Origin of the sequence: Vibrio sp. V31_P5A7T61 (assembly GCF_009904895.1) — a bacterium.
Classification (GTDB): domain Bacteria; phylum Pseudomonadota; class Gammaproteobacteria; order Enterobacterales; family Vibrionaceae; genus Vibrio; species Vibrio metschnikovii.
In genome coordinates this window covers 57672-115342 of the sequence record NZ_WXWI01000073.1, presented here as the reverse complement: position 1 = coordinate 115342, position 57671 = coordinate 57672, and the positions used below count along the sequence as shown (strand labels likewise).

50 protein-coding genes and 9 tRNA genes (2 of these 59 cut by a window edge) are annotated in these 57671 nt (G+C 45.1%); 35 read left to right on the top strand and 24 right to left on the bottom strand.

Annotated features, from left to right (window positions below; translation table 11 throughout):
* The 26 genes from csrD to CAG58_RS16390 form a co-directional block, all read left to right on the top strand.
* Positions 1 to 1626: the 3' portion of an RNase E specificity factor CsrD gene (csrD, locus tag CAG58_RS16515; RefSeq protein WP_161429807.1), read on the top strand. Its footprint begins 366 nt before the window's first position; 1626 of the gene's 1992 nt are visible here — the last part of the coding sequence; its start codon lies beyond the left edge, outside the window; it ends in the stop codon at positions 1624 to 1626.
* A 6-nt stretch (positions 1627 to 1632) separates the two neighbouring features.
* On the top strand, positions 1633 to 3075 hold the full coding sequence (locus tag CAG58_RS16510) for an MSHA biogenesis protein MshI (protein ID WP_161426673.1): 1443 nt from the start codon (positions 1633 to 1635) through the stop codon (positions 3073 to 3075).
* Positions 3075 to 3725, top strand: coding sequence for a type 4a pilus biogenesis protein PilO (gene pilO, locus CAG58_RS16505; RefSeq protein ID WP_161426674.1), 651 nt, complete (start codon positions 3075 to 3077; stop codon positions 3723 to 3725). The genes CAG58_RS16510 and pilO overlap by 1 nt, the downstream gene beginning before the upstream one ends.
* Positions 3718 to 4035 carry an MSHA biogenesis protein MshK gene (locus tag CAG58_RS16500; protein WP_233268194.1) on the top strand — a complete coding sequence of 106 codons (318 nt, stop codon included), beginning with the start codon at positions 3718 to 3720 and terminating at the stop codon, positions 4033 to 4035. The genes pilO and CAG58_RS16500 overlap by 8 nt, the downstream gene beginning before the upstream one ends.
* Before the next feature lie 12 nt (positions 4036 to 4047).
* A complete protein-coding gene (gene mshL / locus CAG58_RS16495) occupies positions 4048 to 5658 on the top strand; it encodes a pilus (MSHA type) biogenesis protein MshL (protein ID WP_154170706.1) in 1611 nt (536 codons plus the stop codon).
* Between the two features lie 45 nt (positions 5659 to 5703).
* On the top strand, positions 5704 to 6549 hold the full coding sequence (locus CAG58_RS16490; protein WP_161426675.1) for an AAA family ATPase: 846 nt from the start codon (positions 5704 to 5706) through the stop codon (positions 6547 to 6549).
* Positions 6546 to 7664, top strand: coding sequence for a tetratricopeptide repeat protein (locus tag CAG58_RS16485; protein ID WP_161426676.1), 1119 nt, complete (start codon positions 6546 to 6548; stop codon positions 7662 to 7664). The genes CAG58_RS16490 and CAG58_RS16485 overlap by 4 nt, the downstream gene beginning before the upstream one ends.
* Positions 7654 to 9378, top strand: coding sequence for a GspE/PulE family protein (locus CAG58_RS16480; RefSeq protein WP_161426677.1), 1725 nt, complete (start codon positions 7654 to 7656; stop codon positions 9376 to 9378). Before CAG58_RS16485 ends, CAG58_RS16480 begins: the two co-directional genes overlap by 11 nt.
* A 15-nt stretch (positions 9379 to 9393) precedes the next feature.
* Positions 9394 to 10614: a type II secretion system F family protein gene (locus CAG58_RS16475; protein ID WP_161429806.1), complete on the top strand. Its 1221-nt coding sequence runs from the start codon at positions 9394 to 9396 to the stop codon at positions 10612 to 10614.
* 168 nt (positions 10615 to 10782) lie between these two features.
* On the top strand, positions 10783 to 11385 hold the full coding sequence (locus tag CAG58_RS16470) for a prepilin-type N-terminal cleavage/methylation domain-containing protein (RefSeq protein WP_170904760.1): 603 nt from the start codon (positions 10783 to 10785) through the stop codon (positions 11383 to 11385).
* Positions 11386 to 11432: 47 nt separating this feature from the next.
* The gene (locus CAG58_RS16465) at positions 11433 to 11909 is read left to right on the top strand and encodes a type II secretion system protein (protein WP_161429805.1); all 477 of its coding nucleotides are present in this window, start codon (positions 11433 to 11435) and stop codon (positions 11907 to 11909) included.
* A 112-nt stretch (positions 11910 to 12021) separates the two neighbouring features.
* Positions 12022 to 12504, top strand: a complete 483-nt coding sequence (locus tag CAG58_RS16460; RefSeq protein WP_161424999.1) for a pilus assembly FimT family protein — start codon at positions 12022 to 12024, stop codon at positions 12502 to 12504.
* Positions 12494 to 13072 (top strand): prepilin-type N-terminal cleavage/methylation domain-containing protein, encoded by a 579-nt coding sequence (locus tag CAG58_RS16455; RefSeq protein ID WP_161424998.1) that lies wholly within the window; start codon positions 12494 to 12496, stop codon positions 13070 to 13072. Before CAG58_RS16460 ends, CAG58_RS16455 begins: the two co-directional genes overlap by 11 nt.
* Positions 13072 to 13854 carry a PilW family protein gene (locus tag CAG58_RS16450; RefSeq protein WP_161424997.1) on the top strand — a complete coding sequence of 261 codons (783 nt, stop codon included), beginning with the start codon at positions 13072 to 13074 and terminating at the stop codon, positions 13852 to 13854. Before CAG58_RS16455 ends, CAG58_RS16450 begins: the two co-directional genes overlap by 1 nt.
* Positions 13829 to 14287, top strand: a complete 459-nt coding sequence (locus CAG58_RS16445; RefSeq protein ID WP_202598350.1) for an MSHA biogenesis protein MshP — start codon at positions 13829 to 13831, stop codon at positions 14285 to 14287. The genes CAG58_RS16450 and CAG58_RS16445 overlap by 26 nt, the downstream gene beginning before the upstream one ends.
* A gap of 565 nt (positions 14288 to 14852) precedes the next feature.
* Entirely contained in the window at positions 14853 to 18863 is a 4011-nt protein-coding gene (locus CAG58_RS16440) for a DUF6701 domain-containing protein (protein ID WP_337247273.1), read from the top strand.
* A 159-nt stretch (positions 18864 to 19022) separates the two neighbouring features.
* On the top strand, positions 19023 to 20066 hold the full coding sequence (locus CAG58_RS16435; RefSeq protein ID WP_004396098.1) for a rod shape-determining protein: 1044 nt from the start codon (positions 19023 to 19025) through the stop codon (positions 20064 to 20066).
* Positions 20067 to 20243: 177 nt separating this feature from the next.
* Positions 20244 to 21134 (top strand): rod shape-determining protein MreC, encoded by an 891-nt coding sequence (mreC, locus tag CAG58_RS16430; protein ID WP_161426213.1) that lies wholly within the window; start codon positions 20244 to 20246, stop codon positions 21132 to 21134.
* Entirely contained in the window at positions 21121 to 21609 is a 489-nt protein-coding gene (gene mreD, locus CAG58_RS16425) for a rod shape-determining protein MreD (RefSeq protein WP_040904712.1), read from the top strand. Before mreC ends, mreD begins: the two co-directional genes overlap by 14 nt.
* The gene (locus tag CAG58_RS16420; protein WP_161426212.1) at positions 21606 to 22172 is read left to right on the top strand and encodes a Maf family protein; all 567 of its coding nucleotides are present in this window, start codon (positions 21606 to 21608) and stop codon (positions 22170 to 22172) included. The genes mreD and CAG58_RS16420 overlap by 4 nt, the downstream gene beginning before the upstream one ends.
* A gap of 22 nt (positions 22173 to 22194) precedes the next feature.
* A complete protein-coding gene (gene rng, locus CAG58_RS16415) occupies positions 22195 to 23664 on the top strand; it encodes a ribonuclease G (RefSeq protein WP_154169272.1) in 1470 nt (489 codons plus the stop codon).
* A 12-nt stretch (positions 23665 to 23676) separates the two neighbouring features.
* Complete coding sequence (locus CAG58_RS16410; protein WP_161429804.1) at positions 23677 to 27543, top strand: YhdP family protein; 3867 nt, start codon at positions 23677 to 23679, stop codon at positions 27541 to 27543.
* 15 nt (positions 27544 to 27558) lie between these two features.
* A complete protein-coding gene (locus CAG58_RS16405; RefSeq protein ID WP_154169268.1) occupies positions 27559 to 28392 on the top strand; it encodes a carbon-nitrogen hydrolase family protein in 834 nt (277 codons plus the stop codon).
* Positions 28389 to 29834 carry a metalloprotease TldD gene (tldD, locus tag CAG58_RS16400; RefSeq protein WP_154169266.1) on the top strand — a complete coding sequence of 482 codons (1446 nt, stop codon included), beginning with the start codon at positions 28389 to 28391 and terminating at the stop codon, positions 29832 to 29834. Before CAG58_RS16405 ends, tldD begins: the two co-directional genes overlap by 4 nt.
* A 132-nt stretch (positions 29835 to 29966) precedes the next feature.
* Complete coding sequence (gene rraB, locus CAG58_RS16395) at positions 29967 to 30389, top strand: ribonuclease E inhibitor RraB (protein WP_004396090.1); 423 nt, start codon at positions 29967 to 29969, stop codon at positions 30387 to 30389.
* A gap of 139 nt (positions 30390 to 30528) precedes the next feature.
* Positions 30529 to 31320, top strand: coding sequence for a glycosyl hydrolase 2 galactose-binding domain-containing protein (locus CAG58_RS16390; RefSeq protein ID WP_161425481.1), 792 nt, complete (start codon positions 30529 to 30531; stop codon positions 31318 to 31320).
* A gap of 37 nt (positions 31321 to 31357) precedes the next feature.
* Here CAG58_RS16390 and CAG58_RS16385 read toward each other — a convergent pair whose 3' ends face one another.
* The 5 genes from CAG58_RS16385 to argR all read right to left on the bottom strand — a co-directional run bounded on the left by CAG58_RS16385 (position 31358) and on the right by argR (position 37144).
* Positions 31358 to 31759, bottom strand: coding sequence for a DUF2061 domain-containing protein (locus CAG58_RS16385; RefSeq protein ID WP_004396088.1), 402 nt, complete (start codon positions 31757 to 31759; stop codon positions 31358 to 31360).
* 118 nt (positions 31760 to 31877) lie between these two features.
* Positions 31878 to 32315: a universal stress protein gene (locus CAG58_RS16380; protein WP_040904710.1), complete on the bottom strand. Its 438-nt coding sequence runs from the start codon at positions 32313 to 32315 to the stop codon at positions 31878 to 31880.
* Positions 32316 to 32383: 68 nt separating this feature from the next.
* Positions 32384 to 34966 (bottom strand): TRAP transporter permease, encoded by a 2583-nt coding sequence (locus tag CAG58_RS16375; protein ID WP_161425478.1) that lies wholly within the window; start codon positions 34964 to 34966, stop codon positions 32384 to 32386.
* 359 nt (positions 34967 to 35325) lie between these two features.
* Positions 35326 to 36294 (bottom strand): TAXI family TRAP transporter solute-binding subunit, encoded by a 969-nt coding sequence (locus tag CAG58_RS16370; protein ID WP_004396086.1) that lies wholly within the window; start codon positions 36292 to 36294, stop codon positions 35326 to 35328.
* Positions 36295 to 36673: 379 nt separating this feature from the next.
* Entirely contained in the window at positions 36674 to 37144 is a 471-nt protein-coding gene (argR, locus tag CAG58_RS16365) for a transcriptional regulator ArgR (protein WP_004396085.1), read from the bottom strand.
* A 451-nt stretch (positions 37145 to 37595) separates the two neighbouring features.
* Between argR and mdh the strand changes: the two genes are divergently transcribed.
* Positions 37596 to 38528 carry a malate dehydrogenase gene (gene mdh, locus CAG58_RS16360; protein WP_004396084.1) on the top strand — a complete coding sequence of 311 codons (933 nt, stop codon included), beginning with the start codon at positions 37596 to 37598 and terminating at the stop codon, positions 38526 to 38528.
* Between the two features lie 720 nt (positions 38529 to 39248).
* Positions 39249 to 40655 (top strand): basic amino acid/polyamine antiporter, encoded by a 1407-nt coding sequence (locus CAG58_RS16355; RefSeq protein WP_158137773.1) that lies wholly within the window; start codon positions 39249 to 39251, stop codon positions 40653 to 40655.
* A gap of 88 nt (positions 40656 to 40743) precedes the next feature.
* Here the strand turns inward: CAG58_RS16355 and ispB are convergent, their stop codons facing one another.
* A complete protein-coding gene (ispB, locus tag CAG58_RS16350) occupies positions 40744 to 41715 on the bottom strand; it encodes an octaprenyl diphosphate synthase (protein ID WP_154170703.1) in 972 nt (323 codons plus the stop codon).
* Positions 41716 to 41987: 272 nt separating this feature from the next.
* On the opposite strand from ispB, the gene rplU reads away from it, so the two are divergent.
* From rplU to folA, 6 genes are all read left to right on the top strand, one after another.
* The gene (gene rplU, locus CAG58_RS16345; protein ID WP_004396080.1) at positions 41988 to 42299 is read left to right on the top strand and encodes a 50S ribosomal protein L21; all 312 of its coding nucleotides are present in this window, start codon (positions 41988 to 41990) and stop codon (positions 42297 to 42299) included.
* 20 nt (positions 42300 to 42319) lie between these two features.
* Positions 42320 to 42577 (top strand): 50S ribosomal protein L27, encoded by a 258-nt coding sequence (gene rpmA, locus CAG58_RS16340; RefSeq protein ID WP_004396079.1) that lies wholly within the window; start codon positions 42320 to 42322, stop codon positions 42575 to 42577.
* Positions 42578 to 42784: 207 nt separating this feature from the next.
* Positions 42785 to 43954, top strand: coding sequence for an Obg family GTPase CgtA (gene cgtA, locus CAG58_RS16335; RefSeq protein WP_161425477.1), 1170 nt, complete (start codon positions 42785 to 42787; stop codon positions 43952 to 43954).
* Positions 43955 to 44085: 131 nt separating this feature from the next.
* On the top strand, positions 44086 to 44847 hold the full coding sequence (locus CAG58_RS16330) for a threonine/serine exporter family protein (protein WP_004396077.1): 762 nt from the start codon (positions 44086 to 44088) through the stop codon (positions 44845 to 44847).
* A 2-nt stretch (positions 44848 to 44849) separates the two neighbouring features.
* Complete coding sequence (locus tag CAG58_RS16325) at positions 44850 to 45323, top strand: threonine/serine exporter family protein (RefSeq protein WP_161425480.1); 474 nt, start codon at positions 44850 to 44852, stop codon at positions 45321 to 45323.
* A gap of 28 nt (positions 45324 to 45351) precedes the next feature.
* Positions 45352 to 45852 (top strand): type 3 dihydrofolate reductase, encoded by a 501-nt coding sequence (folA, locus tag CAG58_RS16320; RefSeq protein WP_161425476.1) that lies wholly within the window; start codon positions 45352 to 45354, stop codon positions 45850 to 45852.
* Positions 45853 to 45883: 31 nt separating this feature from the next.
* Here the strand turns inward: folA and apaH are convergent, their stop codons facing one another.
* From apaH to lptD, 6 genes are all read right to left on the bottom strand, one after another.
* A complete protein-coding gene (gene apaH, locus CAG58_RS16315) occupies positions 45884 to 46699 on the bottom strand; it encodes a bis(5'-nucleosyl)-tetraphosphatase (symmetrical) ApaH (RefSeq protein WP_161425475.1) in 816 nt (271 codons plus the stop codon).
* A gap of 10 nt (positions 46700 to 46709) precedes the next feature.
* Positions 46710 to 47090, bottom strand: coding sequence for a Co2+/Mg2+ efflux protein ApaG (apaG, locus tag CAG58_RS16310; protein WP_161425474.1), 381 nt, complete (start codon positions 47088 to 47090; stop codon positions 46710 to 46712).
* A gap of 67 nt (positions 47091 to 47157) precedes the next feature.
* Positions 47158 to 47973 carry a 16S rRNA (adenine(1518)-N(6)/adenine(1519)-N(6))-dimethyltransferase RsmA gene (gene rsmA, locus CAG58_RS16305; RefSeq protein WP_154169254.1) on the bottom strand — a complete coding sequence of 272 codons (816 nt, stop codon included), beginning with the start codon at positions 47971 to 47973 and terminating at the stop codon, positions 47158 to 47160.
* A gap of 13 nt (positions 47974 to 47986) precedes the next feature.
* A complete protein-coding gene (gene pdxA, locus CAG58_RS16300) occupies positions 47987 to 48976 on the bottom strand; it encodes a 4-hydroxythreonine-4-phosphate dehydrogenase PdxA (RefSeq protein ID WP_161425473.1) in 990 nt (329 codons plus the stop codon).
* On the bottom strand, positions 48966 to 50261 hold the full coding sequence (surA, locus tag CAG58_RS16295) for a peptidylprolyl isomerase SurA (protein WP_161425472.1): 1296 nt from the start codon (positions 50259 to 50261) through the stop codon (positions 48966 to 48968). Before surA ends, pdxA begins: the two co-directional genes overlap by 11 nt.
* Positions 50262 to 50481: 220 nt before the next feature.
* Positions 50482 to 52839 (bottom strand): LPS assembly protein LptD, encoded by a 2358-nt coding sequence (lptD, locus tag CAG58_RS16290; RefSeq protein WP_154169250.1) that lies wholly within the window; start codon positions 52837 to 52839, stop codon positions 50482 to 50484.
* Between the two features lie 146 nt (positions 52840 to 52985).
* Between lptD and djlA the strand changes: the two genes are divergently transcribed.
* On the top strand, positions 52986 to 53840 hold the full coding sequence (gene djlA / locus CAG58_RS16285; protein WP_158144308.1) for a co-chaperone DjlA: 855 nt from the start codon (positions 52986 to 52988) through the stop codon (positions 53838 to 53840).
* Between the two features lie 132 nt (positions 53841 to 53972).
* Here the strand turns inward: djlA and CAG58_RS16280 are convergent.
* The 12 genes from CAG58_RS16280 to mutY all read right to left on the bottom strand — a co-directional run.
* Positions 53973 to 54048, bottom strand: a tRNA-Asn gene (locus tag CAG58_RS16280).
* Positions 54049 to 54063: 15 nt separating this feature from the next.
* A tRNA-Thr gene (locus CAG58_RS16275) sits at positions 54064 to 54139 on the bottom strand.
* A gap of 36 nt (positions 54140 to 54175) precedes the next feature.
* A tRNA-Asn gene (locus CAG58_RS16270) sits at positions 54176 to 54251 on the bottom strand.
* Positions 54252 to 54267: 16 nt separating this feature from the next.
* A tRNA-Thr gene (locus tag CAG58_RS16265) sits at positions 54268 to 54343 on the bottom strand.
* 53 nt (positions 54344 to 54396) lie between these two features.
* Positions 54397 to 54472, bottom strand: a tRNA-Phe gene (locus CAG58_RS16260).
* A 436-nt stretch (positions 54473 to 54908) separates the two neighbouring features.
* Positions 54909 to 54984 (bottom strand) — tRNA-Asn (locus CAG58_RS16255).
* A gap of 12 nt (positions 54985 to 54996) precedes the next feature.
* Positions 54997 to 55072 (bottom strand) — tRNA-Phe (locus CAG58_RS16250).
* A gap of 6 nt (positions 55073 to 55078) precedes the next feature.
* A tRNA-Thr gene (locus CAG58_RS16245) sits at positions 55079 to 55154 on the bottom strand.
* A 53-nt stretch (positions 55155 to 55207) separates the two neighbouring features.
* A tRNA-Phe gene (locus tag CAG58_RS16240) sits at positions 55208 to 55283 on the bottom strand.
* A gap of 109 nt (positions 55284 to 55392) precedes the next feature.
* Complete coding sequence (gene mltC / locus CAG58_RS16235) at positions 55393 to 56523, bottom strand: membrane-bound lytic murein transglycosylase MltC (RefSeq protein WP_004396067.1); 1131 nt, start codon at positions 56521 to 56523, stop codon at positions 55393 to 55395.
* Between the two features lie 95 nt (positions 56524 to 56618).
* A complete protein-coding gene (locus tag CAG58_RS16230; protein ID WP_004396066.1) occupies positions 56619 to 56894 on the bottom strand; it encodes an oxidative damage protection protein in 276 nt (91 codons plus the stop codon).
* A gap of 20 nt (positions 56895 to 56914) precedes the next feature.
* A protein-coding gene (gene mutY / locus CAG58_RS16225) for an A/G-specific adenine glycosylase (RefSeq protein ID WP_161425471.1) crosses the window boundary here: on the bottom strand, positions 56915 to 57671 show its 3' portion. 299 nt of this gene lie beyond the right edge of the window; 757 of the gene's 1056 nt are visible here — the last part of the coding sequence; the start codon falls outside the window, past its right edge; it ends in the stop codon at positions 56915 to 56917.

Below are 57671 nucleotides of genomic sequence, written 5' to 3'. Positions count from 1 at the left end.
ATTCATTTTAAAGCAGTACCACCCTATCTAGGGTATAACTACTCTTTTGGTGCCATGTGGTCGATCACTTTAGCGATTGGACTGGTCATTTTTTGTTTGGTCCGAGCGACAAAATGGTTGCGTGAACAGTTATTAGGGTCTGAGTTATTGGAAGAGCGCGGACGGATGATTTTAGCCGGACGTGTTGAGCAGTATGCCAAAGGAGATGAACGAGAGTGGCCTTATACGGCGAGTGAAGCTATCGATGTACTGATTGAAGAGCTACAAGATGCTCGTCAAGAGCGAAGTCGATTTGATAGCTTTATTCGTAGTCAAACCTTTCTTGATCAATTGACTGGCGCCGCCAATCGAGTTCTGTTTGATAGCAAATTAGAATCAGCTTTACTGGAAAGTGGTGCTCGTGGTGGGGTCATTATGATCCGGCTCGATGAACTGGATACCGCGCGTGAGCAGCAAGGAAAAGTCATCATTGATGATTTTATCGTTGAAGTGGGTGAATGTATTGCAAATGTCATTGCCCGTTATCCTGATGTGGTTCTGTCACGTTATTATGACTCGGTCTTCGCGATTTTTATGCCTCACCAAACCTCTAAAGATGTCAGTCATGTGGCGAGCCAATGTCTTAAATTGCTTGAGCGCCTAAGCCCGCCTTATCCTTTAGAACGAGAAAACTGGTTCCATATTGGAATGAGTATGTACCAAGAGGGCGAACGACGTGGACGAATCATTGATGAAACAGAAACTGCGTTACGTAGTGCGCAGATGCAAGGCTGTAATGCGTGGAGCCGGTTTAAGAAGTTGGTTACGGTGGATGACGAGCGCGGTAGCGTACGCTGGCGAACCTTGTTCGAACAAAGTCTCATTCCTGAGAAAATTCGTTTATTCCGGCAGCCGTGTTATTTAATTAGCGAAGAGAATCAATTAACATTGATTCACGATGAGCTGTTTGTCCGCATTTATGATCCTGTCCAAGGCATGCTCAAGGCCTCACGTTTTAATTCTGCTTTAGAAACCGTTGGTTACGAAGCGATGCTTGATCGCGCAGTCTTCGTCCGTGTACTACAATTATTGAAAAACCAAGCATCGACAGAGCATTACTCGATTAATTTACATGTTGTTCCCTTTGCCGATAAACACTATTGGCGTTGGTTTCGTCATGAAATCATGCAGTTACCTTATGCTTTACGCACTCGGTTGTCTTTTGAGTTTGCTGAGGGGCGTTTAGTGCAACATTTAGATTATATGCGTCCAGTGCTAAGAATGATTGCGGGGTTGGGATGTAAATTGGTGGTTGGTCAAGCGGGACGAACGATCGTTGCGACTCATTACATTAAAGATTTACGAATTAATTACCTTAAATTACACCGCAGCTTAATTAAAAATATTGATCAACGGCACGAGAATCAACTGTTTGTGCGCAGTATGATCGGAGTGTGCGGGGGAACCAGTACCCAAGTGATCGCTGTGGGAGTGGAAACGCAAGCCGAATGGCAAATGTTAATTGCCCTTGGCATTCATGGTGGACAAGGTCGATGGTTTGCTGCAGAGCAGCCTTGGATTGTGGCTCCCAGTACTGAACAGCCCTCTGTCAAGCCGGGCAAAAGAAATCGATGGCGGACTAAGTAGAGAAAAATGAAGATGAATACGCTGTTTCATAAAATCACTCGTCGAGCGCAGCAAGACCGCAAATTATTTGCGGTTGTACAGCCGGACGCGATTTATTTCTCTGCTACTCAAGACTCCCCTCTTGCGACGCGTTATCCGCTCAGAGACGGGGCTTGGTTAACTTCTCTGTGTCAAGCGCTGCAAGCCAATCCCGTTAAGGGTGATGTCGTGGACGTGGTGTTACACGCTCAACTATACCAATGTTATCAAATGGATAAGCCAGCAGTGCCACGCGAAGAGTGGTCTGGTGCGCTGCCTTTTTTGCTCAAAGATTTGATCAGTGAAAAACCCACTGAGATTGTCGCTGATGCTTATGAGTTAAGTGGCAGTAACAAAATCCAAGCTTATGTGATCAGTATTAAGGTTATTCTAGAGCTTGCCCAAGCATTACAAAGCATTGGCTACCAATTAGGGCAAGTGATCCCTGAGCAAGAGATTTGGGCTAACAGCGTTCAAACGCCACACTTTTTATTATTACAACGCAGCAGAGAAGGCCAATTTAAGTTAGATGCCTTTGTTGACCAGCGTTGTTATTTTCAGCGCACTTTACGTGGTGTGGTCGCGCCAGTGACTGGGGAAACGAGCCCAGCATTGCAATTGGATGGCTTAGCGCTTGAACTCCAACGCTCAATTGATTACCTCTCTTCGCAATTAAAAGGTGTCGCGCTCCATCAGCTTAAAGTGTGCTGTGATGATGAAGATCATACCCAATTAGTGGCGGCACTGAATGAACGGCTGAACGTTAAAGCGAGCCCTTTATCTGAAGAGCAACAACCGCCGTTATCTGGGCAGGTATTAGCTCATTATCTGCCTTTAATGACTCGGCCCACATTAAACTTTTATCCGCGGTACTTGCATCCTAAGACCGATCACTTTTCTCTACGTAATGTTATCGTAGCACTGAGTGGTGTCACGCTAGTCATGTTGGCGGTTGCTGGTTTTTACGCTTATCAAACCACTCAATTGGATCAGCAGGTTGCGTTGGCTCAGCAACAGACGGATCGTTTGAATCAACAATTGGCAGAGCTTCAGCAACAACAAGCCAAACATCGTCCTTCGGCAGGAAAAGTTGCGGCCATCGAACGTATAAAACGGCAGATTGCAGGTCAGCAAGCTTCGCTAAGCGCAATGGATCAATTTACACACAGCCAGCAAGAAGGCTACTCAGGAATCATGAACGCGTTAGCGAGCGTTGCTCATCGTGATATTTCGCTGACTCATATCGAAATTTCTCCCAATCGGTTAGATATTCAAGGCTTAGCTACCGAAGCTAAAGTTATCCCGTACTGGATCGGTAAATTTAAGCAGCAAACGCCGTTAGTCGGCCGTAATTTTGAACGTTTAACCATGGGGCGCAATGAGCAAGATCTGGTGACATTTGAACTGAAAACTCAGCAAGGAGCGAGATAATGAGTCAATATTGGCAAACGCTCAGTCATCTATTTGCTGAGCGAAAAAACAGCGAAAAGGGACTTATCAGTCTGTGTGGATTGGTGATCATTGTATTATCTATACAAACTTGGCTGGTTGATCCTTTGCTTGCTCAGCATCAAATGCAAACCAATCGTTTGATGAGTTTGCAAACTCATCAGCAAAGTATGCAAAACACTATCCAACAGTTACAACATCAACTCAGTACCAATCCGGATGCGGATATCGACATTGAGCTCACTCAATTACAAGCTTATCACCATCAATTAACAGAGCAGTTAGCGGAAAAAGTCGGCAGCTTAGTTTCTCCGTCACAAATGGCCTCACTATTGCAAGAAGTGTTAGAAAAAAGCCAGCGATTGAAATTGGAAAGTTTAATTTCGTTACCCGCAGAGCCGATTGCTCTCCAAGAGCCTGTGGTGGGGGCCGAACGCTACTTTGTTCATCCGGTGCGTATCGAACTAACAGGTAGCTATTTTGCGATTCGTGATTATTTACAGGCGTTAGAGAACTTACCGGTTCGTTATTATTGGCGACGTTTTCACTATCAAGTAGGCGAGCATCCACAAGCGAGACTGTTACTTGAAGTGTACACGCTCGGTACGCAGAAGGAGTTCATCGGTGGCTAACATTCAATATAGCGCAATACTGATGGTGTTGATGAGCTCTTGTGCCATCGCCGCCCAAGATCCGACAGCGCCTCTCGGAGGACGTTCCTCTAACGCTGGTGCGGTATCATCGGTGACAACGGCATTGCCTGAATTGCAGAGCATTGTTTGCCAGCAAGCTTGTTACGCAACGCTTAATCAACAAGTATTGTCTACAGGCGATGAGATCGATGGCTATCGGGTTAAGCAAGTCAGTGAGGAGCAGGTGACGTTAACTAAAGGGCAGCAGACTTGGCAACTGCAGTTATTTTCGCTGGATATCAAAGAGTAGGGTATAAAAATGATGCGTCAAGTTGTTATCGCAGTAATGGTTACCACTTTAGCGGGTTGCGCTATGGGGCACCGAGATCCGGTGGAAATAAAGCAAGCCTTGAACGAAGCAATTAATGAGGCCAATAGTCGCCAACTACAACAGTTACCCGCCTCTGTTGAAGCAGATTTAATGCCTGAGTTAGTCGACAGAAGCCGTGAGCAGCCGCTGCATATTGCTCGTTTTCGAGTGCAAGCTAACCAAGTTGATGCCGCCGCTTTTTTCACTAGTTTGGTTAAAGGCAGTGACTACAGCGTCGCCATTCATCCTGCGGTTTCTGGGCAGATTACCTTGAACCTAAGCAATGTGACTTTAGATGAAGTGCTGGCGGTGGTGCGAGATTTGTATGGTTTTGAAGTCGAAAAAGTCGGCAGAGTGCTACAAGTCTATCCTGCTGGGTTAAGAACGGTCACTATACCGGTGGATTATTTGCAATTTCAGCGTAGTGGACGCTCCATTACATCAATCAGTACTGGAACGGTGACTAACCCGACTTCATCCAACAATTCAAGTAATAATACTGGTTCAAGCAATAATAATGCTTCCCGTGGGGGAACGGAAATTGAAACCATCAGTGAAAGTAATTTTTGGCAGCAATTAGAAAGTACCATTGGTCGATTAATTGGGTCGGGAAGTGGTCAGAGTGTGATGGTCACACCACAAGCGTCAGTGATCACCGTGCGCGCTTACCCAGACGAAATTCGTGAGGTTCGCCAATTTCTCGATATGTCTCATTTACGGATTCAGCGTCAAGTGATCCTTGAAGCGAAAATTCTTGAAGTGACATTAAATGATGGTTTCCAACAAGGGATCAATTGGTCAAAAACCTTTTCATCTAATGGCAATAATTACCAGTTAGGTCAGGGGGTTATATCTAATCCAGTCTCTAGCTTACCGGGGATGGATGCGATCGGTACGTTGTTAGGTGGGCAGACCAATCTGGTTGTCAAAAGTGGCAGCTTTGATGCAGTGCTAAGTTTTATGTCGACGCAAGGCGATCTTAATGTCCTGTCTAGCCCGCGAGTCACGGCTGCCAATAACCAAAAAGCAGTGATTAAAGTCGGCACCGATGAATATTATGTGACTGACCTGACTAGTGAAGTCGGTACTGGTGATAACGCCAACGTCGCTCCCAATATTCAATTAACCCCATTTTTCTCGGGTATCTCACTCGATGTGACGCCGCAAATTGATGATGATGGGTATGTCTTTTTGCATGTTCACCCTTCGGTGATTGAAGTGGAAGAGCAGAAGAAATCGGTGCAATTTAACGATCGAATCATTACTTTACCGTTAGCGCGTAGCTCAATTCGTGAGTCTGATTCGGTGATTCGAGCACAAGATGGCGATGTGGTCGTGATTGGTGGTTTAATGAAATCGAATACCATGAATCAAACCTCTAAGGTACCGTTTTTTGGTGATATACCACTGTTGGGGCATCTGTTCCGCCAAACCTCCAATGTGACCCAAAAAACGGAGTTGGTGATTTTACTCAAGCCGACAGTCGTTGGGGTCAATACGTGGCAAAAAGAGTTAGAACGTTCACGAGACTTATTGCAAGAATGGTTTCCTGATTCCCAATAGTGATTGGTCGTCACACGTCGTGTTCATCGGGGAGATAAATCAGCCGTGTATTTAGCACACTTTGGTTTTGAGCAGCTACCGTTTCATCTCACCCCAGATACGCAGTTGTTTTTGGGGCTGGCACCTCACTATGAAGCGATTCAAACCGTCAGTGGTGCGTTGACGATGGGAGAAGGGATCGTCAAAGTGACCGGAGAAGTCGGCACAGGAAAGACCATGGTTTGTCGGATGCTATTGACCCATATGAGTGACGAGATCCTTTGGCTCTATTTGCCGAATCCGCTGTTAACCGGCGCGGAATTACGCCGCGCTATTTCCAATGAATTGCAATTGCCTGACGTGCCAGAGTTGCAACTGATTGAAGCTATCCAAACTCGGCTATTGGCGTGCCATCAACAAGGGCAACGAGTAGTGGTTATTGTGGATGAAGCTCAGGCTTTACAAGATGAAGGGCTCGAAACCTTAAGATTGCTTGGCAATCTAGAAACTGAACAGAGTAAGCTGTTACAAATTGTCTTACTGGGACAACCCGAACTTGATCGTCGATTGGCAGAACATCACTTAAGGCAATTTCGTCAGCGGATCACCTTTAGTGCTCACTTGCGACCGTTATCGTTGGCCGAGTCAATCGCTTATATTGATAACCGTTTATTAAAATCAGGTTGCCAGCAGCCATTATTTTCTCGCCGACAGAAAAAAGCGTTATGGAAAGCCTGTCACGGCATTCCTCGTTTATTAAATCAGGTAAGCCATAAGGCCTTATTATTAGCGTTTTATGCTCAACAACCTTCGGTTTCCAATGGCCATGTATTTGATGCGATTCATGATACGTTTGATACTTGTAAACCTAAATTTAAAACCCCGCTGTTTTGGGGATGGAGTCAGCAATGAGTGTGATTAATAAAGCGTTATCGCAATTGGTGACTAAGCAACCGAATGGTTTAGCGGGTATAGAGCGAGCTAAGGTCGCTCCTGTCGCTGCTCGTCCAGCTTGGGTATGGGTATTGGCGGGTTTTGCGGTGAGTGTTGCTGTCGGTGGGGGGGCCGTTTCTTGGCAAGCGACCTCGTTAGATGCCTCTAATGGCCAGCATTCGCTGTCGGTCACCGCTTCCCCTAGGCTGACTGAGAATCATCTTGAAGTCTCGATGCCGCCTTCACCGACTCAAAATACTCAGATGCCAGCGGTTCCTGTGTATCGGGTGGCTTCGGCTACGCGAACGGTATCGCCAGAGGTTTCTCAATCTCATTCAGCGCCGCAGACGGTTTCTGCTCCAATCGCTCCTTTAGCGGCTTTGCAAGAGCGCAGTGTGCCCGCGCTGAGCGGAGTAAAAACAGTACAAGCGCCAGCCACGCCGGTGACGAATGTTCCCGACATCGCCGTTGCTCAGATGTCGATTGAATCGGTACAGCTAACGCCAGAGCAATTAGCCCATAAAGCCGTAGCTGGCGCGGAGCGAGCGCTGGCACATAATGATTTTAACCAAGCCGTGAATGGTTACAGTGAAGCGTTACGTCACACCCCTTTAGATGAAGGAGTGCGTCAACAGTTGGCTGCACTGTATTATGGTAAAGGTGAATTAAGAAAAGCGTTTGATTTGTTGCAACGTGGGATGCAACTCAATCATGAGGGAGAAACGTTACGCATTGCGCTTGCTCGAATGCTACTCAAAGAAGATCAAAGTCAAGCGGCGCTGACTCCACTCGCGTATTTACCCGCTAACCCATCGATTGAGTATTTATCGCTGCGAGCGGCAGTTGCTCAGCGCAATCGAGTCGATGATATCGCTTTGCAGAGTTATCGATTGTTGGCAGAGCAAGAACCGAGCAATGGACGCTGGTGGCTAGGCTTGGCGATTACTCAAGAGCGTTTAGCGCAATGGAGCGAAGCGAAGTACGCTTATCAACAAGCATTGAACCATGTCGGGTTATCCTCTCAATCTCACCAGTTTATTCGTGAACGTTTACAAGCGCTGACTCATAGCGAGGAGACGAATCTTGCAAATTAAACTTAGAAAGCGTCTTGGGGATCTCTTGGTTGAAGAAGGGATCATTACTGAGCAACAAGTGCAACAAGCACTGGCGGCCCAAAAGCAGACAGGCAGTAAATTAGGCGCTACCTTAATTGAGCTTGGTTTTGTAACCGAGCAACAAATGCTTAGCTTTTTATCTCAGCAACTGTTTATTCCACTGATTGATCTTAATCGCGCTCATGTTGACATTGATGCAGTACAAATCCTCCCTGAAGTTCATGCGCGGCGTTTACGGGCCTTGGTAATGAGCAAGCAAGGCAATCTATTGCGAGTGGTTATGAGTGATCCTGCGGATCTCTTTGCACAAGAATCATTACTCAATCAATTGTCTGACTATCAATTTGAGTTTGCGATTGCGCCAGAAAAGCAATTGGTTGAAGCGTTTGATCGCTACTATCGTCGTACGAAAGAAATCGCTTCATTTGCTGAACGTTTGCAAGCAGAACATCAAGAAAATGACGCGTTTGATTACGCCATTTCCGGTGAGGAAACCGAAGATGTCACGGTAGTTAAACTGATCAATTCACTGTTTGAAGATGCGATTCAAGTTGGCGCATCCGATATTCATATTGAGCCCGATGCCAATATTTTGCGCATTCGGCAGCGAATTGATGGGGTATTACATGAAACCCTACTTAATGAAGTCAATATCGCCTCAGCCTTAGTTCTACGTCTTAAACTGATGGCCAATTTAGATATCTCCGAAAAACGCCTACCGCAAGATGGGCGATTTAATATTCGTGCCAAGGGGCAATCGGTGGATATTCGCTTATCGACCATGCCTGTGCAATATGGCGAATCGGTGGTGATGCGCTTGCTTAACCAAACCAGTGGCGTACGTAAACTGGAAGAATCAGGTTTACCAGAGGATTTACTCCTGCGCTTACGTAAGCAACTCAAACGCTCTTACGGAATGATTTTAGTCACCGGCCCGACAGGGTCGGGTAAAACAACCACTTTGTATGGTGCATTATCAGAACTCAATGAAGCGGGTAAAAAGATCCTCACGGCAGAAGATCCGGTTGAGTATCGCATTCCTCGCCTGAATCAAGTGCAAGTGAATCCTAAAATTGGCTTGGATTTTTCAACCTTACTACGAACGTTTTTACGTCAAGACCCAGACATTATTTTGGTCGGTGAGATGCGTGACCAAGAAACGGTCGAAATCGGTTTACGTGCCTCGTTAACTGGTCACTTAGTGTTAAGCACGCTGCATACCAATGATGCCATCGATAGTGCATTACGCTTGATTGATATGGGCGCTCCCGGTTATCTCGTCGCCAGTGCTGTGCGTGCCGTGGTCGCGCAGCGTCTGATCCGTAAAGTTTGCCCAGATTGCAAAACCGAAGAGACTCTCGATGATGCTCGCCAGCAATGGTTGAATGTACGTTTTCCTAACCAAGTGTCGGCGACCTTTATGCGTGGGCGAGGCTGTCAAAGCTGTAACCTAACCGGATACCGAGGACGGATCGGGGTGTTTGAAATGTTGGAACTCGAAGCGCATATGATGGATGCCTTACGCTCAAACGACGCAGTAGGCTTTGCCGAAGCGGCTCGTGCTTCAGCAGGATACAAGCCTTTATTAGCTTCAGCGATGGATCTGGCTTTGCAAGGCATTGTGAGTTTAGATGAAGTGATGGCGCTGGGTGAAGGGGATATTTCCGGCCTTAATCAGCCGATTCATCTCTAGGAGGCAGAGTAGATTATGCCGAGATACCACTATACCGGACGACATGCTGACGGCAGTAAAGCTTCGGGCACCGTTGAAGCGGCAACAGAAAATTTGGCTGCCGAAAGCTTACTCAATAAAGGCATTATTCCGACAGCGATTACTGCCAAATCATCCAGTCAAACTCCGTCGATTGATTGGCAAGCGTGGTTTATGCCTTCGCTGCCGCTTGAGGTTCTGGTGATTTTCTGTCGTCAGCTTTATAGCCTAACGAAAGCGGGAGTGCCGATTTTGCGCTCGATGCGTGGCTTAACTCAAAATTGTGCCAATAAGCAGTTACAACGAGCATTAGAAGAAGTTGGCCGAGAACTGACGAATGGTCGCAGTTTATCGGCGGCAATGCAAATGCACAGTCGAGTTTTCAGCCCGCTGTTTGTCTCAATGATCAATGTTGGTGAAAATACCGGTCGTCTGGATCAGGCTTTGCTGCAGTTGGCGAATTACTATGAGCAGGAAGTGGAAACCCGTAAACGAATTAAAACTGCTATGCGTTATCCAACCTTTGTGATCAGTTTTATCACCTTGGCGATGTTTATCCTTAACCTAAAAGTGATCCCACAATTTACTACCATGTTCAGTCGTTTCGGGGTTGATCTGCCGTTACCGACGCGAATTTTAATTGGCATGTCGAATTTTTTTGTTAATTACTGGATGGTGATGATAGGAGCGATAGTTGCCTTATTGTTTGCATTCCGGACGTGGATCAATACTCGTCGTGGCGCTGAAACGTGGGATAAATTTCGTTTACGAATGCCGATTGTTGGTGGAATTGTTAATCGCGCGCAATTAGCCCGTTTTTCTCGCACTTTTTCCTTAATGCTTAAAGCAGGGGTGCCGCTCAACCAGTCGCTCTCTTTATCGGCTGAAGCGTTAGAAAATAAGTTTTTAGAGAATCGGATTCTAAAAATGAAAAGTGAGATCGAAGCGGGGACCAGTGTCTCAGTGACCGCGGCCAATGCCAATATTTTTACTCCGTTAGTGCTGCAGATGATTGCGGTGGGGGAAGAAACGGGCCGGATTGATGAGTTATTACTTGAAGTGGCTGATTTTTATGATCGTGAAGTCGATTATGAATTAAAAACCCTCACCGCACGAATTGAACCAATTTTATTAACCTTAGTCGCAGGCATGGTGTTGGTGCTTGCCCTTGGCATTTTCTTACCAATGTGGGGCATGCTCGATGCTCTGAAAGGTTAATATTATCCTGCGCTGATGAAATTAACGTGCGTTATCATTAGTCTTATTTTTAAGACGATGTAAAAATTTATCTGCTCAGCACAGTTTATTACTGTATTTCATTCTATAATCATCATCATAGGTAAAGTATTACAGAGGTCATCGATGCAAATTACCACTTTTACGACGATGCCTAATTTGTATCATCGGCAGCATATAACGCAACCGTCAGAGCAGGGGTTTTCTCTGGTTGAGTTAGTGATTGTCATTGTGATCATTGGACTATTAGCCGTCGCGGCATTACCGAAATTTCTTGATGTGACTGATGAAGCAAAAAAAGCCAGTATTGAAGGCGTTGCCGGTGGCTTTGCGACTGGGGTGTTATCTGCCAGAGCGCAATGGGAGGCGAAATCGCGACCGAGTGTCGCCTCCGGTGAGCAAAATCAAAACAGTATTGATTACGATGGCGTGCAGTTTTGGCTCACGCGTGCCCAAGACAGCAGCGGTAATGCAACGGGGTTTCGAGATGGTTACCCAATCGCGGTCAATAATAACGGCAGCTTTCCTTCCGGCTTAACCGATCAAATCTGTGTCGATTTGATGGAAAATTTATTACAAAACCCACCGCCAGTGGCCAGCGCGTCTCAGGCGGGGGAAAGTAATAATTTGCGTTATCTCGCGCGAGCGAATAGTGCAGAGTGGCAGTGCGTTTATGTCCAGCAAGAGGGAAAAACCGCACACCAGTTTGTGTATGAAATTACTACCGGACGAGTGACGGTTACCTTAAATTAATCCGATCATGAATTGTTAATTAAATCAAGAATAGAGAGAGAGTCATAATGAAAAAACAAGGCGGTTTTACCCTAATTGAATTGGTGGTGGTGATCGTAATTTTGGGCATCCTCGCCGTAACGGCAGCTCCACGATTTTTAAACTTACAAGGTGATGCGCGTGACGCTTCGCTACAAGGCCTAAAAGGTGCAATGCAAGGGGCGGCAGGGATAGTTTATGGTCGTGCTGCTATATCTGGTAATGAAGCTAGTGCTTCTGGAGCCGTAACTATTGATGGAGTCTCTGGAGCCGTAAGTTTAGTATGGGGTTATCCTGCTGCCAGCGAAACAGGTATTGGTCGAGTAGTGACTGGACTTGGTAATGATGGTGATTGGAATATTGTATCGGGTTCAAATACTACAAACTCGATTGCTTATACATTTAAAACTGGCGTTAATGATGTTACTAAATGTTTTGTAAGATATGACGTGACTCCAGCAGTATCTTTTTCTGAGCCAACCATTACAGTTGTAACTTGTAAATAATAATTGATTACTTTAGCCATTAAGCAGTGAATAAGCTGCTTAATGGCTATCAATTTATAACTGATTAATAAATTAATTTTATTCATAATATCCCCACTTCGGTGAGACAACGATGCGCAAATCCCTTCGTCGAACATTGGGCTTTACCTTAGTCGAGCTGATCGTGGTTATTCTCTTGCTCGGTATTCTGTCTGCCTATGCGGCCAGTCGCTATTCGGGTACCAGTTCGGTCGCTGCGCTCACCACTCAACAAGAAATTCTCGCCTCACTGCGTTTAACCCAAAACCGCGCCATGCAGCGCACGGGTTATTGTAATCGCTGGTTAGTCACCGCTAATCAAGCTGGTCAAATATCACCACAGGCTGTAGCTGGAAGTTGCAGCAGCATCTTTGCTGCTGTTGATAACGACATTTCTCGGGTTGAGGCGCCAAGTGGTGTAACGTTAAGCCTTTCTACACCTAACGGTTATCTTGATTTTGACTCTCTAGGCCGCGCCGCTCAATGCACCGCTTCACCCTGTACCGTAACGATTTCCAGTACTCATGATCAGCGCCAAGTGTGTATTAATACTGAGGGCTATATTTATGCCTGTTAAGTCAATTAATCGAACGCGTGGTTTTACCCTAGTAGAAATGATCATTGTCATCACCATCACCGCGATTGCCATTACTGGCTTGGCAGCGGCGCTTTATCCGCGTTCGCAGCAGAGCGCCGAGCAGGTGATTGCGGTCAAAGCCGCTGAGTTGGGCAGAGCAGTATTAGATGAAATTTTGGGGCGTCAGTTTGATCAAAAATCTGGCCCTAATGGCGGTTTACCAGAGTGTGTGATTGTTGAAACAGACAATCGACAACTCTGTACTGCCCCTGCCCATGATTCACTTGGGCCTGATGCAGGTGAAAACGATCGAACATTGTTTAACGACGTCGATGATTTTATCACGGGGGATCAACCTAGACCGATTCAAGACGTGCTCGGTGAAACTCTTGATAGCAGTTATCGTAATTTTAAAGTCGTGATTGATGTTTTCTATGAGCAGGATAATAGCGGTCAGTTTACTGGCGTTAATGCTAATCAGCGCAGCCATTATAAACGCATTGAAGTGGTGATTATTGATTCACAAGGCAATCGCTATCCGTTTGCCGCCATTAAGGGGAACTACTGATGGCGCGTGGTTTTACCTTAATGGAAATGGTGATTGCGATTATTTTACTCGGCATTGTTGGCCTGTTTTTGGGCAATGTCGCCGGTCAAGCGATGGGGATCGCGGCAACCAGCTCGTCTCGTGAAGCGTTAATTCAGCAAGGGCGATTTATTACCGAGCGCTTGAGCCGAGAAATTCGTGAGGCGGTGCCCAATAGTGTGATTGTCGAGAATAACTGCATTGAGTTTTTGCCGATCATTAATAGCGGCATTTATAGCCAATTGGCCAATAACACTGACCAGCTGAAATTTTTACCTCTCAAAAAACAGAACCTGCTGCAAGGGGATCGACTCGTGGTGTTTCCAACCCAAGCACAGCCGCTACGCCAGTCGTTAAGCGATCCTGCCCCGACAAGACAAGTTGCTCAGTTAGCGAATAACGTATCAATCACTACTGAAAACAGAGCGGAAATTGAAGTGCCACTTACCCGTCAAACCTTATTTCCTCTGCAATCGCCAGCTCGGCGGGTGTATCTGTATCGTGATCCCGTGGCCTATTGTTACATCAGTAGTGAACAACGAATCTATCGCTATCAAGGCTATCCATTAACTCGCAGTCAATTAGCGCCAGCTCAATTGGGCTCTGGGGTAGTATTGATGGCTGAGAATATTAGTAGGGCTAACTTTGTCGTTGATGCTCCTAGTTTACAACGTAATGGCCTAATTAAAATTGAGTTAACCTTTGCTGATCGCGGTGAAGAGGTGAGGTTTGATCATGATGCGCTTATCTACAACACGCCGTAGCCAGCAAGGCAGCGGCTTGGTGATCGTTATTTTTATCATCGTCGTGGTCGGCTTTGTCGCTGCGGTCGCTAATCGTAATCAACAGCGTAATAGTCAGCAGTTGGTGTCTATGGTGATGGGTACTCGCGCCGAAATGGCCGCCCGTTCGGCAGCAGAAATCGCCATTAGCCGCTATTATCAAGAGAATGCACAAAGTAGCTGTCGCGCAGCTGAATCACAAGCTCAGCTTCCAACACCGGATTATTCCCCTGTTGCACGTAACATTGAGTTTCAGGGTGAAGGCTTAGCGCAATGTTCGGCGCAAATCAGCTGTGAATATATCGGTGTGTTAGATAATCAGCAAACGGTACTGCAAATTACCAGCGACGGACAATGCAGCAGTGGCGGCTGGTCATGGCAACGGACAATTCAAGTGGGGGTGAGGGGTGAATAAATCGTTAGGTCTACTTCTGCTAATGTTGGCTGTTCTGTTATCGTCTTTTAAGGTTGTCGCTCAGCAATATAATTTATCGAATGGGCAGTATCCACCATGCAGCACCTCATGGCAGCAATCAGGAAGTACTTATACCTGTACAGGGGGAAATGGTCGAGTAACATTAAATGATGGTGATATAATTATTGCTGATCAACCATCAACTATTGTTGCTCGGGCTGGTTTTTCTTTGACTAATAATGTTATAGGAATGAGCTCTACTAAAATTAACCTTGAGTCTAATCATGGAGAACTTAATGTTTCTTCTGGTCAGAGTGTTATTTATGGAAATTTTCAGGGTAATAGCACTAATGTTAATGGTATTAATGTAAGTATTTATGGTGACGTAATAACTGGAGGTGTTGTTAATTTATCTCAGGCTGCGGTTTTCGGTAATGTCATATCAAGTAATAATGCTATAAACCTATCTTATGTAAATATAACAGGTGATATAACTGCAAACTCAGGAAATATAACGATATCAGACTCTTCGATTGCTGGTTCAATATCCACCTTGAGTAATAGTGTGACTCTCATCAATACTAATGCCCACGGAAATATCCAGTCACATTCCGGTCTAACTATCACTGGAGGAACTTATAGTGGTAACATTCAATTAACTTCAGCTAACCCTGTAGTATTCAACTCGGTTAATATGGTGTATGGGCAAGTTGCTGGTTCAAGTGTATTTACATCAAATAATAGCCAACTAGGTACTCCTAATTCACCTGTCAATATTAATACCAGTACTAATGAAATAAACCTAATTGGCACAATAGGTTATGGTGATTTTATCACACCATCTTACAGTCAAGTGAATATTTCAAATAGCTATATTGTCGGACAGTGCTTACCTATTTCAAACCCAGCTAATGCTTGTCACCCTAGACCTGCTGCTAAATACCATTTTGATGAGTCTACTTGGACTGGTAATGCTAATGAAGTAAAAAATTCATTTGATGATTTTTTACATGGTAGAGCTTTTAATGGAGCTACAACAGGGAGATTATTACCAGCGCTACCAAATGATGCTAACAACTATGGAAGCTGTGCTTATGGTATATTTAATAAGTCTAATAACCAGTATGTAGAAGTTCCTTATTCATCCTCTTTAGATTTTGAAGATGCTGTCACTGTATCTTCATGGATATATCCAACAGGTTACCCAAGTGGTTCTGGTTTAATGAGCATTGTTTCAAAAGATGGGAATTATGAATTTCATTTAGATAGTTCTGGCCGAGTATATTGGTATTGGGAGTATCAAAGCTTATTGGATTTTTTACCAGTTTTAGGAAGCAGAACATTATTGTCATCATCTTCAATACCATTAAATCAATGGACACATATTACTATTCGCTATGATCGAAATCGGAGTAATCAACGGCAAGCGATTTTTATTAATGGTCAATTAAATAGCTCGTCTAATCACAATGAACGTTTGCGAACCAATAATCGTCCATTACAAATAGCTCAAGATCAAAATACTTCAGGTCGCGCTTTTGATGGTTACATTGACGAAGTAACTATATATGGTCAAGGACTGCTCGATGAGCAAATATGGGCTGAATATCAGTCTCGTCATTTGTGTGAAGGGAATGTAGGGCTGCAATGTTTTTCTGATGATTTTGAAAATCAGCCTCTAAGTGAGCAGTGGCGGGTTTTTCGCAGTAGTGGGGCGTTTACGCCCTCAAAAGTCATCGTGAACGGTAATAACCGTTTACGATTAACCCAAGCGGTACAAAACCAAGCGACGGCTTCAACCTTTCAACGAATTTTTCCAGCGGCAAATAATCGTGTTGAAGTGGAGTTTGACTATTTTGCTTATGGTGGGACAGGAGCCGATGGTGTGGCGATCGTCTTTTCTGATGCCACAGTAACACCCCAAGTCGGCGCTTTTGGTGGGCCTTTAGGATACGGCTACAAAGTTGCCGAACAGCAGCCGGGGTTTGCTGGAGGGTGGTTAGGCATTGGCTTAGATGAGTATGGTAATTATTCTGTAGAAGGGGGCGGTAATAGTGTTAATAGCAGAAGGCGTCAAGCGGTTGTATTAAGAGGTTCTGGGGCGGGGTACTCAGGCTATAACTATTTAGCTGGAACTTGTAATAACGGTTCAACCAATATCAATAGCGATTGTTTAAGTCCCAAAGTTGATAATACGAATGGTAATCCTCAACACCGTTATCGTATCGTAATCGATTCAACTCAAGCCTCAACGTCATTTGTGACTGTTAGCCGCAAGGTCGGGACCAGTAGCTGGGTAGACTTAATTGGTCCTGTTAATGTGATGTCTTTGTCAGGACAAGAAAATGTACCCAATGAACTTTTTATGTCGATTACCGGATCAACTGGCTCAGTCACGAATAATCATGAGATTGATAACTTTGAAGTTTGTGCTCTAAACTCTCGCCCTGTTGGTCAACAGATTGATCATTTTCGGATGGATTTACCTGCTCAAGGGTTAACCTGTAAGGCATCGGAAGTAACGGTTACCGCTTGTGCTAATAGTAACTGCAGTGAAAAATTTACCGATTCTGTGACCGCTTTTTTAACTCCAAGCTCAGCGCCTAGCGCTTCAGGTGGTTGGCTTAATGGCCCAAGTCTTGCGTTAACTAATGGTGTTGGCGTTTCTCAGCTAAGAAAAAATAGCGTCAGTTCAACAAATCGGGTCAATGTTGGTATCTCTGGTTCCAATCCAACGGCAATCGCATTTAATCCAACGCTCTGTCGTCGTGGTGGTGGTGTTTATTCATCAACGGCATGCTATGTTGATTTTGTGGATAGTGGATTTGAGATACAGGTGCCTCATGCCTATGCCAATCAATTAGTCACTGGAACTATCACTGCATTAAGTAAAGGAGATAATCCTGAACAATGTATCCCAAGTTTTGCTGGTGTAGATAAAGGTGTTTCATTATGGAGTGAATATCTTATCCCTTCGGGAGGGCAAGGGTTTTCAGCAATGAATGTTGTCGTGGATGGTTCAACCATTAGCAATAATATCGCAGCCCCGAGTCATCGTAGCCTGTATTTTGAACAAAATGGTCAAGCGGAATTTGAACTTACCTATCGCGAAGCGGGGAGCTTAGCTTTGCACGCCCGTTTTACTGGCAGCGGTGATGAGCAAGATTTGCAATTAACTGGACAAGCGAATTTTATTCGTGTGCCGCGTGCATTACTGCTTAGTGCTAATCACTCTTATGACCTAGCTCACCCTGATGGAAAGTGCTCTGTTGCTGACTTAAGTTGTTCGGTTTTTGCTAGAGCAGGGGAAGGATTTAATCTTAATATCAAAGCGGTAGCGGCTGAACCGAATGAAGATAATGATTTTACCAATAATTTGGGGCTAACCAATTATCAGCAACAGAATATTATTCTCAATCATACGCTCGTTGAACCTTCCAATGGTTCTGCGGGTTCGATCGGTACACTCAATTATCATCATGAATTAGGTAGTTCTACTACGGTCCAACAGAGTGTACATGAAGTCGGAGTGTTTGATTTTTCATTAGTGCCACCCACTTCTTACCTTGGCCTCGACTTAATTGACGCCGGTTTGCCGATCTCTGTGACGTCAACAGGCCCGATAGGCCGCTTTATCCCGGCATATTTTGACGTCTCACCGATGACGGTTACATTGGCTGCTGCGTGTTCGACAGGCGGTCAACCTTTTACCTACCTAGGCCAACCCTTTGCTTATGGCAACAATCCAGGGCTCTATTTACAGCCTAAATCAGGTGATGGTTCTGATACGCTTAACTATTTAATTGGCGATTGGTGGCGTTATAACAATCAATGGGCGGAGAGAGGTTATCATGATCTTGTTGATGACCTGACGATCGATTTTACGAACGAATTGACAGAACCAGTGACGCGTCAATCAGCATCAACCAGTGGGGTGACCCTTAATGATGAGCAGCTTAGCTATCAAAAACCGATAGATCCGATGGTTCCATTCAATGCAGACTTTAACTTACACTTGTCAGTCAATGATCTAAGAGACAGTGATGATGTCTGTTATCGAACGTCTTACTCAGAGTCCTGCTTGGAGTATACCTTTGAAAATATCGACCAAACCATGCCACTGTATTGGGGACGTTTAACCATTGAAAATGTCTATGGACCAGAAATTCAAGACTTACAGCAAAAAATAATCGGTGAATATTATACCTCAACCGGATTTGTGACCAATAATTATGATAATTGTACTTTATTACCTGCCTTGAGCGCCTTTGAGTTTGAATCGGACGATTTTAGTGTTAATCAAACAGGGGCATTACCTTTGGTCAATGTTACTTTGCCATTAGAACCACAACCATTAAAGCTGATCCAAGGGGTTATGCCGTTGAGCTATAGTGCTCCTGGTGCCAGCAATCGCGGTCTTATCAAAGCGCTGCTTGATTTAGAACAACATGGTTTGCCTTGGTTGCGCAGTTATGATCAATCAAATACCGAATGGAATGACAATGTTACTGGCGTTGTTCAATTTGGCTTATATCGAGGTAATGACCGAGTTATTTGGTGGCGTGAGACCAATTAAGCGACTTATTGTCGCTCAGATCGATGCTTAAGTTAGGGAATGGTCAGAAATTATGGGTTTTCCTTCATGTTTATGGATCAACGCCTTGCTGTGATTGCAAGGCGTTGGTACATTTAGTGCAATTTTCATTTTATTCACCTTGCAGGACGAACGAAGATTATGTTTAAGAAACTTCGTGGCATGTTTTCCAATGACCTATCAATAGATTTAGGTACTGCCAACACGCTTATTTATGTAAAAGGTCAAGGGATTGTCCTTAATGAACCTTCTGTTGTTGCCATCCGCCAAGATAAAGGGCGCGGTGGTAAAACTGTGGCTGCTGTCGGCCATGCGGCTAAACAAATGCTTGGCCGTACGCCGGGTAATATCTCTGCCATTCGTCCAATGAAAGATGGCGTAATTGCTGATTTTTATGTAACCGAGAAAATGCTACAGCATTTTATTCGTCAAGTGCATGACAACAGCGTATTAAAACCAAGCCCTCGCGTTTTGGTTTGTGTGCCTTGTGGGTCGACTCAAGTTGAGCGCCGCGCGATTCGTGAATCAGCGCTTGGCGCTGGTGCTCGTGAAGTCTATTTGATTGATGAGCCAATGGCGGCGGCGATCGGTGCTGGTCTTCGTGTTTCTGAGCCAACCGGTTCAATGGTGATCGATATCGGTGGTGGTACTACCGAAGTGGCGGTTATCTCGCTAAACGGCGTTGTTTATTCTTCTTCCGTGCGTATCGGTGGTGACCGTTTTGATGAAGCGATCATTAATTATGTGCGTCGTAATTACGGCAGTTTGATTGGTGAAGCAACCGCAGAAAGAATCAAACATGAAATTGGTTCTGCCTATCCTGGCGATCAAGTGCTTGAAATTGAAGTGCGTGGTCGAAACTTAGCGGAAGGGGTTCCGCGGAGTTTTACCCTTAATTCCAATGAAATTCTCGAAGCCCTACAAGAGCCGCTAAGTGGAATTGTTTCTGCAGTAATGGTCGCTTTAGAGCAGTGTCCGCCAGAGCTGGCTTCAGATATCTCTGAGAATGGCATGGTACTGACCGGTGGTGGCGCACTACTGAAAGAGCTCGATCGTTTATTGACCGAAGAGACGGGTATTCCTGTGGTGATCGCTGATGATCCGTTGACCTGTGTTGCTCGTGGTGGCGGTAAAGCATTAGAAATGATTGATATGCACGGCGGCGATCTGTTCAGTGACGAGTAATGGCGAATAATGCCCTATCTGCTTGCAGCGTTAGTGGTATTGGCTAAGTTAGTAGACCCCAACACATAGTGTTTACCTATGCGTTGGGGTTTGTCTACCTGTCGCCTTGCTGCAACGTCAAGTTGTTTGGGTACAGGTGTCGCCTGATGCCTGAATCAACATTTGGGATTATTTAACATGAAGCCTATATTTGGTCGAGGACCCTCTTTACAGCAACGTCTCTTTTTCGCCGTGATCGCTTCAGCCAGCTTAATGCTAGCTGACAGTCGTTTAGATGCCTTCTCTCAGGTCCGTTTTCTCTTAAACAGTGCTGTGGCGCCGATTCAATACGCTGCTGATTTACCGCGCAGTATGTTTGATGGTTTCTATGATCGATTCAGCTCTCGTCAGCAACTGATGGAGAGTAATCATGGTTTAAAACGTGAAGTATTGATCTTGAAAAGTGATCTCATTTTGTTGGATCAATATCGTGAAGAGAACCAACGTCTGCGTAAGTTACTTGGGTCGTCTTTTGTCCGTGATGAGAAAAAAGTGGTTGCTGAGGTGATGGGGGTCGATACCTCACCTTATCGTCATCAAGTCGTGATCGATAAAGGTCGAGTGGATGGCGTTTATGAAGGTCAACCGGTCATTAATGAAAAAGGGATTGTTGGTCAGGTGACGTTTGTCGCCGCACATAATAGCCGAGTTCTATTATTAATCGACCCTAATAGCGCCATACCCGTGCAAAATATTCGTAACGATATTCGTGTGATTGCTTCCGGTAATGGACAAACGGATGAGATTCAACTTGAGCACATTGCCACCAGTACGGATATGAACGTAGGAGATATGTTAGTGACGTCTGGATTGGGAGGGATTTACCCAGAAGGTTATCCAGTGGCTTATCTTGCTGAGGTAGATAAAGATACTCGACGTGAATTTGCCGTGATCAAAGCCACTCCGGTAGTTGATTTTACCCGTTTGCGTTATTTGCTGTTGATTTGGCCGAATGAAGATCGGCAGCAAAAGGTATTACAAGCCACGCCTCAACATATGCTTAAGGAGGCACGACATGGCTCGCAATGATTGGTCAAGCCGCTTAGTGATTTGGGGCTCATTTTTATTAGCGCTAATTGTACAAACGATCCCTTGGCCGGGGACATTAGATCTACTGCGTCCTTCTTGGTTGCTGTTAGTGATCTGCTATTGGGTAATGGCCTTACCTCATCGGGTTAATGTCGGTACTGCATTTATCATGGGCTTGTTGTGGGATCTTTTACTCGGCTCCACGCTAGGCATTCGTGGCATGATGATGTCCATCGTGATTTACCTTGTTGCGGTTAACTTTTTATTACTGCGTAATATGGCACTCTGGCAGCAAGCGATTGTGATTGCTTTATTAGCGATGGGGTTAGAGGTACTGATTTTTTGTGGTGAGTTTTTAATACAAGATGTCACTTTTAACCCTTTGTCACTCTGGAGTGGCGTGATTAGCTGTATACTTTGGCCATGGATGTTTTTATTACTGCGCCGTATTCGTCGCCATTGGAATATAAAATGAACCATAAAAAATTACTGCTCGCCTCAGGTTCTCCGAGGCGACGTGAGCTATTGGCTCAGTTGGGATACGATTTTGATATTGTCGTGCCTAATGTGCAAGAACAGCGTCAAACAGAAGAATCTGCCCAAGATTATGTGTTACGTCTCTCTGAGGATAAAGCACGCGCAGGGTTGGCGATGGCTAACTCAGACGCGGTTGTACTCGGATCGGATACGATTGTTGTCTTGAATGAACAAGTGCTGGAAAAACCGCAAGATTTTGCTGATGCTCGACGCATGCTGTTACAGCTCTCTAATACTAGCCATCAAGTGATGACTGCGGTAACGGTGGTCAGTGCTGATCGCCAGCGCTCGATACTGGTCACTACCGAGGTGTGGTTTAAAGCATTATCTGAACAAGAGATTGAGCATTATTGGCAAACGGGTGAGCCTTGCGATAAAGCGGGCAGTTATGCCATTCAAGGATTAGGGGGACGCTTTGTCACTCGAATAGAAGGCAGTTATTACGCCGTGGTTGGCTTGCCTCTTTATGAAACGGACCAGCTCTTGCACGAATTTTTATAACTTACATCATTGAGGTGCGCTCATGAGTGCGGAGTTGTTGTTAAACGTTACCCCAAGTGAAACTCGGGTAGCGATGATTGAAGGTGGAGTACTGCAAGAGATCCACATAGAACGCGAAGCCAAACGGGGTATTGTCGGGAATATTTATAAAGGTAAAGTCAGCCGTGTCTTACCCGGTATGCAGGCGGCGTTTGTTGATATTGGTTTAGATAAAGCGGCATTTTTGCACGCCTCTGATATTGTGCCCCACACGGAATGTGTTGCTGAGAATGAGAAGCAACAATTTAAGGTGCGCGACATTTCTGAGCTCGTGCGTCAAGGGCAAGATATTGTGGTGCAAGTGGTGAAAGATCCATTAGGCACCAAAGGCGCTCGCTTAACCACGGATATCACGCTTCCTTCTCGTTATTTGGTTTATATGCCGGGTGCCATTCATGTCGGTGTTTCGCAACGCATTGAAAGTGAGCGAGAGCGAAATCGTTTAAAAAGTGTCGTCGGTCAATATTGTGATGAACATGGCGGCTTTATTATTCGTACCGCAGCCGAAGGGGCGAATGAAAAAGAGTTAGCACAAGATGCTGCGTTTTTAAAACGGCTATGGACCAAAATCATGGAGCGGCGTGCGAAATACAAAACGCGTACCACGTTGTATGGTGAGCTGGGCCTAGCGCAACGAATTTTGCGTGATTTTGTTGGTACTGAGTTAACCAAGATTTTGGTCGATTCGCGAACAGAATTCGATAATTTGCTTGAATTTACCTCTGAATACGTCCCTGAACTGACCGATAAATTAAGCTTGTATGAAGGCGATAAGCCGATTTTTGATATGTATGACACCGAGAATGAGATTCAGCGTTCGTTAGAACGAAAAGTTGAGCTCAAATCGGGTGGCTACTTGATCATTGATCAAACTGAGGCGATGACCACCGTGGACATCAATACTGGGGCTTTTGTTGGGCGTCGAAATCTCGAAGAAACGATTTTTAATACCAATGTTGAAGCCACTCAAGCCATTGCGCGCCAGCTGAGACTGCGTAATCTTGGCGGGATCATCATCATTGATTTTATCGATATGATTTCAGATGACCATCGTAAGCGTGTATTGGCTTCTCTTGAAGCGGCGTTAAGTAAAGATCGAGTAAAAACCAATATCAATGGTTTTACTCAATTAGGCTTAGTGGAAATGACCCGTAAACGAACTCGCGAAAGTATTGAACATGTTCTGTGTTCGACTTGTCCAACTTGTGAAGGACGTGGCAGCGTAAAAACCGTTGAGACGGTCTGTTTTGAAATTTTACGTGAAATTACCCGAGTGAATCGTGCTTATGACGCCGATAAATTTGTCGTGTATGCCTCACCGGCCGTTGCGGATACCTTGCAAGGGGATGAGTCTCACTCACTTGCGGAATTAGAGGTGTTTATCGGTAAGCAAGTTCGTATTCAAGCGGAACCTTTGTATGTACAAGAGCAATTTGATGTTGTCATGATGTAAGTAGGATTGTGAGTGCTTTCGATATTAACTCGCCTTAGGCGGATAGTGTTGTGGTTACTGGTAAGTCTGTTGGTGGTGCTGGCCTTGGTCATCACCACTTTACGTATCGTCTTACCAGAAATGAATCGTTTTAAAGACGAGATTCAACAGTGGGTTGGTGAACAAACCCAAATTCAAATTACCATTGCCGATGTGCGTGGCTTTTGGCGTAATACCCATCCTTCGCTTGCTCTGCAAGGGGTTCAGGCGAACCTGCCTGATGGCAGTCAAATACAACTTGAAACCGCACGGATTGATGTCGAGTTTGATTTATTAGAAAGCTTCAGACAGCGATCGCCTGTGGTGGCCAATCTCGTTATTCATCAATTAAATCTCGATGTTCGTTCTGTTGATTGGTTGGCAATCAACCAAGCATCGGATGAGCCATCAAACCAAACGGGCGATCAAGGGCGAATTTTACAGCGCTTAGACGATTTATTCTTACGTCAGCTCGATGATTTTTCTATTCAAGATTCGACCATTCTTTATCAAACGATGGCGGGCGACTTTCGTCAATTAGATGTCGAAAAACTGCATTGGAAGAATCGTGGACGCCAACACATCGCGGAAGGGATCATCAGTTTAGCCGATAGCGAAATTAACTCATTAAAAGTTAGTGCTCACTTTAAAGATCATGGTTCATTGCGTGATGTTTCGGGGCAATTTTATATCAGCGCCGATAAACTGCGAGTTCGTCCGTGGTTAACGCGTTATTTGGCTGATGCCACGGGAATTGAGCGTGGTTTGATCAGTTTTAATGCTTGGATCACGTTGCAGCATAATCAGCCTATTGATGGTTATGTTGAACTCAAACCTTCAGAGCTCGCGTGGCATGATACGGAACGGCATGAGTTATTGCTAGAGTCGGGGATTGTTCAACTCTTTCCAACAGAAAATGGTTGGCAAGTTAGCGCTCACTCACTCAAATTGCGAACCGATGATAATCCATGGCCGGAATTGGATTTCGCTTTAGATTGGCAGCCACAAGGTTGGCGGTTGAATGTCTCTCAACTGGCACTACCCACCTTAACGCCATTGGTCAGACTGATACCAAATTCACAAACAGCGCAAAGCTGGCTTGCACATTTAGAACCCCATGGTTTGTTGGATGATGTGCGACTGTCAGTGAATCAAGACGATGATATCCAGTATTCTGTTCGAGTGAATCAAGGCGGGATTAAGCAGTGGGATTTGTTGCCCGGGATCGAGCATCTGCAAGCCACTATCCGAGGGACGGCAGAGAGCGCCGTGATACATGCGAGCTTGACTGATGAAACTCTGCCTTATGGTGATGTGTTTCAAGCGCCGCTGTCTCTGCGTCAAGGCGCGATTGATCTGGTGTGGCAGCGTGATGAAAACGGTTGGCGTTTATGGGCCGATAAGGTAAGCGCTGCGACCGATGATCTTCAAGTATTAGGTGCATTTCGGCTTGATTTTCCGGCGCAAGGAGAGCCCTTCTTATCTTTTTATGCCGAAGCCGATCTCTACAATGCGGGCGAAACGTGGCGTTATTTACCTACGAGAGCACTGGGCCAGTCTCTTACCGATTACTTATCGACATCGATTCAGGGCGGTAACGTTGATACCGCTAAATTACTTTGGTATGGCGAACTTGCCGCGTTTCCTTATCAGGATAACAACGGTATTTTCCAAGCTTGGGTCGGTTTAAAAAACGCGAAATTCAGCTTTGATACCGCCTGGCCAGCGATCACCGATCTACAGCTTGATCTACTGTTTGAAAATGAATCCATGTACCTTGATTCTCGGTCAGCGACATTAATGGATGTCGAGGCGGAGCGGATTGTTGGACAAATTGCTCACTTGTCTGAAGATGGTTGGTTAGAACTCAGTGCCACGGTCAAAGCTCAAGGTAATGCGGTGCGAGATTATATGACCGCAAGCCCATTAGTCGATTCCGTTGGCGCTGCATTAACCGCGATTGACGTACGTGGACTGGTCAATTCTCAGTTCCAATTAGCGATTCCTTTTGCGCATGGTCATGATGTTCGAGCGTGGGGGTGGGCCGATTTGATGAATAATCAGGTTGAGATCAACACGCCACCAATGACGTTAAATGGTGTATCGGGACGAATTCATTTTGATAATGATCAGGTCTCGGCCGCAGGGCTAACCGGCGAGCTGCTCACACAACCGATTTCCTTTGATTTTAAAGGTGAGAGTGCCGCGCAAGGTTATCATGTCGGAATCGATTTAGTCGGTGACTGGGATATCTTGCCGCTAGCGCCTTATGTCGGTGAGCACTGGATAGCGCCGGTCACTGGTCATGCGCCTTGGCAAATGGGGGTCAATATTCAGCTCAATGATGTTGGCTTTACTTATCAAATCGATGCACAGGCTAATTTACAGTCTATCGCGAGTGACTATCCATATCCTTTGGGTAAACCTGCCAACCGTCAAGGCACAGTACGTTTGCAAGCCTCAGGTAACCAGCAAACGGTGTCCGCTCGTTTACAACTGCCTGATGCGAAGTACCAAACTGAGATTGATATTACTCAGCCAGTGCCACACTTAACGGCAAGCTATTTGTTGCTGGGGCAAGGCAGTTTTAAAATGAGCCCTGTCGCCGGACATGATGTTCAGATTCGCAGTGAGAGATTTAATCTTGATCAATGGCTGGATATTCTTGATCAGCAACCGGATAGCCAAGCGGTTAGTGTGTTAGCTGAGTTGCAAACACCAAGTCTGCCGATTCCTGAGCGAGTCGACGTTGATGTCCAAGAGCTCACTTTCGCTGGTTTAGAGTGGCATGATGTTGCCTTCAGTGCACGCCAAAAAAATCTTGGATGGTCAGTAACGGTCAATAGCCAAGAGGTGCAAGGCCAAGCCAGTTATATTCAACCTTATGATCTGACGGTGGCTTTACAACGTCTCCACCTCTATCTTCCACAGCTCGATCAACATCAAGGTCACAGTCTGTTGATTGATAGAGAAAAGCAAGATGCGCCACTGATCTCCGAGTTTGATCGCCGTTTTCATCAGTTAATGCCGAATCTCACTCTCGTGATTGATGATTTTTGGCTACAAGGATACAGCGTCGGTAAGCTGAGTATGGACTTTCAGCGTCAGGGCGATACTTTAGCTTGGAAAAAAATTGATATTGTCAGCGGTACCAATCAAATCAATATTAGTGGTGAGTGGACACTAACCGAAGATCACAGTCATACCCTGATGAATATCGATATGCAAGGCGAGAATAACAGTGATCTTATGGAGCGTTTTGGGATCACCTCAGGGATACAACGAGCCCCGTTTTCGCTGAAAAGTCATAGCGAATGGGACGGTGCGCCATGGTCGATGCGGATTAATACCTTACGGGGTTCGGTAGAAACGGAATTAGGTAAAGGGGTTATTTCTAATGTCAGTGGGGCGGCGAATCTGCTTGGATTATTCAGTCTCGATTCGATCATTCGTAAAATGCAGCTCGATTTTAGCGATATTTTTGACAAAGGGATGGCGTTCAGCCGTATAACGGGTAGTGGAGATATCGAGCAAGGTATTTTTGTGACCAATAATATTAAAATGGATGCGATTGCTGGTGAGATGACTATCCGCGGCATGGCGGATCTCAATACCCAGATGGTAGATGCACAAGTGAACTTTGTTCCTGATCTTACCTCTGGGATCCCTGTGATGACAGCGTTTGCCGTTACTCCAGTTACCGCCTTATATGTGTTAGCGATCACTACGGTTATTTCACCGGTCGTTGAGGTGTTTACTCAAGTTAATTATGAGGTTAAAGGGCCTTTGAACTCGCCGAATGTACGTGAAATATCACGTCGTAAAGGGGAATTTAAGTTGCCTGAGCGACTAAAAAAATAAGCCAAGGAGAGAATCATGCTGCGAATAGGATTGGTGCAAATGACGTCAAGTGACGTCGTAAATGATAACCTAAGCTACATTGAACAGCAGGTCGCCCAGCTGGCGAGCCAAGGCGCACAATTGATAGTCACGCCAGAAAACGCGACCCTATTTGCTAGCCATATGCAATACCAGCAAAATGCAGAGCCATTGAATGTAGGACCTATTCAGCAGCGGTTCGCTCTATTGGCTAAACAGCATCAGGTTTATTTACTGCTGGGGAGCTTACCCATTCGGCGCACAACGGGGATCACCAGTACCTCGATTTTATTCGGACCTCAGGGCGAATGGCTAGCAGACTATGATAAGCTACACTTGTTCGATGTTGATGTCGCTGATCAGCATCGCTGTTATCGTGAATCGTCGTTATTCTGTGCGGGGCAGCGCGTAGTGGTAGCGAACACGGGATTGGCTAATTTAGGCTTATCGATTTGTTATGATCTGCGTTTTGCTACCTTATACAGTGAGCTACGCCGAAAAGGTGCACAAATTTTACTGGTTCCTGCTGCGTTTACCGCGGTGACTGGTCAAGCCCACTGGGAGTTGTTATTACGGGCGAGAGCGATTGAAACCCAGTGTTGGGTCGTCGCCGTTGGACAAACAGGGCAGCACGCAGGGGGAAGGCAGACTTGGGGACATTCGATGGTGATCAACCCTTGGGGAGAGATCACTGCCGCTCTCGGTCCTGAAGCCGATAATCTCTTGGTCGATATTGATTTACGCTCGCTGCAAACTATTCGTCAAAACATGCCCGTGCTTGAGCACACACGTTTTCATCATCAATTTATAGAGAAAAAGAATCCGCTATGAGTATTACCCGTATTGAACAAGCGTTACTCGCCCCAACCGGCCTGACTGAACAGGATATTGCTGACACGCTAGCCAGTATCATGACTCGCGATATTGATTATGCTGATCTCTATTTTCAATCGAGTTGGCATGAATCGCTGGTTTTAGAAGATAGCATTATTAAAGATGGTTCATTTAATATCGACTGTGGGGTTGGTGTACGGGCGATCAGCGGTGAAAAAACCGGTTTTGCTTACTCGGATCAAATTCAGCTTGATGGATTAAAGCAAAGTGCGATTGCCGCACGAGGCATTGCGACTCAAGCCAAAAATGGTCAGGTTCAGGCGTTTCGACGCAGTGATAACCAAGCATATTATGCGGCGGATAACCCATTAGAGAATTGGCAAAAACAGAAAAAAACTGAGCTACTACAACAGCTCGATGCTTATATTCGAACCAAAGAGCCTTTGATTCAAGAAGTCTCGGTGAGCCTGAGTGGGGTTCATGAACAGATGCTGGTTGCGGCAACTGATGGGACTTATGCTGGTGATATTCGTCCGTTGGTGCGTTTATCGATCTCCGTGTTGGCTAAAAAAGGCGATCGTCGTGAGCGCGGCAGCGCAGGAGGCGGCGGCCGATTTAATTATGATTACTTTTTAAATGAAGAAAATGGCCAAAAAATTGCTTTTGCCTACGCCGATGAAGCGATTCGCCAAGCGTTGGTGAATTTAGAAGCGGTGGCGGCTCCTGCGGGTACCATGCCAGTAGTATTGGGTTCTGGATGGCCTGGTGTCTTATTGCATGAAGCGGTAGGCCATGGCTTGGAAGGTGATTTCAATCGTAAAGGGTCTTCGGTTTTCTCTGGAAAAATCGGTCAGCAAGTGACCTCTAAGCTGTGCACGATTGTCGATGATGGAACGTTAAAGGATTTACGTGGTTCATTGAATGTCGATGATGAAGGGGTCCACGGTCAATACAATGTGCTGATTGAAAAAGGTGTGCTTAAAGGTTACATGCAAGATAAGCACAATGCGCATTTAATGGGCGTTGCCCCAACGGGAAATGGTCGTCGTGAATCCTATGCTCATTTGCCGATGCCTCGCATGACCAATACCTATATGTTACCCGGCGAGCATACTCCAGAAGAGATCATTGCCAGTGTTAAGAAAGGGATTTACGCGCCTAATTTTGGGGGTGGTCAAGTGGATATTACTTCTGGAAAATTTGTTTTCTCGGCCTCAGAGGCGTATTTGATTGAAAATGGTAAAGTGACACGCCCTATCAAGGGAGCGACATTAATTGGCTCTGGTATTGAAGCGATGCAGCAAGTCTCAATGGTCGGTAATGATCTGAGCATTGATCGCGGTGTTGGTGTCTGTGGTAAAGCGGGACAAAGTGTTCCGGTCGGTGTTGGCCAACCAACGTTGAAGTTGGATGCGTTAACTGTGGGTGGGACAGAATAATTGACGGAATAAAATCGGCCGCTTACACGAGAAGTTAGTGTAAAGCGGCTTTTCTCGGTAGTAATTATTGACGATCCGTGCGATATTTCGCGCTAATTTTTGAGCCTGTTTATAAACTCTGGAGTCACCATTATGTCTCATGAAGATGAATATCTCTCTGTTGAAGCCTTTATCGAAATGCAAAAAGAAGAGACTCGCGATATTATCCAAGCACTACTCGACGACGGCAGTGATCCAGAAGCCTTGTACGATATCGAACATCACTTGTTTGCTGAAGATTTTGAAATTTTAGAGAAAGCGGCCGTTGAAGCTTTCAAACTGGGTTTTGAAGTATTGGAAGCGGAAGAGACTGAAGATGAAGATGGTCATAAACTGTTCTGTTTTGATGCGACGATGCAATCGGTTTTGGATCCGCAAGCGATCGATCAGCAAGTCGCAAAATTGGTCGAGTTAGCTGAAAAGTTTGATGTTATCTACGACGGGTGGGGCACGTATTACGAAGGTGAAGATGCCCTTTATCCAGAAGAAGATGACGAAGACGAAGAGCAAGCCTAACCTTCAGTGGTTGCCGTTATCGATTAACGCGGCCACAGTGAGCAATTAATTTGTCACAGTAAATACCAGTCAGCCGGCTGGTATTTTTGATCCCGCTCAGGTATATATGAGATAAATTTGCTCAAGATAATCAATGACAATGCAGCTTTCTCTCTCTGGTCCATGGCAGCTTTCGCCTCTGACAGACGTATCCATTCCTCAAGTTGATCTTTATTTTCCCAATCCATTCAGTTGCGCCTTGCCAAGTGAATTGGCCGAGCATGATCTCGCGCAGCAAGAATGGCATTTAATGCATGATATTGAAGTCGATGAACATCTCTTAGCGTTTGCTGCTATTGATGTCGTGATAGAAGGCATCGATTATCCAGCCGAAGTGCGTCTTAATGGTGCCGCTATTTTTGATTGTGATGGGACGCAACATCGTTATAAAAAAGAGATCCGCTCGCTGCTTAAGTTAGGTCGAAATCGGTTTGAAATTTTATTCTTAAATCAGGAAGACGATTGGTTGATTGAAGAGGCAATTTGTCCGCTTGGTGAAGAAAAGCGAGTCGCATACGACTCGAGGATAGGTATTTGGCGAGCGCCTTATTTACAGGCTATTTCTCACTTACGCCTTGAACATCTGACGACAGAGCAAATCTGGCATCATGGTGGTGGTTGTGAGCTGTTAGTGAATCTTTACTTCACCACCTACGCGAGTGGTTTAGTGTCTGCTGCGGTTCGTTTTGATGGTATGACTTACCATTTACCGATAGATGTACGCAGTGATCATGTGACGGCTATTTTCCAAGTCGATGCGCCTCGCTATTACGACGCAGAAAAACCGAATCCTGAAGATCTTTATACGATTGATGTTGAGTTAGACGGACAACAAGCCTCGGTTAAACTGGCATTGAGTGACACCTTGTGTGTCACTCATTTTCCGTTATAACGCGGCGGGGGGATCCGATCATTTTGGCTCATGTTACCTAGTGTGCACAGCCAAAGTGTTTGTCGGTGCCTTTTTTCTGTGGATGCAAACTTTGCCATACTTTTTCATGAAAGTAGTAAGCACAGGTATTAAAGCTGGGTTCAATCATCGCCATGATGCCGCCAATTAACCAACTTCCAGTGAGTAAATAAGCAATACCAAAAGCAACGCTAAAGTGGATGACGGCGAAGCTGGCGGTTTTTATCCGAGTCTTGCCCGCGTAACGTTGCAGTGCTGGATGCTGAGTCCATACCCGTTCATGGAAATAAAAAGCGACAGTATTGACCATCGGTTCCAGCATAGCGATTAAACTACCGAGAATGATATCGCCTGTCAGTAGATAAGCGATAGTAAAAGCGATGGTAAAGTGAATAGCAGCGAAGCTGAGTGTTTTTTTCATGATCCGGTCCCACCTATTTCTTTTTGATGTAAACATTATTGATAATTATTCTCAAAAAGAAAAGGAGAATCGAACAATTAATCTCATCGGTAAAATCGATGAACCTTCCGTTTGCTAATTAACCTTGCGGTTTGATGACTAAAACGGGGATGGGGGCGTTCTCGACGACCTTGCTGGCTACCGAACCGAGCATCACTTTGTCCATTCGTGAGCGCTTATGGCTGGGCATAATAATTAACTCTGCCTTGAGCTTGGCGGCATACTCCAGAATGGTCGTGTAGGGCTTTCCTTCAGCGACATGCAACTGATAGTGAATGTCCTCTGGCAGATACTGCTGAGCAAATGCTTGTAAACGTTGCCCAACGTCTTGCTTCATTTTATTGGCAGCGTCACGCGGGAAATAAGTTGCGACCATCGACATGTGAATACCCGGTAGTACGGTTAAAAGATGCAGTTGAGCACCACTGTGTCTTGCTTGCCATACCGCACTTTGTGCGGCTTTATCAGCAAAGCCTTGTTCATTTAAATCGACGGGGACTAAGATATGTTTATACATGGTTTTTTATCTCTGTATGGCTTTCCCCCGCAGATTCGATAGCCAGGGGAAAGCAAAGTCACAATAGGTTAAGGTTGTATCGCCGTTTTCTTGAGGGCGCGGCGTCTTTGATTCCAGCCAAGCAGTAAGGTCAGCAACAGTGCAGGGACAAAGACCCATTCTTTCATTGGACGATCGCTATCCACGACGACCGTACGGACTTCCCAATCAAAATCGATCCCTGCCGCTTCAGCTGGACTACGAAACTCAACAGCGTCGATCAGCATTCGATTATTGATCTTATTAACGGTAAGCCCCATCGAACGAATCCGTTCTTCGGCCGTTAGCGCTAGATCATCAAACGGCAGTTGCACGGTTTTCGACACATAGTCGCCCATTAAGGTTTCTCCGGCGACGATCATCACAATCGGTTGACCCACCGGCGCTTTATCGACGATATAGGCTAAGTCCGTACCTGGGTATTGATACTTAGCCGGATAAATTTTGTCCCACCAAAATCCAGGTCGTAAAAAGCTAAAGGTCAGCAGCAACAGCAACAGGACTTCCCACCATTTTGCTTTGGTAAACCACCAGCCTTGAGTCGCGGCTGAAAATAACAGCATGGCAATGATCGAGGAGCCGACGGTTAAGGCTAAGTGCCACCATGATTCAATGCCCATCAGTAATAACTGAGTATTAAAGATAAACATAAATGGCAAAATAGCGGTTCGTATGTCGTAGGTGAAGCCTTGAATACCGGTACGAATAGGGTCCGATTTCGCTATCGCGGCAGCGGCAAAAGCAGCCAGACCAACAGGGGGCGTATCATCGGCTAAAATGCCGAAATAAAATACAAACAGGTGTACGGCAATTAATGGAATGATCAATCCACTCTGTGCGCCTAAGGTGACGATCACCGGAGCCATCAACGTCGATACCACAATGTAGTTGGCAGTTGTCGGTAATCCCATACCTAAAAGTAAGCTAATCACAGCGGTGAACAGCAACATCAGCATAATGTTACCGCCAGAGATAAACTCGACAAAGTCGGTCATCACTAAGCCAATGCCCGTTAAGGTGACTACACCAACCACGGTGCCAGCAGCGGCGGTCGCGACACCAATCCCTATCATATTGCGAGCACCAGACACTAAACTTTCGAGTAAGTCTGTAACGCCAGCTTTGGCTTGTTGAGCGGCATCGTTAGTGCGATTAAACCAAGCAATGATCGGTCTTTGCGTTAAGAGAATAAAAATCATAAACACACTGGCCCAGAAAGCCGACAATCCGGGGGAGAAACGCTCAACGGTCAAACACCAGACTAAGACCACGATCGGCAGTAAGTAATGCAGTCCAGATTTGACTGTTGGGCCAACGTCTGGGATTTCCTGAATGTTTTCATCCAAACTAAATTCACGCTCGTGAGTGTATTGAGCGGAGATTTTCAACAGCAAAAAATAACAGATTAACAGTGCCAGCGTGACGATCGGTGTCGCTGCCGCGCCAAACACATCTTTTGTCCAACCGACCCCGTAATAGACCACTGCACTCACTACACATAACCCTAAAATGGTGCCAGTGAAAGAGAGCAAACTGTTGAGTAACGTTGAAGGGCGACGGCGAGGTAGGCCAGTCATCCCTGCTTTACAAGCTTCTAGGTGGACAATATAGATAAGCGCAATGTACGAGATAAGCGCAGGTAGTAGGGCTGCTCGGATCACCTCGACATAAGAGATACCCACGTATTCGACCATCAAAAAGGCCGCAGCGCCCATGATTGGTGGCGTAAGCTGACCATTGGTTGAAGCGGCGACTTCGATGGCTCCAGCTTTCGTACCAGAAAAACCCACTCGCTTCATGAGCGGAATAGTAAAGGTCCCGGTTGTGACCACGTTAGCTATCGACGACCCTGAGACTAAACCGGACAGTCCTGAGGCGACAACGGCTGCTTTCGCCGGTCCGCCACGCATGTGACCGAGTAAAGAAAACGCCACTTTGATAAAATAAGCACCAGCACCGGCCCGTTCTAGCATCGCACCAAAGAGCACGAATAAGAACACAAAAGAAGTCGAAACCCCTAAAGCGATACCAAATACGCCTTCAGTAGTCAGCCAGAGATGGGACATGGCCTTATTAAAGCTTGCCCCTTTGTGTGCGATGACGTCGGGCATATGTGGCCCAGCAAAGGTGTAGAGCAAAAAGAGCCCTGCCACACACATTAACGGCGGACCTAATGCACGACGTGTAGCTTCCAGGAGCAGCAGCATACCCATACCAGCAACAATGATGTCAGTATCGGTGGGTGCACCGGAGCGACCGGATAAAGAAGTATAAAAAAGATAGATATAAGCAGCCGAGAAGCTGCCCGCCAGAGCTAAGACCCAATCCACGGCTGGAATGCGGTCACGGGGAGAATGTTTTAACGCGGGATAAGCGGTAAAAGCGAGAAAAACCGCAAAGCTTAAATGGATAGCGCGAGCTTCGGTATCATTTAAAATCGCAAAGTTAAAAATAAATGGCAGGGGTGAAGCATACCAAAGTTGGAAAAGAGACCAGCACAGTGGTACAAACCACAAAATGCGCCCAGAGAAACCCTGTGGATTTCTTGCGCCAGTATCTGCCTGTGCAACCATCTCTTGCACATCCTGCGACGGAGTTGTTGCCTGCGTCATGTACGTTATCCTTAATATTGATGGTTATCCCTTTTCTATTGCTTAGTCGATAGTCAGTGAACGGTATTGATACTCTCAAGTACATGGAGATTCACAACATAACGCTGAACGTTAGGCTGTATGGTGTTCGCTGAAGGCTCAATAGAAGAGGGTGCTGTGCAAATAAATAATCATTCTATGCCTTCCCCTAAAAACATTCATGTTCAGTCACTTTACTGTGTCAGCCATGGTTGTCAGGAGAGGAAATAGATAGCCATAAAACAAAGTACTTTGAGTAGAGACCGCCAATCAACCCCCACGCGCCGTGTGCTGGGCATGGGGATTGGAGGATGGGTCGACTACCTACAACGAATCGCGATTTATTTTAGTAAACCAACTTCTTTGTAATATTTTTCAGCACCAGGGTGGAGCGGAATCGAAAGGCCGGCTTTGACCATGTCTTCTTTTTTCAAGGTTGCAAAGGCGGGATGAAGACGAGTAAAGGTATCAAAGTTTTCAAACACCGCTTTAGCAACATTATAAGCAACTTCATCGGAGACATCGGCACTGGTCACTAGTGTGGCAGCAACCCCAAAACTCGTCACTTCGTTATCGGTCCCACGATACATGCCCGCAGGAATGGTGCTGTAAGCGTAGTAAGGACGTTCGGCTACAATTTTCGTCACTTCAGGTCCAGTTGCTGAGACCAATTTAGCGTTACAAGAAGTCGTCGCCTCTTGGATGGCTCCATTGGGGTGTCCGACCATATAGATAAAGGCATCAATACGATTATCACATAACGCTTGTGAGCGCTCAGAGCCTCTTAGTTCAGAGGCTAGTCTGAAACTGCTATTAGTCCAGCCAAAGGCGTCCATTACCACTTGCATGGTGGCGCGGTCACCGGAGCCTGGGTTTCCGATATTAACGCGTTTTCCTTCAAGATCTTTTACATTATTGATGCCCGAGTCTGCGCGAGTGATGATGTTAAAAGGTTCAGTATGCAAAGAGAACATCGCGCGTAGCTTTTTGTAAGGGCCGAGTTCAGAAAACTGACTGGTGCCATTATAACCGTGGTATTGCCAGTCAGATTGAACGATAGCAAAATCGAGCTCGCCATTACGCATGGTATTGACGTTGTAAATCGAACCACCGGTTGATTCCACAGAGCAACGAATATTGTGCTCTTGACGGTCTCGATTCACTAAGCGACAAATCGCACCGCCAGTTGGATAGTAAACGCCGGTTACGGCTCCAGTACCAATAGTAATAAACTCCTGAGCGTGAACCGCACTCGCTCCCATGACAGCCGCAGCGATAGCACCCACTTTAATGATCTTGTTCAATAACATGAATATCCCTTCCTTTTATTTATTATTCCCAAAGAGCTTGTACGGTTGTCGAGGGGTATGATTCCTTTCCCCTGATGACTTGAGGTTATTGCGCGGTTAGCGCCCTCGGCAAGTCGTTTGGTTCTAGAAATTGGCGCTGGTTCTGTTGAAAAACAGAAAAAGTGCCGAATGATAATAACAAAAAATACTCAATAAATTATAGAATTGTAAAAAATTATCATCGGTAGCACTGTGGTATTGAGCGATAGGTAATGTTATTGAATGAGGCTAATTATTTGATAAGTATTAATTTAAAGTCTTTTTTGTTGGATATAGCAAGATACGCGAGATGTGAATTGGGTCACATTTGTTTAACAATGTAACCCGTCATTAATGCGCTTTAACCAGCGTATTCAAAGAGCTCGCAGACAGAAGTAAATAGCTGTTTAGTCGTAATATTCATGGTTGGAGTAATGAAAATAGTATCATCGCCAGCGACAACACCTAAAATACCTTCTGATTTACCAAGAGAGTCGAGTAAACGAGCAATTAACTGCGCTGCACCTGGGCCGGTGTGTATCACGACTAAAGCGTTATTATGATCGACATCGAGGACAAGCTCTCTTAGTGAGCTGGATACCGTTGGCACTCCGAGCTCAGCGGGTAAGCAATACACCATCTCCATTTTGGCATTACGAGTACGAACGGCACCAAACTTGGTTAGCATACGCGATACTTTAGACTGATTGATGTTATCAAATCCTTCATTCTTTAAAGCATCAACAATATCGCTTTGTGAGCCAAAGCGTTCTTCTTTCAATAGGGCTTTAAAAACACGAACTAAGTTATCTTGTTTATCTGTAGGGCGCATTGTGGATTTTCTTTTGCTGTTCAACCATTAATGACTATTGTCACATAGCTCACGATAGAGAGGCAAATTATCGTCGAAAACTGTCTAAATGGTCACTGTAAAAATACCGTATTTACGTTTATATCCTTCTTACTTGTCGCTACAGTGGGATTGGTTACGCTCGCTTACCCTCATCATAGCGTTATCGATGCTCATGGGGATTCTCTCACTTGTCGCCTATCTGTAACGCTCAGTCGTTTGCTTATCAATGAGGGGCTAATGCTTTGTCATAACTGATAAATCCCCTCATAATGCCTAACGAGCGGTCGCGTCTTAGTGAGGAATTGCGCAAAGTCGCAAAGCTGAGGTTAATTGATTGTAATCAAGATGTAGTTGCTATAGCTTTTTGACATCGGATAAAAAGATACCCTACCAAAAACATATAAAAGATTCACTCTCAAGGAGAACTACGATGAAAGTCGCTGTTATTGGTGCCGCTGGCGGCATCGGTCAAGCCCTAGCTCTGTTATTAAAAAATCATCTTCCTGCTGGTTCAGATCTTGCTTTGTATGATATTGCTCCAGTGACGCCTGGTGTGGCTGCTGATTTGAGTCATATTCCAACGCCAGTGTCGATCAAAGGTTATTGCGGTGAAGATCCAACACCTGCATTAGAAGGCGCGGATGTCGTGCTGATTTCGGCAGGTGTGGCACGTAAGCCGGGAATGGATCGGGCGGATCTTTTCAATGTTAACGCTGGAATCGTCAAATCACTCGCTGAACGAATCGCCAACGTTTGTCCAACCGCTTGTATTGGGATCATCACTAACCCGGTCAATACAACCGTGCCTATTGCGGCTGAAGTATTGAAAAAAGCAGGTGTTTACGATAAGCGCAAGCTATTTGGTGTCACGACACTGGATGTTATCCGTTCTGAAACTTTTGTGGCGGAATTAAAAGGCAAAAATCCTAGCGAAGTCCATGTGCCTGTGATTGGTGGCCATTCTGGAGTAACGATTCTCCCTTTACTGTCACAAGTTGATGGTGTTGAGTTTACTGAGCAGGAAATTGCAGCGCTAACTAAACGCATTCAAAACGCGGGCACTGAAGTTGTGGAAGCCAAAGCGGGTGGTGGCTCGGCAACACTATCAATGGGACAGGCTGCGTGCCGTTTCGGCCTCTCTTTAGTGAAAGCACTACAAGGCGAGTCAGTGATTGAATACGCTTATGTTGAAGGTGGTAGCGAACACGCACCTTTCTTTGCTCAACCGATTAAACTGGGTAAAAATGGTGTTGAGGAAGTGCTGAGCTACGGACCATTGAGTGACTTTGAAAAAGCAGCGCTCGACGGTATGTTAGAAACGCTCAATAAAGACATTGAGATCGGCGTTGAGTTCGTTAAATAACGATCGTTAGACGTAAGATCATTTGACTCGCTATTTCGTTCGCTCACCCAGCGTGCGTATTGGCAGTCGTTATGGTAAAGCATGAAAACTAAGAATAATGCCGCAGGTTTCGACTTCGTGGCATTTTTTTTGGCGATGATCTTATGATCTAAAACCCGTATCAACCATCCTTCTTATCTTTCCTAAAAGATCAAGAATTGATCGTCCATTCTTAAGGTTCTCTTCTCTGCGATTCATGATCCTTTATCCCTTTCCTACTTGAAGCTTGCAGGGGGCTAGGTCGTTCACCTCAATCATAGAGTCTGTCTAGGCTCATGGGGACTCGCTTACTTGCCGATTACCTGTAACGCCAAATTGTTTAGATATAGTAAGCCGCACTGCATCGGTTGATGTGTTGTAGAGCGATATTATTCGAGCGTGTTTTTCTCAGTTTCAAATGATGATTAAGCTTTTGATTGTTTGAATTTTTTATCTATGAAAGTAGTCATAAAAGTGGCATTAGATTAAATTTTTATTCATTAATTCTGGGAAAATAGTATTATCTGGCCTTTTTTATGGTAGCTAAGGCTATTTTATGGCGCAATCTGACATAGATTTGATCGTTGGCAATGAATGTGTAAAAACGTTGGCTTTGTTAGTGAAGTGGATCACGTTGAGTCTGCTATTGAATGCTATTTCTGACTACTATAGCGTTTTCCAGAAGCAAGGTTGGAAATAATCATGGATAACAAATTAGGTTTAGGCTCTTTAACCGCCTTGGTTATCGGTTCTATGATCGGGGCTGGGGTATTCAGCCTACCGCAAAATATGGCAGCAGTGGCGAGTCCTTTGGCGGTGATGATTGGTTGGTGTATTACCGGGATCGGTATGATCTTCCTTGCCCTATCATTTCAGCAATTAGCGATCCATAAACCAGAGATTAATAGCGGTGTGTTTGGTTATGCCCGTGCTGGCTTTGGTGATTTCGCTGGATTTTGTTCGGCTTGGGGATACTGGTTCAGTGCGATGGTCGCTAATGTTTCCTATCTAGTGATTGTCTTTAGTACTTTCGGCATGCTGTTTGATACGCCTGATCGGGTTATTTTTGGTGATGGTAATACGTTGATTTCGATTGCGGGTGCCTCGGTACTTCTTTGGTTAGTGCATTGGCTGGTTTTACGTGGCGTGCAAACGGCAGCGTTGATCAATTTGGTGACCACCTGCGCGAAAATGATCCCGTTGGTACTGTTTATTTTATGTGCCATGGTCGCTTTTCGATGGCAGACGTTTACGGTCGACTTTACCGGACTCCACTTTGGCGCTGAGCACGATTTATGGTCGCAAGTCAAAGCCACCATGTTGATTACCGTTTGGGTATTTATTGGGGTCGAGGGTGCGGTGGTGGTCTCTAACCGAGCTCGGGTGCGACGTGATATTGGACGGGCGACAATCTTTGGTTTACTGACCGCGTTAGCCATTTATGTCTTAGTGACATTGCTATCGATGGGCGTGATTGTCCCCGTCGAGCTGGCCAGCTATCAGAATCCGTCGATGGCGAGAGTACTAACCGAGATACTGGGTCCTTGGGGGCAGTATATTATTGCGATTGGTTTAATTATCTCTGTTTGTGGCGCATTTTTAAGCTGGACAGTGTTGGCTTCGGAAGCGCCATTTTTAGGGGCAAAAGACGGTATGTTTCCCGCTCGGTTGGCGAAACAAAATGCGGCAGGTAGCCCGGCGAGTGCATTGACGTTAACCAACGTTTGTATCCAAGTGTCATTAATTGTCGTGATGTTTGCTGGTAGTACCTACGACACCTTGCTGATTTTTGCTTCGGAAATGATCTTAGTGCCGTACTTTTTGGTCGGCGCTTACACGCTGAAGTTGGCGCTTAGTGAGTCTAAACAAGGCAAAATATTACTGATAGGATGTGGAGCAACGCTTTACGGTGCTTGGTTGTTGTATGCCTCTGGATTGCATTATTTATTGCTTTCAAGCCTGTTGTATCTGCCTGGTATTGCTTTTTATATTAAAGCCAAACGAGAGCAGGGAGTGCAGCCTTTTCTAGGGCGAGAGAAACTCGGTGCTGGCACTTTAACCCTATGTGCTTTGTTTGCCTTTGGTTTAATCTGGCAAGGGTGGTTTTAGATAACCAGCAAAGACTCACTTGTCGCCTTACTTGAGTCGGGGCGACAAGTGAATGAAGTAATAAGACTGAGCTCGCTTACGAGTCTTATTACTTACTGCGTTTGACCGCCATATGAGCCAAAGCGATCAATGCTTGTTTGTAGTCACTTTCGGGTAGAATAGCCAATTCGGCAATCGCTTTATCTGCTTCTTGTTGCGCTTTAGCGGTGGTGTATTCTAATGAACCTGCTTGCTGCATCGTTGCTAAAATCGCCGTTAATTTCTCCATCCCATTGGCTTTTTCAATCGCTTCACGAATCATCGCCGATTGTTCTCCTTGGCTATTGCGCATCGCATGCAGCAAAGGAAGCGTGGGTTTACCTTCTGCGAGATCATCACCGACATTCTTGCCCATTTCTTTGCCATCAGCGGTGTAATCCATCACATCGTCAATCAATTGGAAGGCAGTACCTAAATATTTACCGTAGTTTTGCATCGCCCGCTCAACTTCGGGAGAGGCATCACATAACATCGCTCCAATTTGCGTGGCGGCTTCGAATAATCGTGCGGTTTTTGAGTAAATGACCTGCATATAACTCTCTTCCGTAGTATCGGGATCGTTACAGTTCATTAATTGCAGCACTTCACCTTCAGCGATAACGTTGACGGAATGGCTCATCAACTTGAGGATTTTCATCGAACCGAGTTCGGTCATCATTTGGAAAGAGCGGGTGTAGATAAAATCGCCCACCAGTACGCTAGCGGCGTTACCAAACGTCGCATTGGCAGTGGCTTTACCTCGCCGCATATCGGATTCATCCACCACATCATCGTGTAGCAAAGTTGCCGTATGAATAAATTCAATAAACGCAGCAGCCATGGTGTGCCCCTCACCTTGATAACCTAAGGCTTTGGCTGACAAAATGGCCAGTAATGGACGTAGGCGTTTACCGCCACCACTGACGATATAAAACCCCAGTTGATTGATAAGGGAAACGTCAGAATTGAGTTGAGCAAGTATCGTTTTATCCACTTTTGCCATGTCATCGGCAGTAAGCGCTTGGATAGCTTTAAAATCCATCATAAATCCGGCTGAAGTTAGAGCTTGTAAGGCATTATGTTCTGCTTGAGTTAGTGAATAATACACTAAAAAATATTGATTAATACATGGCTTAAAGGCATGATTGCCGCACTTTTGTTTGGCGATTAGCTTTTCGCCAATTTTTTTTAAATATGGCTTGTCATGGGGACGCCATTCACGTAGAATCTGCGCCCTATTGATGATTAGTTTAGCGCACACCCTTTTTGCTCAAAAATGTTAGCATAGGCTGTGCGGAAAGAGCGGAGTAAAATATGTACGCTGTTTTCCAATCTGGTGGTAAACAACACCGTGTAAGTGAAGGTCAAACTCTTCGCTTAGAGAAATTAGACGTTGAAACTGGCGCAACAGTAGAATTTGATAAAGTTCTTCTGATCGCTAATGGTGAAGCAATTCAAGTTGGTGCTCCTCTAGTTGAGGGCGGTAAAGTGACTGCTGAAGTGGTACAACACGGTCGTGGCGATAAAATCAAAATCGTTAAGTTCCGTCGTCGTAAACACTCTCGTAAGCAACAGGGTCACCGTCAGTGGTTCACGGAAGTGAAAATCACTGGTATCAACGCTTAAGTTATTAGGAGAGTTTAACAATGGCACACAAAAAAGCTGGTGGTTCTACTCGTAACGGCCGCGATTCAGAAAGTAAACGTCTTGGTGTTAAGCGTTTCGGTGGTGAAGCTGTATTAGCAGGTAACATCATCGTTCGTCAACGTGGTACTAAGTTCCACGCTGGTAATAACGTTGGTATCGGTAAAGACCACACTCTTTTTGCTCTGTCTGATGGCAAAGTAAAATTCGAAGTGAAAGGTCCTAAGAACCGTAAATTCGTTAGCATCGAAGCTGAATAAGTTTAGTTTCTCGCTGAATTTAAAAACCCTGCCGTTTGGTGGGGTTTTTTATTTATCGGCAAAGTGCTTATAACTAGTGATCCCTATTGTTTGGGTTGACTCGTTATGTGTTCTAAAGCAGAGATGAGATGCTGATTAATGTCTTCTGCTAAAATTGATACTATTAATAAGCAATGGTATTGCAGCGCAAATTGTGCGGAGTAACAAATGAAATTCGTTGATGAAGCGGTAATAAAAGTTCAGGCTGGTGACGGCGGCAACGGCGTAGTCAGTTTCTGGCGTGAAAAATTCATTACCAAAGGCGGTCCAGATGGTGGTGACGGCGGTGACGGTGGTGATGTTTATATACTGGCTGATGAAAACCTAAATACACTGATTGACTACCGTTTTCAGCGTTTTTACGACGCTGAGCGCGGAGAAAATGGGCGTGGTGCGAACTGTACTGGCAAGCGTGGTAAAGACAAAGTATTGCGCGTTCCTGTTGGTACACGTGCGGTTGATATCCATACTAATGAAGTGATCGCTGAAGTCGCTGAGCATGGCAAAAAGGTGATGATTGCTAAAGGTGGTTGGCACGGTTTAGGCAATGCTCGTTTTAAATCGTCGGTAAACCGTGCTCCTCGCCAGAAAAGTATGGGTACTAAAGGTGAAGTGAGAGAAGTGCGTTTAGAGCTACTTCTGCTTGCTGATGTCGGTATGCTTGGCTTGCCTAATGCTGGGAAATCAACCTTTATTCGTGCCGTATCGGCAGCAAAACCTAAAGTGGCTGATTATCCTTTTACAACCTTGATCCCAAGTTTAGGTGTCGTGAGTGTCGTCCCTGAAAAGAGTTTTGTGGTTGCTGATATTCCCGGGTTGATTGAAGGTGCTGCGGAAGGTGCTGGGCTAGGTATTCGATTCCTGAAACATCTAGAGCGTTGTCGAGTATTGCTGCACATGATCGATATCATGCCTGCAGATCAAAGCGATCCTGTTCAAAATGCATTAACGATCCTTGATGAGCTTGAGCAATACAGTGAGAAATTGGCTCAAAAACCACGTTGGTTAGTGTTCAATAAAACCGATCTCATGCCAGAGCAAGAAGCCAATGTAGTGATTCAAAACGTTTTGGACGCACTGGGATGGGAAGATCAATACTTTAAGATTTCTGCTATTAATCGTCAGGGTACCAAAGAGCTGTGCATGAAGTTAGCTGACTTTATGGAAACCTTACCTCGTCAGCAAGAAGAGATTTCTGAAGAGCAAAAAGTGGAATTTATGTGGAATGATTACCACAAAGATGCCATTGCCAATCAACCGATCATTGACGAAGATGACGACGACGATGATTGGGATGATGAAGAAGACGACGGTCATGTTATTTATGTCCGTGAATGATCCACTTGATGTTTAACGTTAGTGAGCCGCAATCTTGATTGCGGCTTTTTTTATATTCTAAATCATATCGTCACGACACATTTTGTTGCAAACTAGGCCTTAGATAAATCAAGGCAGTTAGGAATGGAATCATGACATCCAAACAACGAGCAATTTCACGTTTGATTGCTCAAGCGGGTCAAATGTTACTCGCACATGGTGCAGAAAGTACTTTGGTTGGCGATATTATGCGACGTATGGGGCTGGCTTCTGGTATGGATGAAGTGGAAGTCTCGCTCTCTGCGAGCTCATTAGTGGTGACTACCGTTTATCATCAGCATTGTATTACCACCGCTCGACGCTGTGCTGATCGAGGCATTAACATGCGAGTCGTGACCCAGATCCAGCGTATTTGTATTTTGATGGAGCGAGGCTTACTCGATTACTCGATGGCACAGCACAAACTTGAACGAATAACGCCAGAGCGTTATAACCGATGGTTAGTGGTGGTGATGATCGGCCTGTCATGCGCGGCGTTTAGTCGCTTGGCTGGTGGTGATGGAATCGTGTTTCTAATGACCTTTATCGCTTCTGCCATCGGCATGATGGTGCGCCAAGAGATTGGTCATCGCCAATTTAACCCTTTACTTAATTTTGCGGCGACAGCGTTTGTCACGTCACTCATTTCTACTCAAGCGGTGATCTATCAGCTTGGTAATAAACCAACCATCGTGATGGCGTCTTCAGTATTAATGCTGGTACCGGGCTTTCCATTGATCAACTCGGTTTCTGATATGCTGAAAGGTTACATCAATATGGGTATCGCTCGCTTTGTGATGGCAAGCTTACTGACCTTAGCAACCAGTTTAGGGATTATTGCCGCGATGAGCGTGACGGGAGTGTGGGGATGGTAGCGCTGGTGAGTTGGGATTTATTACTCGGGTTAATCAACGATATGTTGTTTGCCTCGATTCCTGCTGTTGGGTTTGCGTTGATCTTTAATGTCCCAGTCCCAGCATTAAAGTATTGCGCTTTAGGAGGCGCGATCGGTCATGGATCGCGTTATTTGATGCTGCATTTTGGTATTCCGATTGAGTGGGCGAGTCTGTTTGCGGCAGGGATTGTGGGTATGATTGGTGTTCAGTGGTCGAGACGATTTTTGGCTCATCCTAAAGTCTTTACCGTAGCAGCATTAATTCCTATGGTTCCCGGTGTATTTGCTTATAAGGCAATGATTGCGATGGTAGAAATTCACCATTTAGGCTTTAAGCCTGAGCTGTTTGCGAGTTTAATGGAAAACTTCTTAAAAGCGATGTTTATCATTGCGGGATTAGCAGTTGGCTTAGCAATACCCGGGCTGTTATTCTATCGTCGCAAACCCATTGTCTAGAAGCTTAAGCAAAAGTAGGAATAGAAAGATGATCATCAGTATGATTGCCGCGATGGCAAACGAAAGAGTGATAGGTAAAGACAACCAAATGCCGTGGCATTTACCCGCTGACTTTGCTTGGTTCAAACGGTGTACTATCGGCAAACCGGTGATCATGGGACGAAAAACTTATCAATCGATTGGACGTCCTTTACCTGGGCGTCACAATATTGTCATCAGCCGAGATCCCGAATTGGTGATCGATGGGGTTGATGTTGTCTCTTCACTGGACGCTGCCTTGCTTAAGGCGGGGGCGGTCCCTGAGGTGATGATCATTGGTGGTGGCAGTATTTACACGGAATGTTTACCTCAAGCCGATAAACTGTACATCACGCTGATTGATGCTCAGTTCATCGGCGATACTCATTTCCCCAATTGGGGAACGAATTGGCATGAATATTACCGTGAACATTACTCGGCGGATGACAAAAATGCTTATTCAATGGACTTTATCATCTTAGAACGCGAGACTGAAAAACCTAGAACCTAGAACCTAGAACCTAGAACCTAGAACCTAGAACCTATGACTTAGACTCTAATGCTGGCTGCTTAAAGACCTGTTTATCTTCCCAACGTAACATGGTCAGCGGCCCGCCCCATACGCAGCCAGTGTCTAAGCCAATTACGTTTGGACTGAAGTAGCCCTCTAGCGCTGCCCAGTGGCCAAAAATCACCGTTTTTTCTAATTCAATCCTTTGGGGTAGGGCAAACCAAGGCATCAGCTCGTGGCTACTCACTTGAGCGGGGGGAAGTTTACACGCCATATCAAGACGCCCATCAAAAAAGCAAAAGCGCATGCGAGTGAAGGCATTAATGATATAGCGATAACGCTCAATCCCTTGTAAATCGTCATTCCATAAGTCCGGAGTATTGGAATACATATTGGTGAGTAACCATGGCCATCGTTGGCTACGTAATACCGTTTCTACCTCGTGGGCAGCTTTTCGAGCGGTCTGTAAATTCCATTGGGGTGAGATGCCCGCATGAGTGAGGACAAACTCGGGGTGTTCTAACAAGAGTGGCCATTGGCGAACCCAATCTAGTAGCTCATCAGCGTCAGGCGCAGCAAAAATGGCCACTGTTTTATCTTTGTTTTTGGCTGGATGAATGCCCAGTGATACGGCTAATAGATGTAAATCATGATTGCCGAGCACCGTTTTTGCAGCGGGTCCTAAGTCACGAATAAAGCGCAGTGTTTCTAGTGATTTTGGGCCGCGCGCGACTAAATCACCAGCGAGCCATAAGGTGTCACTAATAGGATGAAAGTTGACTTGTTTGAGCAATAGCTGCAGTTCATCTAAACAGCCTTGAATATCGCCGACAATGTAATTTGCCACACAAACTCCCTTAATTCAGTACGTTGGGAACGGCTAGGCGAAAAGGGTCTATTTCAGCTAGAAAAGGTTCACCGAAGCTGTTGATCATTCCATAATGGCCTTGCATGACGCCAACCGGCGTTTCTAATGCCGTGCCACTGGTGTAGGTATACTCATCATTGGCGGCAATAACGGGTTGTTCTCCAACGACGCCTTCCCCTTCAATCCGCATCTGTTTTCCGTTAGCGTCGGTCACTAACCAAGAGCGACTGATAAGTTGTACGGTTTCGGTACTGAGATTTTTTATGGTAATAAGATAAGCAAAAACGTAACGGTGCGCTTCAGGATGGGATTGTTCTGGCACGTACTTAGTTTGAACCTGAATCTTGATACAAGGATGAGTAATATCCATAAATACTCCTGATTCGGATGACAAAACGAAGAAAATATAGGATGGCACATTGGCCATCCTAGTCTATTTATGCGGGTTGAGTATTCTGAGCATCAAGCCAATTTGCCATCGATACAAACTGCTGCAAGGTCAGGTTCTCTGGACGCATCGTTGAGTCAATCGCAAGCTGTGCAAAGGTCTCATCATCCAATAACCCTTTATAGCAGTTACGTACCGTTTTACGGCGTTGATTGAATCCTTCACGTACGACACGATCCAACCATTTTAAACTCGTTGCAGGATGCGGTAGTTCTTCGTAAGGCAATAAACGAACCACCGCAGAATCGACTTTAGGTGGCGGAACAAAGGCACTCGGTGGGACTTCTAATACCGGAACAACTTTACAGTAGTATTGTGCCATGACGGTTAATCGACCATACGCTTTGCTACCCGGTCCAGCCGCTAAACGGTTGACGACCTCTTTTTGTAGCATAAAGTGCATATCTTGAATTTCTTTGTGAAATTCAAATAAATGAAACATCAGCGGTGTCGAGATGTTATAAGGCAAGTTACCAAAAATACGCAGTTTATTATTCGGTTTAACCAATTGCTGAAAGTCAAAACGCATGGCGTCACCTTCGTGAATCGTCAACTTGCTCGATAATTCAGGATGGTTGCGTAAACGCTCGGCTAGATCACGATCGAGCTCGATCACCGTAAACTTATCAACTTCACGGCCTACGGGCTCTGTAATGGCTCCTAAACCTGGGCCAATTTCTACCAAATTTTGACCTGGTAAAGGATTAATAGCGGATACGATTCCATCAATAATATAAGGATCGTTTAAAAAGTTTTGACCAAAACGTTTACGCGCTTTGTGCCCTAAATGGACATCATTTCTCATAGTGTTCTCAAAGTTATTGCGTTTTTTTATCAACTAATTCAATTGCTTGATCGAGAGCGGTTTTAAAACTGCCCACATCGGCTAATCCCGTTGCGGCTAAATCGAGCGCTGTTCCATGGTCTACCGAGGTTCGAATAAAAGGTAAGCCTAAGGTAATGTTAACTGAACGACCAAAGCCTTTGTATTTTAGTACAGGGAGAACTTGATCGTGATACATTCCTAAAACGGCATCCGCTTTTTGCAAATATTTTTCGCTAAAGATGGTATCTGCTGGTAAAGGGCCCACTAAATCGATACCTTGTCGGCGAAGTTTTTCCAAACTTGGGGTGATGGTATCTATCTCTTCATGACCCAATACCCCTTCTTCTCCTGCATGAGGATTAAGACCGCAAACATAAATTGTCGGCTGAGCAATCGCAAATTTCTCGACCAAATCATGGTGAAGAATACGAATGATGCTTTCTAGACGTTCAGCCGTTATCGCAGCAGAGACCGTTGCCAATGGTATGTGTGTGGTCACGAGAGCGACGCGTAGTCCTTCCGTTGCCAGCATCATTACCACTAATGGGGTATTGGATAGCTCGGCAAAAAACTCCGTATGACCACTAAAAGCGACGCCTGCGCGATTAATCACGCCCTTATGCACTGGGCCGGTGACAATAGCATCAAATTCACCATTCATACAGCCCAATGCCGCTCTTTCTAGCGTTTTTAATACATAATGACCGTTCGCGGAATTGAGTTGTCCAGCAATGACCTGTTCTGATACGGCAATTGAGTCAACCAGCAAATACCCCGCTTTTTGCGGTGTGGCTTTTTGATCGGGCTGATAATCAAGTAGCTTTACTGCAATTCCCAGTGCTTTGGCGCGCTCTGCGAGCATCTGTTTATCGGCGCAAATTACCAGTTGATGTGGCCAATCATTTTGCGATAGTGCCAGTACTAAATCAGGTCCGATACCGGCAGGTTCTCCGGCGGTGACTACGATACGTTTAATCGTCATCTTGCTCATCCTGTAGGATTTCAACAAAAGCACCGGCGCGCAGCTCTTGTAGCCAAGTACTGGCTTCTTCATTGAATTTACGGTTAAACAAAATGCGATAAGCTCGATTTTTCATTGCGGCATCAGTACGGTCAACTTCGCGGCGATCCAAGACTTCCACAATATGCCAGCCGTGTACGGTTTTAAAGGGTTCACTAATTATTCCAACCGGAAGTGTCTCGATTTGATGTTTAAACTCAGGAACATACAGTTCAGGTGTTTGATAACCTAATTCGCCATTTTGCGCTGCAGAGCCTGGGTCTTGGCTATATTGCTGAGCTAATTCAGCAAAGCTGGCTTCGCCAGCATTGATGCGACGTACTAAATCATTAAGTTGATTTTTGGCACCTTCATCGCTCAAAATAATCGTTGGTTTAATCAGAATGTGACGTGCATTGACTTCCGTCACCGCAACCGTTTCTAAGCCTTTGATATCATCAATTTTTAGAATGTGGAAACCGACACCACTGCGAAATGGGCCAATAATACTGCCTTTATTTTGCATTTTAATTTGGTCGGCGAAAATCGTCGGCATTTCTTCTTTACGCATCCATCCCCAATCTCCCCCTTGTAGTGCCCGTGGGCCTTTTGAATAGGTGATGGCCATGGTGCTAAAGTCTGCGCCTTGGTTGAGTTCAGCGACTAACTTATTGGCTTGTGCTTCAACCTCGGATTTGTCTTGTCCATCGTTAAAACGCAGTTGAATATGGCTGATTTTATATTGTACGGTCGCGCTGGTTTCTTGAGCGAGCAGCTCTGCCAAGGTATCGACTTCGGCTGGAATAATGTTAATACGACGACGTACTAATGCGTTACGTGCTTCGCTGGCGGCGATCTCTTTTCTGATCTGTTCACGAAATTCTGGGTAAGTTAATCCTTGTTCAGCAATCGATAAGCGAAGTTGTTCCGGTGTTTGTTGATTATTGTGAGCAATCTCGGTAATCGCGTCATTTAGGGTATTGTCATCAATACGTACCCCAATACGATCGGCTTCTTGCTGTTGCAAAGTATCGACAATCAGTTTTTCGATGATTTGTTCACGCAAAATATTTTCAGGGGGGAGTGTTTGCTGGTTTGTTTTTGCATTCGCTCTTACTGTTAGTAAGGCGCTGTCTATATCGCTTTGCAAAATCACCCCACTATTCACAATCACGGCTACGCGATCAAGCTCGATGGGTTGAGCTTGCACCGTCGCAATACTCACTAAGCTGGTTAACGTATATAAAGCCAATGTCCACAGTTTCATTAGAAATCCTATTCATTATCGAGCGTTAATCGTTGTTGCTCACGGTCATTATCCCCTTTCTACTTGAAGCTACAGCGATGTTGGCTACGTTCGTGCACCGCAATTACATAGTCTGTCTATGCTCATGGAGACTCACTTACCGCCTACTTGCAACTTCAAGTGGTTTGGGTATATTCGAAAAATTCAGAGTTTTTTAGGCTAGATGCCCAAATTTACTGCCTTAATTATTTAAGAAAAACGGGCGTCCATAACCCAAGGAATTATCAGAACTTTTAATTCCAGCCATACTTTCACTGGAGCTCACTTTGGTGCCAAAGCCGATAATACCAATGTTAAAACTAAAGTTATTTTCATAGTTTGGATCTTCGAAACCCAGATAATTGCCACTTGGGGTTCTATTCCAATCTTTTAACTGATTACTGTAAGAGAAACCCATGTACCAGCAATCAGAGGTATAGCGAATGCCCACTAGCCATTCCAGTGCTTCATTGGTCGTCATGTCGTAAAAATACTGTCCAGTGACATGCCACTTATGAGAAAGCTGATAGCCGCCAAGTAGGCCTGCTTGAGATATTCCTCGTCGAGTAATACTGCTCACCGGAATACTGTCGCCCACCGTATCTTCGATATACTCTTTGGTAACATAACGATAATTGGTTTGTAGGTAGCCGCCGTTAAAGCGGTATTCCAACGTACTGTTGGCCAATTGCATCGCACTGGTGTCGATGTCGTACTGAATACCGCCGTGATAAAAGAGAAAATCATCATAATTAAAATCCATTTCTACGGCCCAAGCGGAATAGTTCGATTGAGTATCTTCCACTTGGCTACTATCGGTATTGCTTGATTTTAAACCTTTATCGATATAGAAAATTTGTCCAAACGCGATGTTTAATCGTTCTTTGTATTGGTCATCAAAAAACCGTGTTGATGCGCCGTAGCTAACTTGATTGGCGGCAGAGATAAAATCTACTCCGCTGTACTTTCTACTTCTGAATAGGCCGTAGTAATCAGTTTGTAATAATGTCGTATCATAACGTGCGATGTTTTGTTGGTTTTCTTTTGGAACATACAAGTACTGAACTTGTGGCTCAAGCGTTTGGGTATAGCCATTAAATAGCGTGGTGTCTCGTTCTAAGACGATACCGGCATGCGTTCTGAATTCAGGAATAACCCGCGACACGCTCTCTTCTAACTCTTGGTAATCACTACTGATCACGCCAGATAAATCTTGTTGGTAATAGGTTGCCAACAGCCTTGCTTCTGTGGTCCATGTTCCCCATGTGTTTCCTAGCGGGATGCTAATGCCGGGTTCGATATGGGCACGAGTTGCCGAAGGTTTACCGATTGCATCGGTTTCAAAACGTGAAATGTGGCTTTTAATGTCTAAATCTAGATAGCGCAGCAGCTCTGGTGCATAGTAGTTAAAAGCGACTTGCGGCATTAATCGATAGGGGAGGTTATCTTTATCGGTTAATACTTGAAAGTCTCTTGCCAACAATGAGGTATCCCAAGCCGAAGAGCGGTAAGTCACTCGTGCTTGCTGCATCAGTTGGCCATCTTCTCGATTACCAATCCCTGAGCTTAAATCGGAAAAATACTCGACATCACTGACACGGGAGTAATCCAGATCCAGTTTCCATGCTTGTTGATAAATACCATCGTGGCGATATTGGAAACCCCAACGTTTCCCTTGTTCAGGATGAAGTTCATCATCAGGTAAAAATTCGCCTTTAAGGCTACCTGAACCAAATTCGGTGAGATAACGAAACACGGTATTCAACTGAGTTCCGCGATTATCCATATAACGCAGGGTGGTTTCTAAATCGTAGTTAGGCGCTAAATTCCAATAAAAAGGAACTGAGATTTCAAAACCATCACGTGAACCATAGGAAATATCTGGATAGAGAAAACCCGTTTTACGAGTATCACCAATCGGTACGGTAAGATAAGGTAAATAGAACACGGGGACGTTTTGTATTTCTAAACGAGGATTATAAAACGTCGCTTGTTCAGCGTCTTGGTCAACGTCAATACTTGAGGCACGCAAACGCCAAGCGCTATCACCTTCTGGACAAGAGGTAATTGAGCCATCTTCAATCTCATAAATGGCTTTACCGGTTTTGGCGATATAAGCCGCATGACCGCGACCCGGTTGACATAAAAACTGATATTGGGTGTTCTCTAATGTGATTTGATCAATATTGAGTTGATTGGTCACTCTATCTGAGGTTGCTTTGACTTGGCCATCACTAAAGGTCACATTACCTTCGGCCACAACAATATTTTCTTGTTGATGGAGTGTCACATTATTAGCGCGGATCTGTTTTTGTCCTTGTAAAACGACGACATCGCCAGAATAAGTGGCGCGCTGACCACTAATTGCTTCTAGCTTATCCGCTTTGACCTTGATAGGCTGTGGATTCGGATTTTCCGACTCGGGTTCATTCACTAGGCATTGATCAAGAGTGGGCAGTTCCTGCACACTGTTATCCACCGTTGCTTCTGCTTGAGTCTGTGGCGCAAAGAGCGCGGCGCTGATCGAAGCGGCTAAAAATGTGCGGGAAAAACGTGACATCGAGTTGTACTATCCTGTTGTTCTGTTTGATTCCGACTTTAAGAGTGTTAAGTCAATAAAATGCTTCCTTATCATAAAGGAAAATAACGCTCCCGGCACTATCAGACCACAGCACACCTAAAAAATTCATAGATTGAGAGCACATAATGCATATTTTTGGCAAAATTCTTGGCGCTTTCTTTGGCCTGCTATTTGGCGGCCCATTGGGCGCAATCTTTGGTCTATTTCTTGGCCACCAGTTTGATAAGGCTCGCTATCGAAGCCAAAACCCGTTTGCTAATGGGCAGTTCAGTTCAGGACCAACACAAACCGAGAGGCAAGAAGAATTCTTTAAATCTGCTTTCGCTGTGATGGGACACGTTGCCAAAGCGAAAGGTCAAGTCACCCAGCAAGAGATTCAATTAGCCAGCATCATGATGGACAGAATGAACTTGCATGGTGACCAGCGCCGCGCTGCACAAGATGCTTTTCGCGAAGGTAAAGAAGCCGACTTTCCTTTGCAACAAACATTAGAAAATGTCCGTTTTTTTACGGGTGGTCGATTTGATTTAATGCAATTCTTCCTTGAATTACAAGTTTCTGCTGCCTTTGCTGATGGTGATTTACACCCTAGCGAACGTCAGGTTTTACATAAAATTGCTCAGGGACTCGGATTCTCATCGGATCAGCTAGAGCGCCGTTTACGTATGCAAGAAGCGGCATTTCGTTTTCAGCAAAGTGGTGGTTTTACCGGTCAGCAGGGCGGGTCATCGGGTTCAAGTCAATGGCAGCAACCCTCTAGTCGAGATAGATTGGCGGATGCCTTTTCTGTGCTGGGTGTCAATCAAGATGCGGATGTACAAACCATTAAACGGGCCTATCGTAAATTGATGAATGAGCATCACCCAGATAAATTAATGGCTAAAGGCTTACCCCCTGAGATGATGAACATGGCAAAAGAGAAATCACAAGAGATCCAACATGCTTATGATTTGATAAAGAAAGAGCAGGGGTTTAAGTGATCGCGTTTCTTTACGCTGATTGAAGGCGTAACGATTAGTGCTAGTAAGGCTTATCTTTGAGAGGGATAAGCCTTTTTACTCACCATTGAATCACCATAAAAAAAGCCCAGTCAATGACTGGGCTTTAAAATTTGGCTCCTCCTGCTGGGCTCGAACCAGCGACCTGCGGATTAACAGTCCGTCGCTCTACCAACTGAGCTAAGGAGGAACAGATTTTTAATAATGGTGCCGACTACCGGAATCGAACTGGTGACCTACTGATTACAAGTCAGTTGCTCTACCTACTGAGCTAAGTCGGCATTAATAACGGATGACGTATCATCAGTTAATAATAGTGGCTCCTCCTGCTGGGCTCGAACCAGCGACCTGCGGATTAACAGTCCGTCGCTCTACCAACTGAGCTAAGGAGGAACAGATTTTTTGATAATGGTGCCGGCTGCCGGAGTCGAACTGGCGACCTACTGATTACAAGTCAGTTGCTCTACCAACTGAGCTAAGCCGGCTCACTTTATCAGTTAAGATACTGGTTGCGCGTGCACCAATCTCTATCAGAATATGGTGCCTCGAGGCGGAATCGAACCACCGACACGAGGATTTTCAATCCTCTGCTCTACCGACTGAGCTATCGAGGCAACGGGGTGTATTAAACGAGTTTTCCGATCCTTCGTCAACAGTAAAATGCAAAAAAAAACTCGTTTGCTGATTTTCTATACTTAGTGGGCTGTTTTTATCCATTTTTGTTTAGAAAAGCTAACAGAAACAGCGGTAAATTCTTACCTATCCTTCGACTTAACGTCTTTATCGTGTCGCTAATCGGATAGGGAAGAATTGTTTGATTAAGCTCAAGCTGGGACAAGTGAATGGTTTGCGGTTAAACGTTGTCCGCGATAAAAGTTTTTTAATCGCGCAAAAAGGAAACCACTTTGTCTTCTCGGTAAGGTGTAGAACAGAGTATCGACTGATGAGTTCAAACCGTTTCTCTACTATGGAACAGGGCAGAGGGAATCGAGTGATGGTCAGTGATGTTTAGATAAAGAAAAGCCCAGTCAATGACTGGGCTTTGAAAAGTGGCTCCTCCTGCTGGGCTCGAACCAGCGACCTGCGGATTAACAGTCCGTCGCTCTACCAACTGAGCTAAGGAGGAACAGCTTTAATATGGTGCCTCGAGGCGGAATCGAACCACCGACACGAGGATTTTCAATCCTCTGCTCTACCGACTGAGCTATCGAGGCAATAAATGGTGCCGACTACCGGAATCGAACTGGTGACCTACTGATTACAAGTCAGTTGCTCTACCTACTGAGCTAAGTCGGCGCACTTAATTTATTGCTTGTTGTTACTGACTACAGCACCAACAATAAAATTTGTGGTGCCCGGAGGCGGAATCGAACCACCGACACGAGGATTTTCAATCCTCTGCTCTACCGACTGAGCTATCCGGGCAACGGAGCGCTATTAAACGGATTTTCCCTCTGTACGTCAACCACTATTTTAAAAAAAAATAGAAAACTGGTTTAAGTGTCGCTATTTTAGGCAAGTAGGGCGTGAAAGATTACTTCGCGTTAAATTCTCGTTTAAATTGAGTTACTTTTTCTAAGTAGCGCCGTGCTTCCGCATTAGGATGACGGTTGGTCAAAGCCCAATACACCTGATTAGGTTGTAGGCTATTTAAATTATTCATGGCTCGCTGTCGATCTTGATGGAATGTTCGCAGAACACCGCCAGCGCCTCCGTTGTAAGCAGAAATCATGCTGTACTCAAGAGAAAGAGGATGACGGACATCTTTCAAATAACGGTTTTTGAGTAGATAAAAATAGGCGGTACCGGTATCTATGTTATTTTCTGGATTAAAGAGGTATTCAGGCGTTGGTTCACCGGGTTTATTTTTTACCAAGTTAAACACATCCCGTCCCGCAGTTTTCGGCACCACTTGCATCAAACCATAAGCGTTAGCCCAACTGACCGCATAAGGGTTGAAGCTACTTTCTGTTTTGATGATCGCGTAAATAAGATCTTCCGGAATACCATATTTACGGGAAGCTCGGCGAACAATGTCGGCGTATTGGTAGCTACGGATCTGCATTTGATCCGCGACCATCGGAATTTCAACATAATAGGCTTTCTTAAAATCAACTTGTTTGACTTTGAGGTGATGAGCAATCAGGTAATCGGCGTAGCGGTTGGCACGCCAGCGCCACTGAATGGGTTGCTTATCTTGGTCGACAACTTGTTGGTATAAGAAAGGTTGTCCTTTTAGCTCAATGTTTTGTGATGAAAAAAGATCGACGCTAGCCGGATCGTCAGGCGTTAATAACGTGGTGATGATCGCTCTTTTTAAGTGTCCTTGAGGATCCGTGGGTGAGATGGTTTCAACCAATATTTTACCATCACTAAAATTGACTTCCGTTCGGCTAAGGTAATTATCGATGTATTTTACGTAATTACTTTTACCAGCAATTTTGATTTCTCGGCTACCCCAGCGGCGTTCGATATTGCCAGAGAAACTGAGGATCAAGCTATCTAATGCGGCGGTGTCTTTTTCAAATTGCCCGGGTAATTGAGCGAGATTTTTTGCAAAACGGTTGGTTGGCTCATAATCCACCGCATAGAAACGTTCAACAAACTCACGACTGCAGCCGACTAAGAGTAAGAGTGTGGTTAAACAGTACAGTGATTTTTTCATCGCTTTCCCAGGCAAATCAATTTCCCTGCTGATTTGATTTTGCAGCGAAAATAAACAGCTGCAAGATCAAATTGTCTAGAGATTATCTGTGAAACTCAAGCTTGGCTTGGTGGAGTATAACCTTCAATATGGACCTCTTTACCTTCGAAGAGGAAATTGACCATTTCATTTTCGAGAAATTTGCGGTGTTCAGGATCCATCATATTGAGTTTTTTTTCATTGATCAGCATAGTTTGTTTGGTTTGCCACTCTGCCCAAGCTTGCTTACAAATATGATCAAAAATACGTTTACCCAGCTCTCCAGGGTAGAGCTGAAAATCCAAACCGTCAGCTTCTTTCTGTAATCGAGCACAAAATACCGTGCGGCTCATAATGACTTCCTCTTAATCGTTTACGGATGAATTTCAAAGGGTAAACTGTGCAACAACTGCTTCACAGGGGCTGCTAAGCCGATTTCTTCAGGCTGTTGTAAGTTATACCAAAGACCTTTCGTTCCTTCCATGATGATGTCTGGTTTATGAGTCAGTTCCAATAGAATCGGGGTAATATCTAAATGGTAATGACTAAAAGTATGCCGAAAGGCAATTAATGGGCGCTGAGATTGAATGTGGTTATCTTGTACAGCACGATGCGCTAACGTTGTTTCAATCTGCTGATCGGTATGTTGTGGAAAACAGTATAATCCGCCCCAAATCCCGACTTGTGGGCGTTGTTCAAGCCAGACTTGACCCTGATGATAAAGAATGACAAACCACGTTTGCTTGACTGGTTTGTCGCTTTTCGGTTTTTTACCAGGATAATCTAAGGGGTTACCTTGTTGCTTGGCAATACATAAGGATTCCACTGGGCACAGTGTACATTTTGGCTTGCTACGGGTACAGATCATCGCTCCCATGTCCATCATCGCTTGATTGTATTTGTCGACATCGACGCTTGGGGTCTGTTGCTCCGCATGCAGCCAAAGCTGGTTTTCAACGATTTTCTTTCCCGGCCATCCATCAACAGCAAAGCAGCGAGCTAGGGTCCGTTTAACGTTGCCATCTAAAATAGCATGCGGCTTTTTAAACACTGAAGAGAGCACTGCCGCTGCTGTCGAGCGACCAACACCAGGTAACGCATTCATCGCCTCCAGCTCGGTTGGAAACTGG

Excerpts from the sequence above, each read along its gene's own strand:
- CAG58_RS16405 (WP_154169268.1), top strand. The coding sequence starts at position 27,559 with ATGCTGCGAATAGGATTGGTGCAAATGACGTCAAGTGACGTCGTAAAT.
- CAG58_RS16445 (WP_202598350.1), top strand. The coding sequence starts at position 13,829 with ATGCGCTTATCTACAACACGCCGTAGCCAGCAAGGCAGCGGCTTGGTG.
- CAG58_RS16435 (WP_004396098.1), top strand. The coding sequence starts at position 19,023 with ATGTTTAAGAAACTTCGTGGCATGTTTTCCAATGACCTATCAATAGAT.
- surA (WP_161425472.1), bottom strand. The coding sequence starts at position 50,261 with ATGAAACTGTGGACATTGGCTTTATATACGTTAACCAGCTTAGTGAGT.
- lptD (WP_154169250.1), bottom strand. The coding sequence starts at position 52,839 with ATGTCACGTTTTTCCCGCACATTTTTAGCCGCTTCGATCAGCGCCGCG.
- CAG58_RS16380 (WP_040904710.1), bottom strand. The coding sequence starts at position 32,315 with ATGTATAAACATATCTTAGTCCCCGTCGATTTAAATGAACAAGGCTTT.
- apaG (WP_161425474.1), bottom strand. The coding sequence starts at position 47,090 with ATGGATATTACTCATCCTTGTATCAAGATTCAGGTTCAAACTAAGTAC.
- cgtA (WP_161425477.1), top strand. The coding sequence starts at position 42,785 with ATGAAATTCGTTGATGAAGCGGTAATAAAAGTTCAGGCTGGTGACGGC.
- mltC (WP_004396067.1), bottom strand. The coding sequence starts at position 56,523 with ATGAAAAAATCACTGTACTGTTTAACCACACTCTTACTCTTAGTCGGC.
- folA (WP_161425476.1), top strand. The coding sequence starts at position 45,352 with ATGATCATCAGTATGATTGCCGCGATGGCAAACGAAAGAGTGATAGGT.
- CAG58_RS16390 (WP_161425481.1), top strand. The coding sequence starts at position 30,529 with ATGCAGCTTTCTCTCTCTGGTCCATGGCAGCTTTCGCCTCTGACAGAC.
- rplU (WP_004396080.1), top strand. The coding sequence starts at position 41,988 with ATGTACGCTGTTTTCCAATCTGGTGGTAAACAACACCGTGTAAGTGAA.
- ispB (WP_154170703.1), bottom strand. The coding sequence starts at position 41,715 with ATGGATTTTAAAGCTATCCAAGCGCTTACTGCCGATGACATGGCAAAA.
- rpmA (WP_004396079.1), top strand. The coding sequence starts at position 42,320 with ATGGCACACAAAAAAGCTGGTGGTTCTACTCGTAACGGCCGCGATTCA.
- CAG58_RS16375 (WP_161425478.1), bottom strand. The coding sequence starts at position 34,966 with ATGACGCAGGCAACAACTCCGTCGCAGGATGTGCAAGAGATGGTTGCA.
- CAG58_RS16230 (WP_004396066.1), bottom strand. The coding sequence starts at position 56,894 with ATGAGCCGCACGGTATTTTGTGCTCGATTACAGAAAGAAGCTGACGGT.
- CAG58_RS16510 (WP_161426673.1), top strand. The coding sequence starts at position 1,633 with ATGAAGATGAATACGCTGTTTCATAAAATCACTCGTCGAGCGCAGCAA.
- mdh (WP_004396084.1), top strand. The coding sequence starts at position 37,596 with ATGAAAGTCGCTGTTATTGGTGCCGCTGGCGGCATCGGTCAAGCCCTA.
- argR (WP_004396085.1), bottom strand. The coding sequence starts at position 37,144 with ATGCGCCCTACAGATAAACAAGATAACTTAGTTCGTGTTTTTAAAGCC.
- CAG58_RS16330 (WP_004396077.1), top strand. The coding sequence starts at position 44,086 with ATGACATCCAAACAACGAGCAATTTCACGTTTGATTGCTCAAGCGGGT.
- CAG58_RS16475 (WP_161429806.1), top strand. The coding sequence starts at position 9,394 with ATGCCGAGATACCACTATACCGGACGACATGCTGACGGCAGTAAAGCT.
- CAG58_RS16470 (WP_170904760.1), top strand. The coding sequence starts at position 10,783 with ATGCCTAATTTGTATCATCGGCAGCATATAACGCAACCGTCAGAGCAG.
- mreC (WP_161426213.1), top strand. The coding sequence starts at position 20,244 with ATGAAGCCTATATTTGGTCGAGGACCCTCTTTACAGCAACGTCTCTTT.
- pdxA (WP_161425473.1), bottom strand. The coding sequence starts at position 48,976 with ATGACGATTAAACGTATCGTAGTCACCGCCGGAGAACCTGCCGGTATC.
- pilO (WP_161426674.1), top strand. The coding sequence starts at position 3,075 with ATGAGTCAATATTGGCAAACGCTCAGTCATCTATTTGCTGAGCGAAAA.
- CAG58_RS16485 (WP_161426676.1), top strand. The coding sequence starts at position 6,546 with ATGAGTGTGATTAATAAAGCGTTATCGCAATTGGTGACTAAGCAACCG.
- CAG58_RS16465 (WP_161429805.1), top strand. The coding sequence starts at position 11,433 with ATGAAAAAACAAGGCGGTTTTACCCTAATTGAATTGGTGGTGGTGATC.
- CAG58_RS16455 (WP_161424998.1), top strand. The coding sequence starts at position 12,494 with ATGCCTGTTAAGTCAATTAATCGAACGCGTGGTTTTACCCTAGTAGAA.
- rng (WP_154169272.1), top strand. The coding sequence starts at position 22,195 with ATGAGTGCGGAGTTGTTGTTAAACGTTACCCCAAGTGAAACTCGGGTA.
- rraB (WP_004396090.1), top strand. The coding sequence starts at position 29,967 with ATGTCTCATGAAGATGAATATCTCTCTGTTGAAGCCTTTATCGAAATG.
- rsmA (WP_154169254.1), bottom strand. The coding sequence starts at position 47,973 with ATGAGAAATGATGTCCATTTAGGGCACAAAGCGCGTAAACGTTTTGGT.
- CAG58_RS16355 (WP_158137773.1), top strand. The coding sequence starts at position 39,249 with ATGGATAACAAATTAGGTTTAGGCTCTTTAACCGCCTTGGTTATCGGT.
- CAG58_RS16450 (WP_161424997.1), top strand. The coding sequence starts at position 13,072 with ATGGCGCGTGGTTTTACCTTAATGGAAATGGTGATTGCGATTATTTTA.
- CAG58_RS16420 (WP_161426212.1), top strand. The coding sequence starts at position 21,606 with ATGAACCATAAAAAATTACTGCTCGCCTCAGGTTCTCCGAGGCGACGT.
- CAG58_RS16385 (WP_004396088.1), bottom strand. The coding sequence starts at position 31,759 with ATGAAAAAAACACTCAGCTTCGCTGCTATTCACTTTACCATCGCTTTT.
- mshL (WP_154170706.1), top strand. The coding sequence starts at position 4,048 with ATGCGTCAAGTTGTTATCGCAGTAATGGTTACCACTTTAGCGGGTTGC.
- tldD (WP_154169266.1), top strand. The coding sequence starts at position 28,389 with ATGAGTATTACCCGTATTGAACAAGCGTTACTCGCCCCAACCGGCCTG.
- CAG58_RS16460 (WP_161424999.1), top strand. The coding sequence starts at position 12,022 with ATGCGCAAATCCCTTCGTCGAACATTGGGCTTTACCTTAGTCGAGCTG.
- djlA (WP_158144308.1), top strand. The coding sequence starts at position 52,986 with ATGCATATTTTTGGCAAAATTCTTGGCGCTTTCTTTGGCCTGCTATTT.
- mreD (WP_040904712.1), top strand. The coding sequence starts at position 21,121 with ATGGCTCGCAATGATTGGTCAAGCCGCTTAGTGATTTGGGGCTCATTT.
- CAG58_RS16370 (WP_004396086.1), bottom strand. The coding sequence starts at position 36,294 with ATGTTATTGAACAAGATCATTAAAGTGGGTGCTATCGCTGCGGCTGTC.